The 54919-nt window shown below is 72.4% G+C and carries 50 protein-coding genes, 1 tRNA gene and 1 riboswitch; of the genes, 19 read left to right on the top strand and 32 right to left on the bottom strand.

Annotation, left to right across the window (positions count from 1 at the left end):
* Nucleotides 1–107 precede the first annotated feature (107 nt).
* The 6 genes from ACZ4XX_RS26650 to ACZ4XX_RS26675 all read right to left on the bottom strand — a co-directional run bounded on the left by ACZ4XX_RS26650 (nt 108) and on the right by ACZ4XX_RS26675 (nt 5177).
* Nucleotides 108–1523, bottom strand: a complete 1416-nt coding sequence (locus ACZ4XX_RS26650) for a hypothetical protein (protein ID WP_468510396.1) — start codon at nt 1521–1523, stop codon at nt 108–110.
* A gap of 14 nt (nt 1524–1537) precedes the next feature.
* The gene (locus ACZ4XX_RS26655) at nt 1538–2620 is read right to left on the bottom strand and encodes a hypothetical protein (protein WP_468510397.1); all 1083 of its coding nucleotides are present in this window, start codon (nt 2618–2620) and stop codon (nt 1538–1540) included.
* The gene (locus ACZ4XX_RS26660; RefSeq protein WP_468510398.1) at nt 2617–3492 is read right to left on the bottom strand and encodes a hypothetical protein; all 876 of its coding nucleotides are present in this window, start codon (nt 3490–3492) and stop codon (nt 2617–2619) included. The genes ACZ4XX_RS26655 and ACZ4XX_RS26660 overlap by 4 nt, the downstream gene beginning before the upstream one ends.
* Nucleotides 3492–4196, bottom strand: coding sequence for a peptidase (locus tag ACZ4XX_RS26665; RefSeq protein ID WP_468510399.1), 705 nt, complete (start codon nt 4194–4196; stop codon nt 3492–3494). Before ACZ4XX_RS26665 ends, ACZ4XX_RS26660 begins: the two co-directional genes overlap by 1 nt.
* A gap of 100 nt (nt 4197–4296) precedes the next feature.
* A complete protein-coding gene (locus tag ACZ4XX_RS26670; RefSeq protein WP_468510400.1) occupies nt 4297–4716 on the bottom strand; it encodes an ATP-binding protein in 420 nt (139 codons plus the stop codon).
* Between the two features lie 92 nt (nt 4717–4808).
* Nucleotides 4809–5177 carry an STAS domain-containing protein gene (locus ACZ4XX_RS26675; RefSeq protein ID WP_468510401.1) on the bottom strand — a complete coding sequence of 123 codons (369 nt, stop codon included), beginning with the start codon at nt 5175–5177 and terminating at the stop codon, nt 4809–4811.
* A gap of 221 nt (nt 5178–5398) precedes the next feature.
* On the opposite strand from ACZ4XX_RS26675, the gene ACZ4XX_RS26680 reads away from it, so the two are divergent.
* The 3 genes from ACZ4XX_RS26680 to ACZ4XX_RS26690 all read left to right on the top strand — a co-directional run bounded on the left by ACZ4XX_RS26680 (nt 5399) and on the right by ACZ4XX_RS26690 (nt 10103).
* Entirely contained in the window at nt 5399–6337 is a 939-nt protein-coding gene (locus ACZ4XX_RS26680) for an RNA polymerase sigma factor SigF (RefSeq protein WP_468510402.1), read from the top strand.
* A gap of 236 nt (nt 6338–6573) precedes the next feature.
* Nucleotides 6574–7764 (top strand): DegT/DnrJ/EryC1/StrS family aminotransferase, encoded by a 1191-nt coding sequence (locus ACZ4XX_RS26685; protein ID WP_468510450.1) that lies wholly within the window; start codon nt 6574–6576, stop codon nt 7762–7764.
* Nucleotides 7761–10103 (top strand): lipopolysaccharide biosynthesis protein, encoded by a 2343-nt coding sequence (locus ACZ4XX_RS26690; protein WP_468510403.1) that lies wholly within the window; start codon nt 7761–7763, stop codon nt 10101–10103. Before ACZ4XX_RS26685 ends, ACZ4XX_RS26690 begins: the two co-directional genes overlap by 4 nt.
* Before the next feature lie 13 nt (nt 10104–10116).
* Here the strand turns inward: ACZ4XX_RS26690 and ACZ4XX_RS26695 are convergent, their stop codons facing one another.
* From ACZ4XX_RS26695 to ACZ4XX_RS26720, 6 genes are all read right to left on the bottom strand, one after another.
* A complete protein-coding gene (locus tag ACZ4XX_RS26695; protein WP_468510404.1) occupies nt 10117–11178 on the bottom strand; it encodes a glycosyl hydrolase in 1062 nt (353 codons plus the stop codon).
* Nucleotides 11175–11639 (bottom strand): hypothetical protein, encoded by a 465-nt coding sequence (locus ACZ4XX_RS26700; RefSeq protein WP_468510405.1) that lies wholly within the window; start codon nt 11637–11639, stop codon nt 11175–11177. Before ACZ4XX_RS26700 ends, ACZ4XX_RS26695 begins: the two co-directional genes overlap by 4 nt.
* A gap of 122 nt (nt 11640–11761) precedes the next feature.
* Complete coding sequence (locus ACZ4XX_RS26705) at nt 11762–13819, bottom strand: hypothetical protein (RefSeq protein WP_468510406.1); 2058 nt, start codon at nt 13817–13819, stop codon at nt 11762–11764.
* A 117-nt stretch (nt 13820–13936) separates the two neighbouring features.
* The gene (locus tag ACZ4XX_RS26710; protein WP_468510407.1) at nt 13937–14746 is read right to left on the bottom strand and encodes a polysaccharide deacetylase family protein; all 810 of its coding nucleotides are present in this window, start codon (nt 14744–14746) and stop codon (nt 13937–13939) included.
* Nucleotides 14743–16095, bottom strand: a complete 1353-nt coding sequence (locus ACZ4XX_RS26715) for a glycosyltransferase family 2 protein (RefSeq protein WP_468510408.1) — start codon at nt 16093–16095, stop codon at nt 14743–14745. The genes ACZ4XX_RS26710 and ACZ4XX_RS26715 overlap by 4 nt, the downstream gene beginning before the upstream one ends.
* A 280-nt stretch (nt 16096–16375) precedes the next feature.
* The gene (locus ACZ4XX_RS26720; RefSeq protein ID WP_468510409.1) at nt 16376–17512 is read right to left on the bottom strand and encodes a GNAT family N-acetyltransferase; all 1137 of its coding nucleotides are present in this window, start codon (nt 17510–17512) and stop codon (nt 16376–16378) included.
* A 124-nt stretch (nt 17513–17636) separates the two neighbouring features.
* Between ACZ4XX_RS26720 and ACZ4XX_RS26725 the strand changes: the two genes are divergently transcribed.
* The 3 genes from ACZ4XX_RS26725 to ACZ4XX_RS26735 all read left to right on the top strand — a co-directional run bounded on the left by ACZ4XX_RS26725 (nt 17637) and on the right by ACZ4XX_RS26735 (nt 19312).
* Nucleotides 17637–18332 carry a phosphotransferase gene (locus ACZ4XX_RS26725; protein WP_468510410.1) on the top strand — a complete coding sequence of 232 codons (696 nt, stop codon included), beginning with the start codon at nt 17637–17639 and terminating at the stop codon, nt 18330–18332.
* 127 nt (nt 18333–18459) lie between these two features.
* Nucleotides 18460–18816, top strand: a complete 357-nt coding sequence (locus ACZ4XX_RS26730; RefSeq protein WP_468510411.1) for a hypothetical protein — start codon at nt 18460–18462, stop codon at nt 18814–18816.
* Nucleotides 18817–18895: 79 nt separating this feature from the next.
* On the top strand, nt 18896–19312 hold the full coding sequence (locus ACZ4XX_RS26735; protein ID WP_468510412.1) for a VOC family protein: 417 nt from the start codon (nt 18896–18898) through the stop codon (nt 19310–19312).
* Here ACZ4XX_RS26735 and ACZ4XX_RS26740 read toward each other — a convergent pair.
* The 6 genes from ACZ4XX_RS26740 to hutU form a co-directional block, all read right to left on the bottom strand.
* The gene (locus ACZ4XX_RS26740; RefSeq protein WP_468510413.1) at nt 19272–19910 is read right to left on the bottom strand and encodes a LysE family translocator; all 639 of its coding nucleotides are present in this window, start codon (nt 19908–19910) and stop codon (nt 19272–19274) included. The genes ACZ4XX_RS26735 and ACZ4XX_RS26740 overlap by 41 nt on opposite strands.
* A 35-nt stretch (nt 19911–19945) precedes the next feature.
* Entirely contained in the window at nt 19946–20701 is a 756-nt protein-coding gene (locus tag ACZ4XX_RS26745) for a hypothetical protein (protein WP_468510414.1), read from the bottom strand.
* A 69-nt stretch (nt 20702–20770) separates the two neighbouring features.
* The gene (gene hutI, locus ACZ4XX_RS26750; RefSeq protein ID WP_468510415.1) at nt 20771–22054 is read right to left on the bottom strand and encodes an imidazolonepropionase; all 1284 of its coding nucleotides are present in this window, start codon (nt 22052–22054) and stop codon (nt 20771–20773) included.
* Nucleotides 22055–22080: 26 nt separating this feature from the next.
* Nucleotides 22081–23421: a formimidoylglutamate deiminase gene (locus ACZ4XX_RS26755; RefSeq protein ID WP_468510416.1), complete on the bottom strand. Its 1341-nt coding sequence runs from the start codon at nt 23419–23421 to the stop codon at nt 22081–22083.
* Nucleotides 23412–24629, bottom strand: coding sequence for an allantoate amidohydrolase (locus tag ACZ4XX_RS26760; RefSeq protein WP_468510417.1), 1218 nt, complete (start codon nt 24627–24629; stop codon nt 23412–23414). Before ACZ4XX_RS26760 ends, ACZ4XX_RS26755 begins: the two co-directional genes overlap by 10 nt.
* A complete protein-coding gene (hutU, locus tag ACZ4XX_RS26765; protein WP_468510418.1) occupies nt 24626–26302 on the bottom strand; it encodes a urocanate hydratase in 1677 nt (558 codons plus the stop codon). The genes ACZ4XX_RS26760 and hutU overlap by 4 nt, the downstream gene beginning before the upstream one ends.
* Before the next feature lie 103 nt (nt 26303–26405).
* Here hutU and ACZ4XX_RS26770 point away from each other — a divergent pair, with 103 nt between their 5' ends.
* The 6 genes from ACZ4XX_RS26770 (at nt 26406) to ACZ4XX_RS26795 (ending at nt 30500) form a co-directional block, all read left to right on the top strand.
* The gene (locus ACZ4XX_RS26770) at nt 26406–27740 is read left to right on the top strand and encodes a type III PLP-dependent enzyme domain-containing protein (RefSeq protein ID WP_468510419.1); all 1335 of its coding nucleotides are present in this window, start codon (nt 26406–26408) and stop codon (nt 27738–27740) included.
* 32 nt (nt 27741–27772) lie between these two features.
* Complete coding sequence (locus ACZ4XX_RS26775) at nt 27773–28258, top strand: SRPBCC family protein (RefSeq protein ID WP_468510420.1); 486 nt, start codon at nt 27773–27775, stop codon at nt 28256–28258.
* A gap of 152 nt (nt 28259–28410) precedes the next feature.
* Entirely contained in the window at nt 28411–28803 is a 393-nt protein-coding gene (locus ACZ4XX_RS26780; RefSeq protein ID WP_266966461.1) for a roadblock/LC7 domain-containing protein, read from the top strand.
* Nucleotides 28800–29594, top strand: coding sequence for a transcriptional regulator (locus ACZ4XX_RS26785; protein WP_468510421.1), 795 nt, complete (start codon nt 28800–28802; stop codon nt 29592–29594). Before ACZ4XX_RS26780 ends, ACZ4XX_RS26785 begins: the two co-directional genes overlap by 4 nt.
* A gap of 41 nt (nt 29595–29635) precedes the next feature.
* The gene (locus ACZ4XX_RS26790; protein WP_030315243.1) at nt 29636–30028 is read left to right on the top strand and encodes a roadblock/LC7 domain-containing protein; all 393 of its coding nucleotides are present in this window, start codon (nt 29636–29638) and stop codon (nt 30026–30028) included.
* Nucleotides 30029–30128: 100 nt separating this feature from the next.
* Complete coding sequence (locus ACZ4XX_RS26795) at nt 30129–30500, top strand: hypothetical protein (protein ID WP_361396551.1); 372 nt, start codon at nt 30129–30131, stop codon at nt 30498–30500.
* A gap of 89 nt (nt 30501–30589) precedes the next feature.
* Here the strand turns inward: ACZ4XX_RS26795 and ACZ4XX_RS26800 are convergent, their stop codons facing one another.
* Together ACZ4XX_RS26800 and ACZ4XX_RS26805 are read right to left on the bottom strand one after the other, a co-directional pair.
* Nucleotides 30590–31435: a MurR/RpiR family transcriptional regulator gene (locus tag ACZ4XX_RS26800; RefSeq protein WP_468510422.1), complete on the bottom strand. Its 846-nt coding sequence runs from the start codon at nt 31433–31435 to the stop codon at nt 30590–30592.
* A 467-nt stretch (nt 31436–31902) separates the two neighbouring features.
* Nucleotides 31903–33294: a cystathionine beta-synthase gene (locus ACZ4XX_RS26805; RefSeq protein WP_468510423.1), complete on the bottom strand. Its 1392-nt coding sequence runs from the start codon at nt 33292–33294 to the stop codon at nt 31903–31905.
* A 103-nt stretch (nt 33295–33397) separates the two neighbouring features.
* Here ACZ4XX_RS26805 and ACZ4XX_RS26810 point away from each other — a divergent pair, with 103 nt between their 5' ends.
* The 3 genes from ACZ4XX_RS26810 to ACZ4XX_RS26820 all read left to right on the top strand — a co-directional run bounded on the left by ACZ4XX_RS26810 (nt 33398) and on the right by ACZ4XX_RS26820 (nt 36930).
* The gene (locus tag ACZ4XX_RS26810; protein ID WP_468510424.1) at nt 33398–34423 is read left to right on the top strand and encodes an SGNH/GDSL hydrolase family protein; all 1026 of its coding nucleotides are present in this window, start codon (nt 33398–33400) and stop codon (nt 34421–34423) included.
* 112 nt (nt 34424–34535) lie between these two features.
* On the top strand, nt 34536–35756 hold the full coding sequence (locus tag ACZ4XX_RS26815) for an acetyl-CoA C-acetyltransferase (RefSeq protein ID WP_468510425.1): 1221 nt from the start codon (nt 34536–34538) through the stop codon (nt 35754–35756).
* A gap of 328 nt (nt 35757–36084) precedes the next feature.
* The gene (locus tag ACZ4XX_RS26820; protein ID WP_468510451.1) at nt 36085–36930 is read left to right on the top strand and encodes a hypothetical protein; all 846 of its coding nucleotides are present in this window, start codon (nt 36085–36087) and stop codon (nt 36928–36930) included.
* 93 nt (nt 36931–37023) lie between these two features.
* Here ACZ4XX_RS26820 and ACZ4XX_RS26825 read toward each other — a convergent pair whose 3' ends face one another.
* Complete coding sequence (locus ACZ4XX_RS26825) at nt 37024–37353, bottom strand: hypothetical protein (RefSeq protein ID WP_229313735.1); 330 nt, start codon at nt 37351–37353, stop codon at nt 37024–37026.
* A 118-nt stretch (nt 37354–37471) separates the two neighbouring features.
* Between ACZ4XX_RS26825 and ACZ4XX_RS26830 the strand changes: the two genes are divergently transcribed.
* Nucleotides 37472–37702 (top strand): DUF4287 domain-containing protein, encoded by a 231-nt coding sequence (locus tag ACZ4XX_RS26830; protein ID WP_468510426.1) that lies wholly within the window; start codon nt 37472–37474, stop codon nt 37700–37702.
* A 122-nt stretch (nt 37703–37824) separates the two neighbouring features.
* Here ACZ4XX_RS26830 and ACZ4XX_RS26835 read toward each other — a convergent pair whose 3' ends face one another.
* Together ACZ4XX_RS26835 and ACZ4XX_RS26840 are read right to left on the bottom strand one after the other, a co-directional pair.
* The gene (locus tag ACZ4XX_RS26835) at nt 37825–38727 is read right to left on the bottom strand and encodes a Bax inhibitor-1/YccA family protein (RefSeq protein ID WP_468510427.1); all 903 of its coding nucleotides are present in this window, start codon (nt 38725–38727) and stop codon (nt 37825–37827) included.
* 201 nt (nt 38728–38928) lie between these two features.
* A tRNA-Leu gene (locus ACZ4XX_RS26840) sits at nt 38929–39013 on the bottom strand.
* A 375-nt stretch (nt 39014–39388) separates the two neighbouring features.
* On the opposite strand from ACZ4XX_RS26840, the gene ACZ4XX_RS26845 reads away from it, so the two are divergent.
* Both ACZ4XX_RS26845 and ACZ4XX_RS26850 read left to right on the top strand, forming a co-directional pair.
* Nucleotides 39389–40159, top strand: a complete 771-nt coding sequence (locus ACZ4XX_RS26845) for an ABC transporter ATP-binding protein (RefSeq protein ID WP_398004743.1) — start codon at nt 39389–39391, stop codon at nt 40157–40159.
* A gap of 54 nt (nt 40160–40213) precedes the next feature.
* A complete protein-coding gene (locus ACZ4XX_RS26850; RefSeq protein ID WP_468510428.1) occupies nt 40214–42745 on the top strand; it encodes an ABC transporter permease in 2532 nt (843 codons plus the stop codon).
* A gap of 70 nt (nt 42746–42815) precedes the next feature.
* On the opposite strand, the gene ACZ4XX_RS26855 is transcribed toward ACZ4XX_RS26850, so the two are convergent.
* The 9 genes from ACZ4XX_RS26855 to ACZ4XX_RS26895 form a co-directional block, all read right to left on the bottom strand.
* Nucleotides 42816–44123 carry a class I SAM-dependent methyltransferase gene (locus ACZ4XX_RS26855; protein ID WP_468510429.1) on the bottom strand — a complete coding sequence of 436 codons (1308 nt, stop codon included), beginning with the start codon at nt 44121–44123 and terminating at the stop codon, nt 42816–42818.
* Between the two features lie 235 nt (nt 44124–44358).
* Complete coding sequence (locus ACZ4XX_RS26860; protein ID WP_030315263.1) at nt 44359–45738, bottom strand: NAD(P)/FAD-dependent oxidoreductase; 1380 nt, start codon at nt 45736–45738, stop codon at nt 44359–44361.
* A 369-nt stretch (nt 45739–46107) separates the two neighbouring features.
* Nucleotides 46108–47022 (bottom strand): Ppx/GppA phosphatase family protein, encoded by a 915-nt coding sequence (locus ACZ4XX_RS26865; RefSeq protein ID WP_383867572.1) that lies wholly within the window; start codon nt 47020–47022, stop codon nt 46108–46110.
* Nucleotides 47019–47564: a DUF501 domain-containing protein gene (locus ACZ4XX_RS26870; protein WP_468510430.1), complete on the bottom strand. Its 546-nt coding sequence runs from the start codon at nt 47562–47564 to the stop codon at nt 47019–47021. Before ACZ4XX_RS26870 ends, ACZ4XX_RS26865 begins: the two co-directional genes overlap by 4 nt.
* A gap of 41 nt (nt 47565–47605) precedes the next feature.
* Nucleotides 47606–48076 carry an FtsB family cell division protein gene (locus ACZ4XX_RS26875; RefSeq protein WP_015034100.1) on the bottom strand — a complete coding sequence of 157 codons (471 nt, stop codon included), beginning with the start codon at nt 48074–48076 and terminating at the stop codon, nt 47606–47608.
* Between the two features lie 118 nt (nt 48077–48194).
* Nucleotides 48195–49481 carry a phosphopyruvate hydratase gene (eno, locus tag ACZ4XX_RS26880; protein ID WP_055599385.1) on the bottom strand — a complete coding sequence of 429 codons (1287 nt, stop codon included), beginning with the start codon at nt 49479–49481 and terminating at the stop codon, nt 48195–48197.
* Nucleotides 49482–49848: 367 nt separating this feature from the next.
* Entirely contained in the window at nt 49849–50571 is a 723-nt protein-coding gene (locus tag ACZ4XX_RS26885) for a transglycosylase family protein (RefSeq protein ID WP_468510431.1), read from the bottom strand.
* A 3-nt stretch (nt 50572–50574) separates the two neighbouring features.
* A riboswitch (cyclic di-AMP (ydaO/yuaA leader) is annotated at nt 50575–50748 on the bottom strand.
* Between the two features lie 258 nt (nt 50749–51006).
* The gene (locus tag ACZ4XX_RS26890) at nt 51007–52131 is read right to left on the bottom strand and encodes a transglycosylase family protein (RefSeq protein ID WP_468510432.1); all 1125 of its coding nucleotides are present in this window, start codon (nt 52129–52131) and stop codon (nt 51007–51009) included.
* 149 nt (nt 52132–52280) lie between these two features.
* Entirely contained in the window at nt 52281–53621 is a 1341-nt protein-coding gene (locus ACZ4XX_RS26895) for a cytochrome P450 family protein (RefSeq protein WP_468510433.1), read from the bottom strand.
* 96 nt (nt 53622–53717) lie between these two features.
* On the opposite strand from ACZ4XX_RS26895, the gene ACZ4XX_RS26900 reads away from it, so the two are divergent.
* Nucleotides 53718–54917, top strand: coding sequence for a globin domain-containing protein (locus ACZ4XX_RS26900; RefSeq protein ID WP_468510434.1), 1200 nt, complete (start codon nt 53718–53720; stop codon nt 54915–54917).
* The last annotated feature ends 2 nt before the right edge of the window (nt 54918–54919 follow it).

Consider the following 54919-nt stretch of genomic DNA (forward strand, 5'->3'; position numbering starts at 1 on the left):
TCCCTTCGTCCCTTTCCCCCTCCCCTCCCCCCCCCCCCCCCTCTGGCCCTGCGGGCCCCCCCCCCCCCCCCCCCCCCCCCCCCCCTCCGCCGTTTCCGGCCCCTGGGTCAGCGCCTGAGGCGCGCCCACGGGGTGAAGGTGAACACGGCGCCGCCGAGCAGGATCACCGTGCCGGCCACGAGGGCGAGGGCGCGCAGGGCGCCGTCGTCCTCGGCGCCGGTCTCGGCGAGGTTCCCGCCGTCGGAGCCACCGGAGCCGCTGCCGCTGCCCGAGCCCGAGTCGTCGCCCGAGCCGCCCGAGGCACCGCCCGCCTGCTTGCTCGTGTCCAGTTCGAGGGAGGCCTTGACGGCGCCCTTCACCTGGCACGGGATGTCCATCTTCGAGCTGCCGAGGGTGACCTTGATGGTCAGGGTGCCGGGGCTGAGCGTGGACGTGCCGGTCGCTCCGGGCTTGTACGTGCCCTTCATGTCCGGCAGGTTCACCGGGTCGCCGAGCTTCAGCGCGGTGGGGTTCGGGGGCCCCGAGACGTTCACCGTGCCGCTGTCGGCTCCGCCGATCCTGACCGCCATGGAGCCCTTCAGGGCGCCCGCGGGGAGGGCTGCGGGGCTGTTCATGACGCCCTTGGCCGTTTTGACCGTGAGGTCGTACACACCGCCGTTCTTCTTGGCGTCGATCGTCACCTTGCCGTTGATCGGGTCCGGGCCGGGTGCCGTGCAGCCGAACGTGACGGCGACCTCCTTGCCGGGGAAGGACGTCCCACCGCCGCCCCCGCCGCTCGCGCCGCCGCTGGAGGATCCACCGGAGGCCGAAGCCGAGCCCGAGGTGGAGGAACCGCCGGTGCCGCCGGAAGTGGTCGAGGAGCCGCCGGTGTTCGAGCCGCCGCTCGTGGTCGACCCGCCCGTGGTGCTGCCGCTCGCGTTGCCGCCCGACGTCGTCGTACCGCCGGTGGTCGTCGTGGAACCGCCGTTCGTGCCGCCCGTCGTCGTACCGCCGCCGCCGGCCGTGACCTTGATCGTGGCGGCGACCGGCACGGTCTCCTTCGGGGCGCACTTCGTGTCCGTCGACAGCGGCTTGGACACGTTGATCGTGTACTTGTCGGGGGTGAGGGTGATCTCGCCCGCCTTCGTCAGTTTCAGCTTCCCCTTCATCTCGGGCAGCACCATCGGGCTGTTCTTGGGGATCGGCGGGTTCTTCCGGGGCCCCTCCATCGCGACGGTGCCGGTCCCCGCGCCGCCCACGGTGAGGACACCGGTCGGCTTGACCGTGTCCGCGCCGAGGTCCAGGACGTCGGGGTTCTTCGAAGCGGCCTGGACCGTCTTCCAGACGATCTCGACCTCGTCGCCGACCTTGGCCTCCGCCGGTGCCGTGATCAGCACCTTCGTCGTGCCCTGCACGGGCGGAAGCCCGGAGATGGACGGCGGGATGCACTCCGTCTTGTACGAGACCTCGGCGGCCTGGGCGGGGCCGGCGGAAATCAGGATCCCCGCGCCGCCGAGCATCAGCGCGACTCCGGCCGCGCTCATCCTCCGTTGCGTACTCACGCATGTCCCTTCGTCGTCGGGCTGCTCTCTGGGGCTGACGGTGCGGAGTCAGGACTGAACCACGGCAGGACCGCGGTCGGTTCGTCGTCCCCCGGGCCCCGGAGCGCGGGATCGCGCGCGGGGCCGGGGGCACGTGTACGGAGCCGGGCCAGGAGACCGGTCCGGGCCGGGGGGCGGGTTCGGGACCGGGGCCGGGTCCGGGGCCGGGCGGGGCCCGTCGCCGGGCGGACCCGGTCCACCACGGCCATCCCGATCCGGAACAGCGCCGCCGGGACGACCACGGCGAGCAGCAGCCAGAAGAGCGTCACGCCCCAGGGCCTGCCGACCCCCCACGGCTGCTCGACCAGGACCTTGCCCGCGTACCGCACGGAGACCTGGTAGTCGCCGTGCGCGCCCGCCGTCAGTTCGACGGGGAGCCGGACGAGGGCCTTCTTGCCGGGGGCGATCGTGCCGCGCCACTGCCGTTCCTCGTACTGCGGCGCGAACACGCCGTGGCTGGAGCCGACCTGGAAGACCGGGTCCTTCACGGGGGCGGAGCCGAGGTTGCCGACGGTGAAGACGATCTGGCGGCTCGGCGGCGCTCCGAACCAGGTGAGGAGGCCGCTGGAGCCGTCGAGGCGCACGGCGGCGAGCACGGCGAGCCGGCCGTCGCCGGAGGCCTCGGGGAGCGGCGCGACGGGATGCCCGGCGACGGTGAACTCCCGGTCGACGGCGTCCTGCCGGCCGGTCACCCCGGCGACGTGCACCACACAGGGGCAGGGCTTGGGCGGTTCGGCCACGGGGAGCTTCGCGCTGAAGCCGCCCCGGGCGTCGACGGTGGCGGCCCGGCCCTCGGTGTTGGCGCAGGAGTTGGTGCCGCCGATGACGCCCTTGTCGGGCGTGGCCTGACCGCAGATCAGCAGCATGAGCAGCGCGCCCGGTTTCCAGCCGCTGCCGCTGACGGTGATCTCGCCGCCCTTGCCGCCCTCCGGCTGGGAGAGCTCGACGGCGGGGCCGGGGGCCGCGGCGGCGGGGGCGGCCGGGAGGAGACCGAGGGCGAGCACGGTCACGAGCGCCGCCGCTGTACGTATCCACCTCATGTGTTCGCTCCCGCCGGGGCTCGCTGGGTACGGGACCTGCCGCGCCGCCGCACCGCGTATCCGCCGCCGCCCGCCGCGAGCAGCAGCAGTCCGGCCGCCCCGGCGAGCGCCGGGCCCGAGGCGAAGGCGGCCTCGGCGCGGGCGGTGGCCGGGGTCGCGCCCTCGGCGGTGGCGGTCAGCCGGACGGTGACGGAGTCCAGGGCCGGCGGGTCGGGCCATGCTTCGGTGCGGGTGACCCGCTGACCGGGCTTCAGGGTGAGCGGCAGGGGGCGGTCCGGCCGGTCGAGGACGGTGCCGAGGACGCCTTCGGCGCGCACCGCGAGGTGCGGGGCGAGGACGGTGGTGCCCCGGTTGACCAGGGTGTAGCGGAGGGCGCCGGTCGCGGTGTCGACGTGGACGTCCTCGACGGTGAGCGCGGCGAGGCGCGGGCCGCTGACCCGCAGCCGCAGGTCGACGCGTATCTCGCGGCCGGCCGCCGAGGCCCGTACCTCCCCGCGGTGTTCGCCGGGCGGGGTGTCCGCGGTGACGGTCACGGCGAAGGGCACGTCCGCCCGGGTCCTGGCGGGCACGGTCACCGTCCGGGCGGCGAAGGACACCGGTGCACCCTGCCCGCTGAGCCGTACGGTGAGCGGCCGGGCGCCCGGGTTGGTCAGCGACAGGGTGTCCTGGAGGACGCTGCCCGCGGGGCCCTCCAGATAGGCGTACGGCCGCCCGGCGGCCGGCGCCGCCGTCCAGGAGGCCCGGGCGTCGGTGGAGGCCGCGGCCCGGACGTCGGAGGGGGGCGCGGCCCGGGCGCCCGGAGGCGCCGCCGCGACCGCGCCGACGAGGGCGGTCGCGACGGCCACGAGTCCGGTGCGTGCCGCCGTCCGCATCAGCGAGCCGTGCGCCGCGTGAGCCAGAGGACTCCGGCCGCACCGGTGAGGAGGGCGGTGCCGCCGAGGGTGCCGAGGGCCACGGCGGAGTCGAGCGGGCCGGTCTTGGGCAGTTCGGCGCCCGTGGTCCCGCCCTCGCCGCCCTCGTCGGCGGGCGGCGGGGTGTCGGAGCCGCCGGAGAGCCCCGTCACCTCCAGTTCGAGGGCGGGCGTCGGGTTGTTCTTCGGGGTGCAGACGGCCGCGTCCATACCGAGCGCGTGCACGGTCAGGGTTCCGGCGGTGAAGGTCACCCTGCCGTTCTTCTTCGGGGTGTACGTGCCCGTCAGCGTGCCGATGCTGATCGGGGTGTCGGGCGGGATGGCGGCGGTGTTCGGCGTTCCCTTGACCTTGACGGTGCCGGAGTCGGCGCCGCCGAGGACGAGGTCGGCGCGTGGTGTCATGACGCCCTTGGGCAGTTCGACCGGGCTGTCGGAGACGCCCTTCTCGAACGACATCGTGATCGTGTACGTGCTGCCGTTCCTGACGGCCTTGATGTCGACGGGCGAGACGGCGTTCTTGGGCCCGATCTTCGTCTCGCAGGCGTAGTCGACGTCGACGACGGCCGCCTGGGCGGTCGGCGCCCCGGCGAGCACGGCCGCGCCCGCCACCGCGACCGCCGCCGTGAGCGCGGCGGTCGTTCTCCTCCGGTTCGGCTCCTTGGACACCCCGAGCACCCCTCACCGCAATAAAACTGACGGTCTTTCAGATTGGGCGCCAAGGTACGCCCGGGGCCTTGCGGAGGGAAGAAGAGGGACGGTGAAAGTCCTAGGCGGGTGCGGAGAGTTCGGCCCAGACCGTCTTTCCGGCGGCGCCGGGGGTGCGCTCGATGCCCCAGTCGAGGCAGAGGCGCTGCACGATGAACATGCCGTGGCCGCCCGGCCGCCCCGACCGGTGCGGGGTGCGGGGCGCGGGAGCTCCGGCGCCCCGGTCGGTGACTTCGAGGCGCAGGACCTTGGGCAGGCGCAGGACGCGGAGGCGCTCGGGGCCCTCGGCGTGCAGGCAGGCGTTGGTGACGAGCTCGGAGACGACGAGCAGGACGTCCTCGGCGGCGGCTCTGCGGTCGGCGGTGGCGGCCGGCAGCCAGCCCCACTCGTGGAGTGCGGACCGTGTGAAGTCACGGGCGAGCGGCACGGTGCCGCTCGTCTCGCCGAGGGCGAGCGTACGGACGTCGGAAGCTTGGTCCATCAGCGCTTCACCTCACCGATCGACGGGACAGAGGGCGGGACGTACGGGCGGTGCGGGGCCGGGGCGTGGGGGGGCGGGCCCGGCCGGAGGCCTCAGCCGGGCAGGGCTGTGGCGAGTGTCTCGTGCACGGTGAAGACGGCCTCCGCGCCCGTGATCTGGAACACCCGGGCCACCGCGGGCCGCATCCCCACGAGATGGACGCCACCACCGGCGGCCTCCGCCCTCAGTCGGGCGCCGAGAAGCACGTTGAGTCCGGTCGAGTCGCAGAACTCCAGGCCCGAGCAGTCGACGACGAGCCGCGAACGGCCCTCGTCCAGCGCCAGGTCCAGGGGGGAACGCAGCAGTTCGGCCGTGTAGTGATCGAGCTCACCCACCGGGGCGAGGATTTCGCTCTCGTCCGCGGTCCGGACCTCGACCCGCAACCGCGCGGGCGGTGCGCTGCCGATGTTCTCGCGGTCCATGGCCGTGCCTCTTCTCGCTCTCGCGGATGCCGACTGACGTGCTTCGAACCCTACAAGCGGGGCACCCTCCGATGCACACGAGGTCCACCACATAACGGCACAAAGCGGATTATCGATACTTGCGGCCTTCGATGTCGAGCAGGTAGGGCTAGGAGGGAACACCCGACACGACCGGCCTCGGAGGCGCCGCAAACCGCAGCAGAACCCCACGAAGGAGACCCATGTCACCCCGGCTCGACGCCCCGCGTACCCCCGACGCGCCGTCGGCAGCGTTCCCCCACGACCATGCGCTCGGTCACCCCGCCGAGTCCCCCCACGCGATCTCCCCCGAGCTCCCTCACGACCGGGCGCTCGGACTCCCCCTCGACCGGCCGCTCGACGACATCGGACCGGTCGACGCACGCGCCCTGTCGAAGCAGCTCTTCGCCCGGCTCGCCGAGCTCGAAGAGGGCACCCACGACCACGCGTACGTCCGCAACACCCTCGTCGAACTCAACCTGGCCCTGGTCAGGTTCGCCGCCGCGCGCTTCGGCACCCGCAGCGAGCCGATGGAGGACATCGTCCAGGTCGGCACCATCGGCCTCATCAAGGCGATCGACCGCTTCGAGCTCACCCGCGGCGTGGAGTTCCCCACCTTCGCGATGCCCACGATCATCGGCGAGATCAAGCGCTTCTTCCGCGACACGTCGTGGTCGGTGCACGTGCCCCGCAGGCTCCAGGAGCTGCGGCTCGACCTCGCCAAGGCGGGCGACGCGCTCGCCCAGCGCCTCGACCGCGCCCCGACCGTCGCCGAACTCGCCGAGGAACTCGGCATCGCGCCGGAGGAGGTCGTCGAGGGCATGGCCGCGAGCAACGCGTACACCGCGAGCTCGCTCGACGCGCAGCCCGACGAGGAGGAGGGCCCCGGCGGCGAGGCCACGCTCGCCGACCGGCTGGGCTACGAGGACCACGGCCTCACCGGGATCGAGTACATCGCCTCCCTGAAGCCGATGATCGCCTCGCTGCCCGCCCGCGAGCGTCACATCCTCTCCCTCCGCTTCGTCTCCGGCATGACCCAGTCGGAGATCGGCACGGAGCTCGGCATCTCGCAGATGCACGTGTCCCGGCTGCTCGCCCGCACCCTCGCCAGGCTGCGCCGGGGGCTCACTCTGGAGGAATGACCTCCACCGGCTTCCCCGAGCCGCCAAAATGGCTGCGGAAAGGGCCCGTTCACGGTCTTTCGACCCGTGACGGGCCCTTCCGCGTGCCACGTCCCGGGCCGCGACCGCGGCAGCTCGCACGACCGACCGCACGACCGGAACGCCTTGTTGACGCGGCGTCCGGATTGGGCCACATTGAGCCCGGGGTTTCAGGGGGGAATCACATGTTTTCTGCGTACGCGGAACTGGAAGAACGCATGCGCGGCCGGCTCGGAGGCAGGGAGTGCCTCTACGTGCCGTCGTGCCGCTTCGGGCTCTACCTCGCGCTGCGGCACTGGTGCCGGCCCGGCGGCAAGGTGCTGATGTCGCCGGTCAACGACGACGTCATCTTCTTCGTCGTGCTGGCCGCCGGGCTCCGCCCCGTCCAGGCGCCGCTCGACCCGCGGGACGGCTCGATCGACACGGCCGCCGTGCCCGAGTCCGTCTGGCGGGACCTCTCCGCCGTCCTCACCACCAATCTGTACGGGAACCCGGACCCGGCTCCCGAGCTGCGAGGCCACTGCGACCGGCTCGGCATCCCGCTCATCGAGGACGCGGCCCACGCGATCGGCTCCACCGTCGGCGGGCGCCCGGTCGGCACGTACGGCGAGGCGTCCGTCTTCAGCCTCTCGAAGCACACCGGCGCCAAGACCGGCGGCTTCCTGACCTTGGCCGACCCGGCGCTGCGCGAGGAACTCGCGGCCGCCCGCGAGGCCTTGCTGCACCCGATCCGCCCCACCGCCGAACTCGCCCACCTCGTACGGCCGTACGCCGAGTCCACCCTGCGCGGACTGCGCCTGGCCGGGGCCGCGCGGGCGGCCGTCCGGCGGCTCGGCCTCGAGGAACGGGAGGAGATCCGGATGCCGCTCCGCGCCGAGGAGCTGGCGCGGGCCCTCACGGCGGCGCCCGCGCTCGAACCCTTCCACTCCTGGGTCCGGGTCGACATGCACGACTACCGGCTGCGCCCCGGAGCCGGCCGGCTCCGCCGCACCACCCGCAGGTTCGCCCGGCTCGACGACGTCCTCGACGCCCACCGGGCGGGCACCGCCCGGCTCCTGGCCGGCGAGTACGGCACGGCGGAGGTGTTCCCGGGCGGCGTGCCGGAGGAGTCCCCGGTCGGCCCGCCGCAGCCGCTCTACCGGGTCCCGCTGCTCGTCGACGACCGGGACGCGGCCGTCGCCGCCCTCGCCCGGCGCCGGATCACCACCGGCTACCTCTACGACCCGCCGCTCGACAGCTACGCGGGAGAGGCCTTCACGGACCCCTCCCCCGCGCCGGAACCGGCCGCCTGGTTCGCCCGGCACGCCCTCCCGGTGGACCCGCGCCGCGCGTCCGAGGCCCTCGCGGTACTGCGCGGCGCCGGGATCCGCCCGGCGCGGCCGTCGATGGTCCCCGGCGGGTCACGGTGACGGAGACCATACGGCTGCGGGGGTCCGACCGGGACGACGCGGCCGGTACGACGGGAACAGCAGGTACGGCGGGCATGGCGGGAACAGCGGGTACGGCGGGCATGGCAGGCACGGCGGGTACGGCAGGCACGGCGGGTACGGCAGGCACGGGGGGTGCGGCAGGCACGGGGGGTGCGGCAGGCACCACGCGCCATGAACCGGCGTCGACCGAGGCGAAGAACGGCGAACGGCTCGGCAAGGGCGGCTCCGGCTCGGGTTCGGGCTCCGACTCGGGCTCCGAGTCAAGCTCGGCTTCCGGCTCCGGCTCCGGCTCCACCGACGACTCCATGTTCCGCAACGCCTACGCCCTGATGCTCTCCACCGGTGTCTCCGCGGCCCTCGGGCTCGGCTTCTGGCTGATCGCCGCCCGCTACTACTCGGAGGAGGCCGTCGGCCAGGGCTCCGCCGCCATCGCCGCGCAGCGGATGCTCGCCTCGATCACGGCGACCACCCTGTCCGGCGCGGTCGTCCGGTACGTGCCCCGGGCCGGCCGGGCCACCGGCCCGCTGGTCGTGCGCCTGTACCTGTTCAGCACGGTCGTCGTCGCCGTGGCCTGCGGGATCTTCCTGCTCACCCTCGACCTCTGGGGGCCCTCGTACGCCCCGCTCGGCACCGTCTCCGCCGGGATCTTCTTCACCGCGTCCGCGGTCGGGTGGGCCCTGCTCACCCTCCAGGACGGGGTGCTCACCGGACTGAGACGGGCGATCTGGGTCCCCGTCGGCAACGCCGTCTTCTCGCTCGGCAAGCTCGTCCTGCTCGTCCTGCTCGCGACCGCCGTGCCGATCCTCGGCGTCTTCGTCTCCTGGGCGGCGGCGATCGTGCTCTCCGTACTGCCGCTGGGCTGGCTCGTGTTCCGCCGGCTCATCCCCCAGCAGGCCCGCGCCGACCGGGACCGCGAGCCGCCGGGCATGCGCGAGATCGGCCGGTTCATCGCCGGGGACTCCGTCGGCGCGTTCTTCAGCCTCGTCATGATCAGCCTGCTGCCGGTGATGGTCGCCGTCCGCTTCGACGCCGCCCACAACGCCTTCTTCTACACGGCGTACACCGTCGGCGGCACCATGGAGTTCATGGCCATCAACATGGCCTCCTCTCTCACCGCACACGCCTCGCACAGCCCCGAGTCCCTCGCCGAGGGGGTGCGGGGCGCGCTGCGCCGCATGGTGCTGCTGCTCGTCCCCGTCGTCCTCGTCCTCGTCGTCTTCGCACCGCTGATCCTGGCCCCCTTCGGCCAGGGCTACGCCGACAACGGCTCCACGGTGCTGCGGCTGCTCGCCGCCGGGGCGCTCCCCCGGGTCGCCGTGGAGCTCTACATCGGCGTACTGCGGGTCCAGGGCCGTACCGGCATGCTCGCCGTCCTCCAGGGCGCCATGTGCGTCCTCGTGCTCGGCAGCGCGACCGTGCTGCTCGGCCCGTACGGCATCAGCGGGGCCGGGATCGCCGTCCTCGGCGCGATGACCCTGATGGCGGTGGCCTGCGTGCCCGGCCTGCGGGCCACCCTCAAGGGCCGGACACCGGCCGAGCGCCCCCGGGCGGCGGCCCGGGTGAAGGAGCGCGAGGAGGACGGGTACGGGACCAACTGGGCGCGGGAGAGCGCCTATCTGCGCGGTGCGCACGAGTCGGTGACGCCTGCCTTCGGCATCCCCGTGTACGTACCCCGGCCGCGCGACGACGAGCCCGCGGACCCGCCGGCCCGGCCCCTGCCGTCCTCGGCGTCCCGCCAGGGGACACCGGACACGCCCGACCGGTGGGGGACCTGGCTGTGGCTGTCGCTCGGCCTGGCGGCCGGTCTCTTCTGGTTCCCGCTCGCCCGGTCCGGCGAGCTGGACGTGGCGACGCTGTCCGGCACCGGACTGCTCGCCGCGCTGCCCCCGGTCACCCTCCTCGCCGGGCTCCTCCTGGTCGCCCTCCAGGGCGCCGCCGTCGGACTCCGGTTCTTCCGGCCCACGTTCGCCGCGGCGGTCCTGCTCGCCACGTTCCTGGCCCTGCACACGGCTCCGCCGCTGCTCGGTCTGCCGCCGGCCGACGCCGCGGGTCCGGGGGCCACGCTCCTGGGCGAGGGCGTCGAGCGGGCGGTCGTCCCGATCGCGCTGCAGGCCCTGAGCCTGCTCCTGACGGCCGTGCTGCTGCGGGTGGTCGGGGTGGGCTCGCGGGTCACGGTCGGTGTGGTGTGGGTGCTCGTCTGGGCGGGCTGGGCGGGTCAGCAGGCCTTCGCCACCGCCCCGCTCCCGCTCTTCCTGGGCCTGGCCGGCGGCACGATGGCGGTGTGTGCCTTCCGGGGCCTGACGTCGGGGCGCCGGTGAGCGCCCGCGCCGGTCAGCGGTCCGGCACGTCCTGGCGGAAGTACGGGTCCCGACCGGCGGTCCGGTAACCCTCCAGGCCGGGACCGGAGTCGACGGTCAGATCGCAGCCGGGCCCGGGAACGGCCCGGTTCCAGTGCACGTACGCCCGCGCCTCCGGCAGGGTCGGCGCCACCTTCGGGATCGCGGTGTACCAGTCGCGCTGCCGCTCGGGCCGCTTCGGGTCGGGTGCGGTGGAGAACTCGGAGAGCATGACCGGCTTGTCGTCGGAGATGTTCTTGCGGAGCCAGTCGTAGCCGGGGCGCTGGCTCCTGTCGAAGTCGAGCCAGTCCGGCGACTTGTGACAGAGGTAGTAGTTGTACTGGTCCATACCGATCCAGTCGACGTAGTCGTCGCCCGGGTAGAGCGCCTTCATCTGCTCGGCGTTGCCGGTCCAGCCGGAGACGGTCCACACCCACACCACGTTGGTGACGCCCAGCTTCCGGAAGCGGTCGTGGAGGTGGCGGTAGGCGGCGACGTACTCCTCCGGGGTCCCGGCGCCCTCGGGGATGCGGAAGTCCGCCTCCTGGTCGAAGGAGAAGAAGACCCGCTTGCCGTACTCCTTGATCCGCCGGGCCTGCGGGTCGATGACGGAGGTGTCGTACTTCCCGGAGGCGATGTTCTTCCAGCCGAGCTGTCTCTCGGTCCAGCCGGCGTGGTGCTTCTCCGTCCACACCGTGGACTCCCAGGCCAGCATGAGGAGGCGCTCGCGGCCGAGTTCGCGCTCGTCGGGGGTGAGCAGTTCGCCGTCGGCCTTGCTCCCCGACATGTCGTGGTACGTGTACACGAGGTCGAGCTTGCGGCCGATCTTCTTCTCGAAGGCGTACACGGGCCGGGTGAGCGAGCTGTCCTCGTCGTACGGGATGTACGCGCCCCACCAGGCCCCGCACGGGGCGACGAGGGTGGCGTCGGGGGTGCACCGGTCGTCGCCCTCGGCGAGGGTCGACCAGACGCCTATGCCGGCGGTCAGCGCGCCGACGGCGGCGAGCGCGACCGCGAGCCGGGTCCAGGGGCCGCTCTGGGCGTGCCGCCCGGTCATCCGCCCCCACCGGCCGCTCGTTTGCGGAACTGCGGCGCGCGGAACCGGAGCGTGCGGGTGCCGGAGGGCCGGGCGCCGTCGCGCTCCACGGCCCCGCGCGTGGCGGCGGGCAGCGGAACTCCGGGCAGGGCGGCGACGATGCTCACGAAGAGGGCGAGGACGACGAGGAACACGGTCAGCGAGAAGGCCTTCGCCAGGAACAGGGTGGTCGCGACGAGGGTGGCCACGGACAGGCTGACCGGCGCGGCCAGCGCCAGCGCCTCGAGACGGGCGCCGGGGCGCAGTCCGAGCGGCTGCGGGAGCAGCAGGGCCAGGCCCGGCGCGAGGACCACGAAGGCGAGGACGGGGATCCAGCGCGCCGGGGAGCCGCCGGGGAACGCGGTCGCCGCGAGGGCGACCCATCCGGAGGCCGCGAGCGCGGCTCTGCGCTGGACGCGCGGGGTCAGGCGTGGGTGGGCCATGGCGTACCTGCTCCTCGTACGGGGTGGGCCGACGGGAGTGTCGTCGGCGGGGTGTGCGGCCGGTGGTGGCGGGCGGGTGCGGCCTGTGGTGGGCGTGTCCGGCCGGTGGTGGGCGGGCGTGTTCAGCCGGTGGTGGTGGGCCGGTAGCGCAGGACGAGCCCGTACCGGTTCTCCTCCACGACCGCGAACAGCGGTGATGCCTTGAGCGCCTTGCCGAGGCGGTCGAAGCCGCCCTCCGGGAGGTAGCCCTCGCCGATGACGGCCTCGCCCTGGGTGGGGGTGAGGATCACATAGGCCGGGCGGCCCGCGGGGATGCCGCCGGCGAGATAGCCGGCCGGGTCCTTCAGCATGCGGAGGTTCTCGTCGACCTCCTGCTCGGTGAAGAACCAGCGCTCGTACTGGTCGTAGCGGTAGTACGAGTCGGCGAACGCGCCGGTCGCGGCGAGGATGAGCGCACCCTCGGGCGCCCGGTCGAAGGCGCGGCGGGTGAGCGCGGTCTCGCCGGGCGGTGCGTAGTGCATGCCCTCCTTGCCGTAGTACGAGGGCAGGAAGCCGGCGAGCATGGCGACGAGGGTGAGGGGCAGGGCGACGGTTGCCGTGCGGCGGGCGACGGTGGCGGCGCGGCTCGCGGCCCCGGCGGCGGGGACGAGCGCGGCGGCCGCGAAGAAGGCCGCGCCGGGAAGGCCGAAGAGATAGACCCGGAAGATCATCTCGCCGCCGTAGTCGTTCACGGCGAACATCGGGAGGGGTGCCGCGGCGACGAGCAGCAGCGGCAGGGCGCTGCGGACCAGCCTGCGGCGCAGGAGCACGGCGGCGGCGGCGAGGCCGCCGAGGGCGAGCACCATCAGGATGTTGGCGCTGCCGACGAGTTCGGGGCCCGGTCCGGTGGGGTCGCCCGCGAAGCCGGGGCGCGAGTTGCCGAGCAGGTCGCCGGCCTTCTCGCGCAGGGTGCCGAGCGTTTCGAGGAACAGCTCCCGGCCCATGGTCAGGTTCCAGACCAGCATGATCAGGCCGGAGACGGCGAGCAGCCCCAGGTTGCGGTAGCGCCGGGTGAGGCAGAGTGCGGAGAGGCTCGCGCAGAGCATCACCGGGGTGAGCTGGTGCGAGGCGTTGATGGTGGCGATGACCGGGACGAGGAAGAGGACGGCGACGGCCCGCTGCCGGGTGGTCGTGGGCGGCGGCACGGCCGCGGCGGCCGGGTCGAGCGTGGCGCGGTCGCGGAGCGGTCCCGCCGAGCCGGGCAGGACGAAGTGCCGGACGACGACGGCGAAGACGGTGAGGTAGAGCAGGTACGAGAAGCCCTGCGGGGAGAGGTAGTCCTGACCCACCCAGTTCGCGAGCTGAAAGATCCACACTCCGGTCCACACGAGACGCCAGTCGTCGCTGAACGTGCGGTAGACGAGGATCAGGACGGGAACGGTCAGCAGGCCGAGCGCGACGGGCGCCCAGTTGATGAACGAGGCGGCGGCGTCCACGCCGAAGGCTCGGACGAGGGCGGCGTCCAGCGAGAAGAAGCCGGGCCACTGGTCGTAGGCGGACATGCCGCCGGAGAGCTCGGTCCCGGGGTGGACGGTGCCCTGGTCGAGCAGCCTGCTGATGATCGCGTCGTGCTTGGACGCCCAGGCGTAGCGGACGGTGTCGTACAGGATCGCGGGCGGCGCCTTGAGGGCGACGAGCATCGCCGCGCAGTAGGTGGCCGGCCAGAGGGGAGCGGTGCCGGCGCGGCGCAGGGTGATGACGAAACCGCAGGTGAGGACCACGAGAGCGGCATAGAAGGTGAGCGGGAAGCGGTCGAGGAGACCGAACTCGTCCATGCTCCGGAAGTCGATGCCGGGCAGCGCCCAGAGCCAGAGGGCGCCGGCGACGAGGAGGGGGACGAGGTTGAGGGCGTCGGGGGAACGGAGGGCGGCGGCGAGCCGGTCACGGGGGGCGGTGGCCCGCGCCCCTGCCGCCGGGCCCGTGACCGCCCGCTCTCCTGCTCCTGCGGTCGGCTCCCCCGCCGCCGGGTCCGTGGCCGCCCGAGCCCCTGCCTCCGGGACCGTCGCCTCCCGCTCCCCTGCCGTCGTCGGGTCCGCTGCTGCCCGCTCCCTCGCCTCGCGGTCCTCCGCCTCCCGGTCCGTGGCGGAGGGCCGCGATGGCTCACCGCTCCCGGTCACCGGTGCGGGCCCCTGACGCTGCACGGCCTCTCCCCCCACGAACTGTCCCTTTCGCCGAAGTACAGGAAGGTACTTCGGTTTTGTTCGGGCTTTCAACTGCCGGTCGGATCGCCGGAGTTGTCGATCTTCGGACACCGGGGCTCAGCCGGCGAACCCGGGCCCCTTCACCAGGGCTCGGGCCCTGCGGTACATGCGCCAGCCGACCGTGGGCAGAGAGTCCGGGTACGGCGCCGCCTTCGCGCCGCGCCCCTCCATCCACTGCTCGATGTCGGCGACGGTGTGGCCGCGGCGCAGGATCAGCCGGGCGATGCGGTAGATCTCGTCCGTCCCCGAGCTGAGCGCGTGCCGGACGGCGACGGCCGAGGTGTACCCGGCGGCCGCGGCGGCCCGCCGTACGGCCGGGCTGTTGTAGCCGTGCGGATAGGCGAGATGGCGGACCTCGTGCCCGAGGACGTCCTCCAGCACCGCCTTGGACTCGCGCAGTTCCCGGCGGAGCGCGGCCGGCGCGAGGGTGTCGAGCTGCGGGTGGGTGGCGGTGTGCGCGCCGATCTCCATCCCGTACTGCTCCAGGAGCGGCGCCTGGGCGAGGGTCATCATCGGCGCGGGCGGCAGCAGACAGGGCCGGCCGCGGGTGATGGCCCCGGTGGTGAGGTACGCGGTGGACGGCAGGCCGCGGGCGGCGAGGGCCTCGGCGGTCGGCCCCACCAGATCGGCGAAGCCGTCGTCGAAGGTGAGGACGACGGGCCGGGGCGGCAGCGGGGCACCGGTGGCGAAGTACGCGGCGAGGGTGCCGACGGTGATCGCGGTACGGCCGCTGGCGACGACCGCGTCGAGCTGGGCGGCGAACTGCTGCGGCGAGACGGTGAATTCGGCGATCCAGTCCGGGGGATCCTCCATCACGGCGTGGTAGAGGAGGACGGGTATGCGGGAGCGGGCGGTGGTGCCGGTCATCGGGTCACCGCCGAACCACCGCGCGGCGCCTGCGAGCGGGCCTCGGCGCGGGCCTGCGTACGGGCCCGCGTACGCGCCTTCGCGTATCCGATCGGGCCGTAGAGCATGCCGCGCCGCTCCAGCCGGGACAGCGAGGCGGGCCAGGGGTGGTGCTGGGTGCCGTGCTCGCCGGGAACGCCGCCCTCGGACGTCTCGCCCCGCCGGGCGGTCATGGTCCGGGCGTACGCGAGGCCGCGCGGCAGCCGGGCGAGCAGGGCGGGCAGCAGGCGGGGGCTGCGTATCAGGGTGGCGGTGAGGTACGCGGTGAGCCCGGCACCGTAGCCGTACGCCTGGTTCCGCAGGTCCTGCCAGGTGTCGCGGTGGTGGTGCCAGACGAGGGCCTCGGAGGTGTAGCGGAGGCGGAATCCGGCGGCGAGGACGGCGACGAAGGCGTACAGGTCGTCGCCGCCGCGGGCGGCGGTCCCGGTGCCGGTCGCCGGGTCGAAGCCGCCGGCCCGGCGGAGGGCGTCGGCGCGGAACGCCATGTTGGCGCCGGAGCCGAAGCTCCCGGCGGTGAAGGGGAAGAGCGGCTCGTCGGCGGGCGGGTGCGCCGGGTCGTAGAGCCGGGGTGCGAAGCCCTTGGCGAAGCCGCCGTGGGATTCGAGGAGGATCTGGGCGGGGGTGCCGAGGCGGGCGGGCAGGATCAGACCGGTGACGCAGCCGAGTCCGGGATCGGCGGTGAAGGGCGCGGTGAGGGCGCTCAGCCAGCGCGGGTCGGCGATCACGTCGTCGTCGGTGAAGGCGACCACGGCCCCTTCGGCGGCGGCGAGGCCGGTGTTGTGTGCGGTGGCGAGGCCGGGGGTGTCCTCGCGCACGTACCGGACGCGGTCGGCGTGCTCGGCGTACTTCCGGGTGACGAGCTCGTGGGTGTCGGTGGTGCGGGGCGCGTTGTCGACGACGATCAGCTCGAAGTCCGGGTGGTCCTGGGCGAGCAGCGAGTCGAGGGCGCGGGCGAGGGACTCGGGGCGCTCACGGGTCGCGACGACGACGGAGGCGCGCGGCGGAGCGGGCGGGTCGAGAACGGGCGGCCGGGCGGCGGCGAGCCGTTCGGCGTCGGTCCCGGGCCGCCCCGCCCCGGCGAGCCGCAGCCGGGCTAGGGCGGCGAGCACCTCGGCGGGGTCCTCACCGGTGGGGACGGTCCCGACGACGGTGGCGGCGGGCCGCCCCCGGAGCCGTACGAGCGCGTAGACGTCACCGGGCACGACGGCCGGCGCGCCGGGCGCGGGCCGGAAGCCGAGGACGGGCCCGTCGGGCGCGTCGAGATCGAGCTCGGCGACGGAGAGGGGCCGGGGGGCGGGGGTGCTGCTCATCGGGGGTCTCCCCAGAGACGTACGGAGGCGGGTGCGGCAGGTGGGACGAATGGGGCCTGCTCGGTGAGCGGGACGGGCGGGGCGTGCTCGGTGAGCGGGACGGGCGGGGCGTGCTCGGTGAGCGGGACGGGCGGGGCGTGCTCGGTGAGCGGGACGGGCGGGGCGTGCTCGGTGAGTGGGACGGGCGGGGCTGATGGGGCGCGATCGGCGAGCCGGGTGAGCGGGGTGGGTGCGGCGGGTATGCGCCGGCGCGCCCGCGTGCACGGGCTCGGTCACGGGCTCAGTCACCCGCGCGGGCGCGGTCACCGACGCGGCCGACGGCGGTGCGGTGGGGCCGACGGTGGCCCCTCAGGCGGGCGAGACCGTTGAGGACGGCGCGCCCCCGGGCCGCGACCGCGGGCCGGGTACGGACGAAGCGGTGCACACGCAGCGGGGGCTCCCGGCGCAGCCAGTGGGCCCCGCCCAGCACACCCGGCCGGACGACGGCACCCTCGTGCACCGTCAACTCCCCCGTCTTCAGCGAGTCCTTGTACTCGGCTGCGCCGCGCCCCAGGTCCAGCATCCCGATCCCGGCGGCGGCCGCGGCCTCGGCCATCCGCAGATGGAGGACGAGCCCCGGCGAGTACTTCGCGAACTCCGGGTCGTACGCCGGGAACCAGCAGGACAGCACGGTCCTGGACCGCAGTCCGAAGTGGGCGGCGACCGGGCGCTCCCCCACGTACAGCACGGACAGCACGCCGGAACAGCCGGGCGTACGGAGCGTGTGCAGGCGGCGGACGAGCGCGCTGATCCACTCCCGGGCGAAGCGGTCGCCGCGGCCGGTCCTGCGGTACTGGGCGGACTTCCACGCCATGAGGGTGCGCAGGGCCGCCGGATCGCGCTCGTCGAAGACGAAGCGCACCTCGCCGTCCGCCTGCCGGCCGAGCTTGCGCTCCTTGGCGAGGGTGGTCCTGAGGAACTTGGGCGACTGGACGCGAAGCAGCGCCTCGTAGGCCGCGTACCCCTCGCCGACGTCGATCACCGGCGAGGCGAACGACTCGGTGGCGGCACCCTCGAAGACCGGCTGCCCGTCCTCCAGGTTGTCGAACTCCCAGACGGCGAGACCGCAGGCGCGCAGCAACACCCGTGCGTCCGGCCGCAGTCCGGAACGCAGGACGGCTCCCTGACTGTCGGAGACCCCGAAGCCGATGGCACGGCCCCCGCCGAACAGGCCCTTCTCGTACGGGAAGAAGCCGACCGGTTGCCCGTCCTCCCACCAGACGGCGACCCGCGAGCGCGGGCGGACCTCGGCGACCGCGCGGGTGAACTCCGGCTCCATGAAGGGATTCGCGGGCCCCCCGGCTTTCGCGCGCAGTTCCCGCCAGGACTCGATCTCGCGCTCGCCCAGCTCCCCCGGCCGCACGACGCGCACGCTCACAGCACTCACCTGCCGACCCCCCGGTCTACCCCCTGAGCACTACCAGGACAGGACGGTACCGGTCCGTGGTCACCCGCGGCAGGGATACTGGGGCTTTCCGTGACCAACCCGTGAAGGAGGGGACATGACGGGGATCCGTGATGATCAAGGGGCTCGCGGGGTGGACGGGTTGGAGATCATCGGCTGGGGCAGGACCGCGGACGTGTACGCGCTGCCGGGGGACGACGCGTGGGTGCTGCGGCGCAACCGGGACGGCGGCGACACGGCCCGGGAGGCCGAGGTCATGACGCGGCTGACGCGCCACGGCTACCCGGTCCCGGCGGTGCTGCGCGCGGAGGGGCCCGATCTGGTGATGGAACGCCTCGCGGGGCCGTCGCTCCTGGACGCCCTGCTGGCCGGCACGTACGAACCGGAACCGGCGGGCGCGCTGATCGCGGAGCTCCTGGCGAGGCTGCACGCGCTGCCGGGGTCACCGCCGGCACATCTGGACCTGCACCCCGGGAACGTCCTCCTGACGGCCGACCGGGGACCCGTCGTCATCGACTGGGAGACCGCCGAGGAGGGCCACCCGCCGGGCCTGGACCACGCGATGTCGGCGCTGCTCCTCGCGGAGGTGGCGGTCTCCCCGGCCCCGTACGCCCCGGGCGCCCGGGCGGGCCTGGCCACGCTCCTCTCGGCCGCGACGGCCCCGGTCCTGCCGCACGTCGGCACGGCCCGGGTCCGCCGTGCGGCGGACCCGAACCTGACGGAGGGGGAGAGGGCGACGCTGGGCGCGGCGGCGGACCTGGTGACAGAGCTGGCGGCACCCCGGGCGGCCTGAGCGGGCGGCGCCCCGGGCCGCCTGGGCGACCCGGCGAAACCCGGTGGCCCGGCGCCCGGCCCCGCCGCTACCGTCGGGGGCCCGCAGACCTCGCCCGCGGCTGCCCTGTGTGAGAGAGAGTGAACCCGTGACCGCCGCCCACCGCCCGACGACGACCCTGTGGCGCCCCACCGGCCCGATCGAGCTGGATCTCGTGCGGGAGCTGGAGTGGCGGGCCTGGCCGCCGCGGCTGCCCGAGCAGCCGATCTTCTACCCGGTCCTCAACGAGGAGTACGCGGTGATGATCGCGCGGGACTGGAACGTCAGGCACAGCGGCGTCGGCTTCGTCACCCGCTTCGAGGTCGACACGGAGTTCCTGCGCAGGTACCCGGTCCAGCAGGCGGGCGGCCGGACGATCCTGGAGCTGTGGGTGCCGGCGGAGGAGCTCGACGAGTTCAACGCGCACATCGTGGGCGAGATCGAGCTGGTTCACGAGTTCCGCTGAACGCGGCTCGCTAGGGTGCGGTCATGGGAGCACTGACGACCACCGTCCGCGAGCCGCGCCTGCCGTTCGGGAGCCACCGATGACGATCCGCCGCGCGGTCCCCAACCTCCACACCGCCTCCCTCGAGGAGAACCGTGACTTCTACGGGCTGCTCGGGTTCGAGGCGGTGATGGACCACGGCTGGATCACCACCCTCGCCTCCCCGTCGGCCCCCGCGGCGCAGATCAGCCTGATGACCCACGACCTGACCGCCCCGGTCGCCCCGGACCTGAGCGTGGAGGTCGACGACGTGGACGCGGCGTACGCGGCGGTCCGGGCGTCGGGCGCCGAGATCGTCCACCCCCTGACCGACGAACCCTGGGGCGTGCGCCGCTTCTTCACCCGCGACCCGGACGGCCGCGTGATCAACGTCCTGAGCCACCGGTCCCAGCGGCCCGACGCGGCTGCCGGTGCCGCTAGTTCGAAAGCGCCAGGCGGACGCCGAAGGCCGCGATGACCGTGCCCGTGAGGCGGTCCAGGTAGCGGCGGGCCCTGGGCTTGCGGAGCTGGTCGCGGAGGAGGCGGGCGAAGGCGATCAGGACCGTGGACCAGAGCAGACCGAGGAGGATGTGTTCACCGGTGAGGAGGAGGCCCATGGTGAAGTGGTCGCCGCCCGTCGGCAGGAACTGCGGGAGCACCGCCACATAGAAGGCGCCCACCTTCGGGTTCAGCAGGTTCGTGAGCGTTCCCTGGCGCCAGCCGACGGCCAGGGAGTCCTCGGCCGTCGCGTGCCCCTCGTCCGCCTCGCCCGTCGCCGGGAGGCCGCGGAAGGTGTTGCGGAGCATCTGGAAGCCGATCCACACCAGGTACGCGGCACCCGCCCAGCGCAGGATGTCGTACGCCGTCTGCGAGGCCGTGAGCAGCGCCGTCACGCCCAGCGAGGTGAGCGCGCCCCACAGCAGGGTGCCGGTCTGGATCCCGAGGACGACTCCCCAGGCCCGCGCGCGGTGGCCGAGGGCGGAGGTGCGCAGGATCAGCGCGGTGTCGAGGCCGGGGGTGAGGGTGAGCAGCCCTACGACGAGGGCGAAGGACCAGAGAGCCGTGGTGGGTTCCATGGAGTGTCAGGATATCCCGCACCCCGGGCCGCGCCTCAGCCGCGGCGCTTCACGTCCGTGCAGTACACCGCAGGATGGACGCCGTACGGGTCGAAGGTCGTGCGGGTTCCGTCGTAGGTGCCGTCGATGCACAGCTCGCCGCCTCGGAGGTCGAGGGTGAACTCGACCTTTCCGTCGGCTTCCACGGGGCTGTGGACGCGGTGGGCGAAGCCGTAGCCGATCTCGCCGAGGGCCTTCTCGACATGGGCCGCGGTCGGGTCGCCCGTGCCGTCCAGTGCCTTCGCGATACGGCTGCCGTGGCGAAGGGCGGCGCACTTCTCGGTGTCGCCCAACTCGACCTCCTGACGCACGCGGTCGAAGTTCCAGGCGGTGTCGGCGGGCGCGGGCATGTCGTCGAGGGGAACGGGGACTTCCGAGTCGCCGGGGCGGGGCCCCGGGGCCTGGGGTTCGACCGGCACCGGCGCCGACCGCTGCGGTTCGCGGCTCGGGGGCACGGCGGGGAGGTCCTCGGAGCCCTTCTCGCACGCCGCGGCGACCTCCATCACGAGGCTCATGAGTCCGAGCGCGGCCCTCTGGTCCTCGGCGGTGAGGGCGGGGTCGTCCATGGGGTCGGGTCTCGCCTCCGTGGGCGTGGGCGTGGCGGTCGGCTTCACGGCCATGGCCGCTCCCGCCGTCGCCTCGCCCCTCGCCCCCTCCGTGCCGCAGGCCGTGAGCGCGAGGGCGCACAGCGCCGCCGCGATCACGCCGCCGAGTCGCTTGTTCTTCACGATGGTCGAGCGCTCTGAAGTCATGCCCGCAGTCTGTTCGCGGCGGGCGGGGCCCCACCTGAGTACGACTACTCAACTGCCGCCCCCGCGTGCTCAGACCACCCGCACGCCCGCCCGCCAGACCTCCGTCACCAGCGGAACGCCCGGGCGGTAGGCCAGGTGCACGTGGGACGGGGCGTCGAGGAACGTGAGGTCCGCGCGCGCGCCGGGCGTCAGCCGGCCGACGTCCGTGCGGCGCAGGGCCGCCGCGCCGCCCGCCGTGGCCGACCAGACCGCCTCGTCGGGGGTCATGCCCATGTCCCGTACCGCGAGGGCGATGCAGAAGGGGACGGAGGACGTGAAGGACGAGCCCGGGTTGCAGTCCGTGGACAGGGCGACCGTCACGCCCGCGTCCAGGAGACGGCGGGCGTTCGGCCACTGCGCACGGGTGGAGAACTCCGCGCCCGGGAGGAGGGTCGCGACCGTCGATCCGTTCGCCAGCGCGTCCACGTCGGCGTCCGTCAGGTGGGTGCAGTGGTCCGCGCTCGCCGCGTCCAGCTCCACCGCGAGCTGGACGCCGGGGCCGTACGTGAGCTGGTTCGCGTGCACCCGGGGGTGCAGGCCCTTCGCCATGCCCGCAGTCAGGATCGCGCGCGCCTGGTCGCCGTCGAAGGCGCCCTTCTCGCAGAAGACGTCCACCCAACGGGCGTACGGGGCACACGCGTCCAGCATCTCGCCCGTCACCAGGTCCACATACGCGGCCGGGTCGTCGGCGTAGTCCGGGGAGACGATGTGCGCGCCGAGGTACGTGACCTCGTCGGTGTGCTCGGCCGCGATGCGCAGCGCACGTGCCTCGTCCTCGACGGTCAGGCCGTAGCCCGACTTGGTCTCGAAGGTCGTCGTGCCCTGGCGGAGGGCCTCGCGGAGGTAGCGGGCGACGTTCGCCGAGAGCTCGGCGTCGGTCGCCGCGCGGGTCGCCGCGACCGTGGTGCGGATGCCGCCGGCCTCGTAGGCCTGGCCGGACATGCGGGCGTTGAACTCGGCGGTGCGGTCGCCCGCGAAGACGAGGTGCGAGTGGGAGTCCACGAAGCCGGGGATCACCGCCCGTCCACCGGCGTCGACCCTGTTGTCAGTGGCCGGTGCTTTGCTGGATTCACCGACCCAGACGACGCGGTCGCCGTCGACGACGACGGCCGCGTCCTGGATCAGGCCCAGGGCACTTCCTCCCCCACTCTCGAACTTGCTCGAGCGGGGGGACCCCGATCCGAGGGAGGGATCGTTCGTGACGAGGCTGGCGATGTTGACGATGGCGGTGGCGGCCTTCGCCACGGCGCTGTTCGCGCTCGTGGGGGCGGAGCTCGCCACCGGGTTGTTCGTCGCCGCGGGGCCGGTGTTCATGGTGAGGGGTGTCTCCTTCAGGCGCTTCAGCCGCGCAGTGCGGCGATCGAGTCCGCGAGGGCACGGGGCACGTCCTGCACGGTCTGGTGGACCCCGTCCCGTACGACGTGACGTCCGCCCACGACGGTGTGCCGGACGTCCGCTGCCGACGCTGCGAATACCGCCGTCTCGGCTGCCAGACGCGGTACCGGTCCCGCTGTCCTGACCGAGTCCAGGGCGATCGTCGTGAAGTCGGCCGGGGCGCCGGCCTCCAGGGTGCCCGCGTCCGGCCGGCCGAGGGCCGCGTGGCCGTCCGCCGTGGCCGCGCGGAGGAGCGCGGCCGCCGTCCAGTGGCCCCGGGTGCGGGTGCGGAGGCGTTCGTTCAGTTCCATCGCGCGCGCCTCCTCCAGCAGGTCGATCACCGCGTGGCTGTCGCTGCCCAGGGACAGCGGGGAGCCGGCACGCTGGAGGGCGACGGCCGGGCCGATGCCGTCGGCCAGGTCCCGTTCCGTCGTGGGGCACATGCAGGTGCCGGTGGACGTCGAACCGATCATGGCGATGTCGGCGTCCGTCATATGGGTGTTGTGGACGCCCGTCGTCCGGGCGCCGAGCACTCCGTGGTCGGCCAGGAGCTGGGTGGGCGTGCGGCCGTGGGCCGCCAGGCAGGCGTCGTTCTCGGCCGTCTGCTCCGAGAGGTGGACGTGAAGGGGCGCCTGCCGGTCCTGGGCCCAGCGGGCCACCGTCGACAGCTGGTCCGCCGGGACCGCGCGGACCGAGTGGATCGCCGCCCCGATCCGTACCCCGTCCCGTTCCTTCAGGCCGCTCACCCGCTCGGCCCAGGCCTCGGCCGTGCCGTCGGAGAAGCGGAGCTGGTGCCGGTCGGGGGCGGCCCCGAAGCCGGCGGAGAGGTACGCCGTGTCGAGGAGGGTGATGCGGATGCCGGCCTCGCCTGCGGCGGCGATCAGGGCCTCGCCCATGGCGTTGGGGTCGGCGTACGGGGTGCCGCCGGGCGCGTGGTGGAGGTAGTGGAACTCGCCGACGGCCGTGATACCCGCCAGTGCCATCTCCGCGTACACGGCACGGGCGAGGGCGAAGTAGCTGTCGGGGTCGAGGCGTTGGGCCACGTTGTACATGACCTCGCGCCAGGTCCAGAAGGTGCCGGAGCCGACCTGGACGGTACCGCGCAGGGCGCGGTGGAAGGCGTGCGAGTGGGCGTTGGCGAGGCCGGGGATCGTGAGGCCGCGGAGGGCGACCGCGCCCGGCGGCGGGGCGTCCACCCCGGTGCGGACGGCCGCGATCCGGCCGCCGGGGTCCACGTCCAGGGCCACGCCCGGCTCGACGTTCGTGTCGAGCCAGGCGTGTTCCAGCCAGTACGTCGTCAGCGGCACGCCAGCTCCTCCAGTACGTCGGCGAGTGCGAGGACCCCGGCCGCGCAGTCGTCCTCGGCCGCGAACTCGGCCGGGGAGTGCGAGACGCCGGTGGGGTTCCGTACGAACAGCATGGCGGTCGGAATCGATTCGGAGAGGATTCCCGCGTCGTGTCCGGCACCGGTGCCGAGGACCGGGACCTTGCCGGACTCGCCCAGGATCCGGGACAGCTCGTCGCGCAGGGCGTGCGAGAAGTCCACGATCGGAGTGAAGGACTCCCGGACGACCGTGAGGTCGATGCCGTGGCGCCGGGCGTAGTCGCGGGCCGCCGTCTCGACGCCCGCCACGACCGTGTCGAGCGAGTCCTGGTCGGCGGCGCGGGCGTCGAGCCAGCCGCGGACCAGGGACGGGATGGCGTTGACGCCGTTGGGCTCGACCGCGATCTTGCCGAAGGTGGCGACGGCGCCCGCGAGCTCCGCCTCGCGGCGGGCGGCGAGGACCGTCTCCGCGTAGGTGAGCATCGGGTCGCGGCGGTCGACCAGGCGGGTGGTGCCCGCGTGGTTGGCCTCGCCCGCGAAGTCGTACCGCCAGCGGCCGTGCGGCCAGATGGAGGAGGCGATGCCGACGGCGTCCCCGGAGAGGTCGAGGGCGCGGCCCTGCTCGACGTGGAGTTCGACGAACGCGCCGATGCGGGCGAGCCGCTCGGGGTCGGGACCGATCGTCGAGGGGTCGTACCCGGCGGCCTCCATGGCCTGCGGGAGGCTGGTGCCGGCGCCGTCGCGGAGCTCGTACGCCTGCTCCTTCGTCAGCCGGCCGGCGGTGAGGCGGGAGCCGACGCAGGCGAGGCCGAAGCGGGCGCCCTCCTCGTCGCCGAAGTTGGTGATGGCGAGGGGGCGCTTGAACGAGACGCCGCGCGAGCGGAGTTCGTCGAGGGCGGCGAAGGCGGAGACGACGCCGAGGGGGCCGTCGAAGGCGCCGCCGTCCGGGACGGAGTCCAGGTGGGAGCCGGTGACGACGGCGTCCCCCGCCGTGGGGTCGCCGAGCCAGGCCCACTGGTTGCCGTTGCGGTCGGTCTCGACGTCCATGCGGCGGGCCTCGGCCTGCATGCGGAACCAGAGGCGGCAGTCGGCGTCGGCCTCGGTCCAGGCGTAACGCCGGTAGCCACCGGAGGCGGCGCTGCGGCCGATGGGCCGCAGCGACCGCCACATGGCGTGGAAGGTGGCGCTCACGCCGAGGCCTCGTCGTCGGAGCCCTCGCGCATCGGGACGCGGACGCCCTTCTCGTCGGCGACCCGCTCCGCGATGTCGTAGCCCGCGTCGACGTGCCGGATGACGCCCATGCCGGGGTCGTTCGTCAGGACGCGGCGGATCTTCTCGCCCGCGAGCTTGGTGCCGTCGGCCACCGAGACCTGGCCGGCGTGGATGGACCGGCCCATGCCGACGCCGCCGCCGTGGTGGATGGAGACCCAGGACGCGCCGGAGGCGACGTTCACCATGGCGTTGAGGAGCGGCCAGTCGGCGATGGCGTCGGAGCCGTCGAGCATGGCCTCGGTCTCGCGGTACGGGGAGGCCACCGAGCCGCAGTCGAGGTGGTCGCGGCCGATCGCGAGGGGCGCGGCGAGGGTGCCGTTGCCGACCATGTCGTTGAACATGTCGCCGGCCTTGTCGCGCTCGCCCTGGCCGAGCCAGCAGATGCGGGCGGGCAGGCCCTGGAAGTGGACGCGCTCGCCGGCCATCTTGATCCAGCGGTGCAGGGACTCGTTCTCCGGGAAGAGGTCGAGGATCGCCTTGTCCGTCTTGTGGATGTCCGAGGCCTCGCCGGACAGGGCCGCCCAGCGGAACGGGCCCTTGCCCTCGCAGAACAGCGGTCGGATGTACGCCGGCACGAAGCCGGGGAAGGCGAACGCGCGGTCGTAGCCGGCCAGCTGGGCCTCGCCGCGGATCGAGTTGCCGTAGTCGAAGACCTCGGCGCCCGCGTCCATGAAGCCGACCATGGCCTCGACGTGCCTGGCCATCGACTCGCGGGCCCGCACGGTGAAGCCGGCCGGGTCCTTGGCGGCCGCGTCGGCCATGTCGTCGAAGGCCACGCCGACCGGCAGGTAGGCCAGCGGGTCGTGGGCGGAGGTCTGGTCCGTCACGATGTCGATCGGGGCGCCCTCGGCGAGCATCTGCGGGAGCAGCTCGGCGGCGTTGCCGAGGAGGCCGACGGAGAGCGGACGGCGGGCGTCGCGGGCCTCCGTGGCCAGCTGGAGCGCGTGGGCGAGGTTGTCCGCCTTCACGTCCAGGTAGCGGTGCTCGATGCGGCGCTCGATGGCGCGCGGGTCGACGTCGATGCAGATGGCGACGCCGTCGTTCATGGTCACGGCGAGCGGCTGGGCGCCGCCCATGCCGCCGAGGCCGGCGGTGAGGGTGATCGTGCCGGCCAGGGTGCCGCCGAACTTCTTCGCGGCGACGGCGGCGAAGGTCTCGTACGTGCCCTGGAGGATGCCCTGGGTGCCGATGTAGATCCAGGACCCGGCGGTCATCTGGCCGTACATGGTGAGGCCGAGCTGCTCCAGGCGGCGGAACTCCTCCCAGTTGGCCCAGTCGCCGACCAGGTTGGAGTTGGCGAGGAGGACGCGCGGGGCCCACTCGTGGGTCTGCATGACGCCGACGGGCCGGCCGGACTGGACGAGCATCGTCTCGTCCTGCTTCAGCGTCCGGAGCGTGCGGACCATGGCGTCGAAGGAGCGCCAGTCGCGGGCGGCCTTGCCGGTGCCGCCGTAGACGACGAGCTTGTCGGGGTGCTCGGCGACCTCGGGGTCGAGGTTGTTCTGGAGCATCCGGAGGGCGGCTTCCTGCTGCCATCCCAGGGCGCTCAGTTCCGTACCGCGAGCCGCTCGTACGGGGCGGGGTCCTGACATGGGGGTGCCTCCTCGGATGTCGTTCAGATATTCACATCCTCGCGCTATGAATAGTTGTAGTCAACAGCTGCGGGGCCGCACGTCCCGGTGATGGGATGGATCCATGGCCTCCTCCCGCCGCGATCTCGCCGTCCGAGCCTCCGTCGACCAAGGACTCCTCTCCCCCGCCGAACCGGTCGTCGCCCTCCTCGACACCGCCGGCATCCGGGCCTCCGCAGCCTCCCTGACCAGCGCGTTCGCCGCCGTCACCGACGCGCCCGTGCTGCACGCCTTCGCCGTCAAGGCCGCCCCGCTCGTCCCCGTGCTCCGCCTCCTGCACGAGGCCGGACTCGGCGTCGAGGTCGCGAGCCCCGGCGAGCTGGCCCTCGCGCGCGCCGCCGGAGTCCCGCCCGCCGACACCGTGCTCGACTCCCCCGCCAAGACCCCCGCCGAGCTGCGCCAGGCCCTCGCGCTCGGCATCGCCGTCAACGCCGACAACCTCCAGGAACTGGCCAGGCTCGACGCGCTCATCGCCTCCGCGCCCACCGCCTCACCCCTCGGGATCCGGGTGAACCCGCAGGTCGGAGCCGGTTCCATCGGCGCCCTCTCGACCGCGACCGCCACCTCCAAGTTCGGCGTGGCACTCCGCGACGAGGGCGCCCGCAAGGCCGTCGTCCAGGCCTACGCGGAGCGGCCCTGGCTGACCCGGCTGCACACCCACACCGGCTCCCAGGGCGTCCCGCTCGCCCTGATGGCCGAAGGCGTCGGAGAGGCGTACGCGCTCGCCGAGGAGATCAACCGCACGGTCGGCCGACAGCAGATCGACACCCTCGACATCGGCGGCGGCCTGCCGGTCAACTTCCACTCCGACGAGGAGACGCCGACGTACGCGGAGTACGCCCGGCTGCTCGCCGACACCGTCCCCGGACTCTTCGACGGCCGCTACGGCCTGGTGACCGAGTTCGGCCGCTCCCTGCTGGCCAAGCACGGCACGATCCTCGCCCGGGTGGAGTACACCAAGACCTCCGGGGGCCGCCCCATCGCCGTCACCCACGCGGGCGTACAGGTGGCCACCCGGACGGTCTACGCACCCGAGGCCTGGCCGCTGCGCGTGCTCGCCTACGACTCCGAGGGCCGCCCCCGCACCGGGGAGGTCACCGTCCAGGACGTGGCGGGCCCCGCCTGCTTCGCCGGGGACCTGCTCGCCGCCGGCCGGGCGCTGCCGCTGCTGCACCAGGGCGACGTGGTGGCCGTCCCGGACACGGGCGCGTACTGCTTCGCCCACCACTACGCGTACAACAGCCTGCCCCGGCCGGGCATCCACGGCTTCACGGTGACGGAGGGCGGGGACGGTGGCGGCGACGGGGTGGTCGCCTTCGCGACCGTACGGAAGCCCCAGACGCTCGCGGAGATCGTCGCCGAGTCGGGCGGGGCGCACGCGGACGCCCTCGTCGGGTAGCGCGGGCCGTGCGTCGCGGTTTCGATGAAGCCATGACTGGAACGGGAACCGGCTCGAACACCACGACCGTCGTCGTCGAGCGGCGGGTCGACGCCTCCCCCGGGCGGGTCTGGGAGTCGATCACCGACCTGCCGGACATGCCCCGCGTCCTCTCGGGCGTCGAGCGGGTCGAGGTGCTCACCGAGGGCGGCTTCGCCGTGGGCACCCGCTGGCGCGAGACCCGGCGGATGCTGGGCAAGGAGGCCACCGAGGAGATGCTGGTGACGGAGTGCGAGCCGCCCGACCGGTACGTGACGGTCGCCGACTCGCACGGTATGCACTACGTCTCCGAGATCACCCTCGTCCCCGACGGAACGGGGGCGACCACCCTGCGGATGACGTTCTCCGCCCGGCCCTCCCGCGGTCGCAGGCAGGGATTCCTGGGACGGCTGATGGCCCGCTTCGGCGCGAAGGCGGTCGCCAAGGCGCTCGCGAAGGACCTGTCCGAGATCGCGAACGCGGTGGAATCGAAGATCTGACGGTCGACCTGACACACAATCCTGACCCGATTACCGCCAGGTGCTGGCATGTTCCGATGGAAAATGCCAGAACACCCCCCGGAGGCCGCTGCGTTCAGTAACGTCACCGTCACTGCCGCACGTTCGCACGCCGCATCGGGAGGGGAATCCGCGTGCCCGGAATCGACGAGTGCCTTCTGGAGGCCATGGCCCTGCCGGGCGCTCGCGGAGCCTCCCTGGTCGACTGGACCAGCGGGCTCGCCCTCGGGACGGCGGGCGACTCACCGGTCGGCGACCATGAGACGACCGCCGCCGAGACCGCCGAACTCGCCCGAGCCGCCGCCGAGTTCGACTCGTTCGCCGCCGCGGGAGAGGACCCCGGCGACGAACCGCCCGTCGAGGACCTGATCGTCACCACCCGCGCCGGCTACCACGTCCTGCGCTTCGTCGAGACGTCCTTCGACAGCAGCGTCTTCCTCCACCTCTGGCTCGACCGCGACACCGGCAACCTCGCCCTCGCCCGAATACGCCTCCGCGACCTCGCCGAACGGCTGGTCCTGGGATGAGCGGGCTCGGAGCGACCGCGGTCGCCACTCCCGTCTCCCCCATGCTGGTACGGCTCGCCGCGGAGAAGGCCACCGGCGCCCTGCTCCGCGACCACGGCACCCTCTACCTCGTCGACGGCCGTGTCGTACACGCCGAGAGCCCGGCCGCCCCCGGCGTCGACGTCCTCCTCACCACCGGCGGACGGCTGCCCCGCGAGGGCTGGGACGAGGCCGTCGACCGGGCGGGCGCCCATCGCGCCGTCGGCCGCTTCCTCGTCGACAGCGGCCGGCTCCACGACGGCGAGCTGGAGATCTGCCACCTCGGCGCCGTCTTCGACGCGGCCTTCTTCGCCCTCTCCCCCACCAGCGGACCGACCCGCTTCCGGTACGGGGTCGGGCACTGGTTCGGGACGGTGCGGCCGGTGTCGGCCGAGGCCGTGGAGCGCGAGACGATACGCCGCCGCGAACTCCTCGACGCCGTCTGGCCGTACGCCTCCGTGGACACCTCCCCCGTCGTGCCGCGCCGCGCCGCCCCCGGCCAGACCGTGGGGGCGCGCCAGCGGGCCCTGCTCGCCGCCGCGGACGGGCACCGGACCCCGGCCGAACTGGCCCTGGCACTGGGCCGACCCGCCTTCCACACCCTCCTCGACGTCCGGCGGCTCGCGGCCGCCGGGCTCGTCGAGACGCCGCTCGACCCCGCCCCCCTACCGATGCCGCCCCCCTTGCCTGCCCTGTTACCGGCCCTGCCGGTGGCCGATCCCGACATCGCCCTGCTGCGCCGGCTCCGTGACGCCCTGGAGGCACACCTGTGATGAGGCGTGCCCTGCGCCTGCGCGCCGAAAGGAAACAGCTCATGACGGCAGAAGCCGAGGTCCTCGGCGAGCTCAGACGGCTGCGGGCCCGGCTGCCCCAGCTGACCGGGGCGCTCGCGGCCAGTGCCGACGGGCTCGTCCTCGCCCACGACACCGTGGACGGCGAGGCGGAGAGCGTGGCCGCGCTGACCGCGGCGGCGCTCGGCGTCGGCCAGCGGCTGACCGACAGCACCGGCCAGGGCCGGTTCCGGGAGCTGCTGGTACGCGGCGAGAACGGCTACGTGGCGACGTACGCGGCAGGCGGCTCGGCCGTCCTGACGCTGCTCGCCGAACCCCGGATCAACGTCGGGCGGCTCCATCTGGAGGCCCGCAGATCCAGTGTCCGGATAGGCGAACTCGTCGACGGCGCACTGGAGCGCAGAGACCTGAACTGACGCACCGCACCACGCACAACGAGCACAACGAGCACCACGCACAACGAGCACCACGTGCACCACGTAGAAGACACGTACACGAGAAGGAAGTGCGACACCCATGGCGAACACCGAGACCTCCCTCAAGGAAGCGGCCTCCATCGAAGGTGCCATCGGCGCGGCCCTCGTCGACTACACGAGCGGCATGGCACTCGGCACGATCGGCGGCGGCAAGGAGCTCGACCTCAACATGGCCGCGGCCGGCAACACCGACGTCGTCCGGGCCAAGGTCCGGACGATGGAGATGCTCGGCCTCGGCGAGGAGATCGAGGACATCCTGATCACCCTCGGCCGGCAGTACCACATGATCCGGCTGCTCAAGGGGCAGGGCAAGAGCGGCCTGTTCCTGTACCTCGCGCTGGACAAGGACCGGGCGAACCTGGCGATGGCCCGCCACCAGCTGAAGAAGATCGAGGCCGAACTGGACGTCTGACCCGGCCTTCTTCGCGGGCGCGGGGCGCAGGTCCTGTCGTCGCCTTCCCGCCTGCCCTTCGGGCGACGGCGGGAAGGCGACGACAGGACCTACTCGACGAACAGGCCCCGCGCCGCCGCCTTCGCGTCGAACTCCTCCAGGCGCGCCTGCGCGTCCGGGAGTTCGTCGGCCATGGCCTCCAGGAGGACCCGGCCGAGCATCATCGGCGCACAGGCGGTGTCGAAGGCGAGCCCGGTGCCGACGGCGGCCGGGATGAGCAGGTCACTGTGGGCGGCGACCGGCGCGAACGCCGACTCGGCGACGGTCACGACCGTGAGCCCGGCGGCACGCGCGTACTCCAGGGCCTCGACGACCTCCCGCGGGTGCCGGGGCAGCGCGAAGCACAGCAGGGCCGTGGCCCCGGCGCGTACGGCGGCGTCGACGCGGTCCGTGAGCATGGAGCCGGCCTCGTCGAGGAGCCGGACGTCCGGGTGCACCTTGGCGGCGAAGTAGGCGAAGCCGCGTGCCTGCGAGGAGGCGGCCCGCAGACCGAGGACCGGCAGCGGGCGGGAGCGGGCCAGGAGCCGGCCGGCCCGTTCGACGGGCGCCGGGTCGGCGAGGAGTCCGGCGAGGTGCCTGAGGTTCTCGATCTCGGCGAGGACGGCCTGCTGGTACTCGTTCGGCGTCTCGTCCTCCCCCTCGGCCGCACCGGACTCGGGGGGCGCGACCTCGCGCAGATGACGGCGGAGCGCCGGGTAGCCGTCGAAGCCGAGGGCGACGGCGAAGCGGGTGACGGAGGGCTGGCTGACTCCGGCGAGCTCGGCCAGCTCGACGCTGGACAGGAAGGGCACGTCACCGGCGCGCCGCACCATGCAGTGCGCGATCCGCCGCTGTGTCGGCGTCAGCCGGTGCCCCTCGAAGAGCGCCTGCAGCCGACCGGCCGGGCTGTCGCTCATACCGCCGCCCCCTCTCTCTCACGCCTATTCACCCACGAAGGGCTCTGCATAAGGATATGCAGGGGGTGCTCCGGAGAGAAGCGCGAGCGGGAAGCCCGAGAGGAAAGACCGGCGGGAGCCCGGCTGCCACACCCGCGAGGAACGCCCGCGGGGCCCGGCAAGGGCTGGAACGCCCCGCGAGGAACGCCCACGGGGCCCGGCAAGGGTGGAAGAAGTCGGCGCGGGGACCGCCGCACCCCCGGAACGGGGGGCGGGACGACGGCGGTCCCCGCGAGGACACGGGCCCGGGTCAGGGCCGGTCTCCGCGTCCGCGGCGTCGTCAGGAGTCCGGGAGCCGCTCCGGAAGTCCGTGACGCCGACAACCACCACTGTGCCGGACGCGTGTTAAGCGGGTGCTGCGCCGACGTGTCGCGCTCGTACCGATTGCGCGAACACGCCCGCAGCACCCACCGCACCGGCCCCGGGACCTACTTCGCGCCGCCGTTGGCCAGGAAGGCCAGCAGGTCCTGGCGGCTGACGACGCCGGTCGGCTTGCCCTCGACCAGCACGATCGCCGCGTCGGCGGCCTCGCCGAGGACGGACATCAGGTCGGCCACCGGCTCGCCGGAGCCGACCTGCGGCAGCGGCGCGCTCATGTGGCGCTCCAGCGGGTCCTCCAGGGAGGCGCGCTGGGTGAAGAGGGCGTCGAGCAGCTCCTTCTCGACGACCGAGCCGACGACCTCGGCGGCCATCACGTCGGGGTGACCGGCGCCGGGCTTCACGATGGGCATCTGGGAGACGCCGTACTCGCGGAGCACCTCGATGGCCTGGCCGACGGTCTCGTCCGGGTGCATGTGGACGAGGGAGGGCATGGTGCCGCCCTCCTTGTGGCGCAGGACGTCGGCGACGGTGGCCGTGGAGGTGTCCTCCAGGAAGCCGTAGTCGGCCATCCACTCGTCGCTGAAGATCTTCGACATGTAACCGCGGCCGGAGTCCGGCAGCAGGACGACGACGACGTCGTCCGGGCCGAGCTCCCTGGCGACCTCGAGCGCGGCCACGACGGCCATGCCACAGGAACCGCCGACGAGGAGGCCCTCCTCCTTGGCGAGGCGGCGGGTCATCTGGAACGAGTCCTTGTCGGACACGGCGACGATCCGGTCCGTGACGTTCCGGTCGTACGCGGTCGGCCAGAAGTCCTCGCCGACGCCCTCGACGAGGTACGGGCGACCGGAGCCGCCCGAGTAGACCGAACCCTCCGGGTCGGCGCCGACGACCTGCACGGAGCCGCCGCTGGCCTCCTTGAGGTAGTTGCCGGTGCCGGAGATGGTGCCGCCCGTGCCGACGCCCGCGACGAAGTGGGTGATCTTCCCCTCCGTCTGCTCCCAGAGCTCGGGACCGGTGGTCTCGTAGTGGGAGCGCGGGTTGTTCGGGTTGGAGTACTGGTCGGGCTTCCAGGCACCGGGCGTCTCACGGACGAGGCGGTCCGAGACGTTGTAGTACGAGTCCGGGTGCTCCGGGTCGACCGCGGTGGGGCAGACGACGACCTCGGCGCCGTACGCCCGCAGTACGTTGATCTTGTCGAGGGACACCTTGTCGGGGCAGACGAAGATGCACTTGTAGCCCTTCGTCTGCGCCACGATCGCCAGGCCGACGCCGGTGTTGCCGGACGTGGGCTCGACGATGGTTCCGCCGGGCTTGAGCTCACCGCTCTGCTCGGCCGCCTCGATCATCCGCAGGGCGATCCGGTCCTTGACCGAGCCTCCGGGGTTGAAGTACTCGACCTTGGCCAGAACGGTCGCCTGAATACCCGCTGTGACGCTGTTGAGCTTCACCAGCGGGGTGTTGCCGACGAGGCTGATCATCGAGTCGTGGAATTGCACCGTAATCTCCGGGGTCTCCGTAATGGTGTGGCCAGCGTATGCGTAGTCGGAGCGGGTTACGGGGCAGTTAGACCCTGAACGGCTTGAAGGAGGTGACGGCCCCATGTCGAGGGCGAGGGTGGCGCGGCGGATCGCGGCGGGTGCGGCGTACGGCGGCGGCAGCATCGGGCTGCTGGGTGTGGCGGCGGTGGGCGTCCTGCTGGCCGAGATGCAGATCGCGAAGCGGACGGTGGGCGGCGGCGCGGCCCCTCTGCCACCGGGAGCGGACGGCCTCTACGGCCGTGCGTTCGGCTCGGACGACCCGCTGCGGCTGGCCCTTCTGGGTGATTCCACGGCGGCGGGTCAGGGGGTGCGCCGCGCGGGCCAGACGCCGGGCGCGCTGCTCGCCTCGGGGCTCGCGGCGGTGGCGGAGCGGCCGGTGGTGCTGCGGAACGTGGCGCTCTCCGGCGCCCGCTCCGACGACCTGGAGCGCCAGGTGTCGCTGCTGCTGGCCCAGCCCCTCGGGCCGCCGGACGTCTGCGTGATCATGATCGGCGCGAACGACGTGACGCACCGGATGCCGCCGACGGAGTCGGTACGGCTCCTGGCGGCGGCGGTCCGGCGACTGCGGACGGCCGGCGCGGAGGTGGTGGTGGGGACCTGCCCTGACCTCGGGACGATCGAGCCGGTCTACCAGCCGCTGCGCTGGCTGGCCCGGCGGGCCTCCCGGCAGCTGGCGGCGGCGCAGACCATCGTGGTGATCGAGCAGGGCGGGCGGACGGTGTCGCTGGGCGACCTGCTCGGGCCCGAGTTCGCGGCGAACCCGCGCGAGATGTTCGGGGTGGACAACTTCCACCCGTCGGCGGAGGGCTACGCGACGGCGGCGATGGCCGTGCTGCCGACGATGTGCGCGGTGCTGGGCGTGTGGCCCGAGACGGACCGCCTGGAGCCGGCACGGCGGGAGAACATGCTGCCGGTCGCGAAGGCGGCGGCGGAGGCGGCGAAGGAGGCGGGCACGGAGGTCACGGGCGCCCGCGCCCCCTGGGCCCTCCTGAAGCACCGCCGCAGGCGGCGTCTGCCGGTCGCGACGGACGCGTCGCCTGAGGCCCAGGGAGAGGGGGCCGCGGAGACGGCCGCCCCCACCAACTGAGCGCTCGCTTAGAAAAGAGGTCCGCATCACATGCCCAGGCCGATGACCCCATGCGGTACGTACGGGTAACTTCCCTTTCAGTCCGCTCACTCCGCACCCTCATGGAGCCGTGATGCCCGAAGCCGTGATCGTCTCGACCGCCCGCTCGCCCATCGGCCGGGCCTTCAAGGGCTCCCTCAAGGACCTGCGGGCGGACGACCTCACCGCGACCATCGTGCAGGCCGCCCTGGCGAAGGTGCCGGAGCTGGACCCGCGCGACATCGACGACCTGATGCTGGGCTGCGGTCTGCCCGGCGGCGAGCAGGGCAACAACCTGGGCCGCATCGTGTCCGTGCGGATGGGCATGGACCACCTGCCGGGCTGCACGGTCACCCGCTACTGCTCCTCCTCGCTGCAGACCTCCCGCATGGCGCTGCACGCGATCAAGGCGGGCGAGGGCGACGTCTTCATCTCGGCCGGTGTCGAGATGGTGTCCAGCTTCGTCCGGGGCAACTCGGACTCGCTGCCCGACACCCACAACCCGTTCTTCGCCGAGGCCGAGGCCCGCACCGCCGAGGTCGCCGCCTCCGAGGGCTCCACCTGGCACGACCCGCGCGAGGACGGCATCGTCCCGGACGCGTACATCGCGATGGGCCAGACCGCCGAGAACCTGGCCCGCCTCAAGGGCATCAGCCGCCAGGAGATGGACGAGTTCGGCGTCCGCTCGCAGAACCTCGCCGAGCAGGCCATCAAGAACGGCTTCTGGGAGCGCGAGATCACCCCGGTGACGCTCCCGGACGGCACCGTCGTCTCCTCGGACGACGGCCCGCGCGCCGGCGTCACCCTGGAGGGCGTGCAGGGCCTCAAGCCGGTCTTCCGCCCCGACGGCCTGGTCACCGCCGCCAACTGCTGCCCGCTGAACGACGGCGCCGCCGCGCTCGTCATCATGTCGGACACGAAGGCCCGCGAGCTCGGCCTGACCCCGCTCGCCCGGATCGTCTCCACCGGCGTCTCCGGCCTCTCCCCCGAGATCATGGGCCTCGGCCCGGTCGAGGCGTCGAAGCAGGCCCTCAAGCGGGCCGGCCTGACCATCGGCGACATCGACCTGGCGGAGCTCAACGAGGCCTTCGCCGCCCAGGTCATCCCGTCCTACCAGGACCTGGGCCTGGACCTGGACAAGGTGAACGTCAACGGTGGCGCCATCGCCGTCGGCCACCCCTTCGGCATGACCGGCGCCCGGATCACCGGCACGCTGATCAACGGCCTCCAGTTCCACGACAAGCAGTTCGGCCTGGAGACCATGTGCGTCGGCGGCGGCCAGGGCATGGCCATGGTGATCGAGCGGCTGAGCTGAGCCGCTGAGCCGGGCGGCTGAGCTGACGCCTGTCCTGACACCCGCACCGGCGCCTCTCCCGGGCGCCGGGGTACGCCGGGGCGCGTCTCCTCGTACCGAGGGCTCCAACCGCACCGCGTCCGAGCCGTGACCGAATCTCCCCCAGGATGTGACCTACGTCCCGGGGGAGTTCGTTTTCCCAGGTCAGAGCGGTTCTGGGACTAAACGCCTGGTAGAAATACCTGTCCAATTCGTGACGTAATGCACTGACAGCGAGCCCCACCCCAGGACAAGCTGATGTAGGAAGTCGGGGGATCGACTCGGAATCGGGAGTACGTCAGTGAGCGCCATGCCTCTTGCCCTGCTGCTGACCACGGCCGCTGCCACGGCCGTGGGCGCCGCCGCCCTGCACGCAGTCCACGGTCTCCGCAAGCAGGTCACCGCCCTGCGGAGCGAGCTGGCGGCCGGCCACGGCGTCACGGTCCCCGCGGCCCGCACGGCCACGCCCGCCGCCGAGATACGGGCCGCGGTCGCGGAGGCGCTGGCCGAGGAGCGCGAGCGTGAGCTCGCCGAGGCGCGGGCCTTCTGGGCCGCACAGGAGGCCAGGGACGCGGCCGACGCCCCGTCCCTGCTGGGCGGTCTCGGCGGCCCGGTCGACGACGGCACCTTCTTCGTCCCGCGCCAGGCCGACTTCGTGGGCCTGGAGGCGATGGCCCTGGAGGCCATGGAGGCGGAGGCCGCCGCGCTCGACGGCCCCGACGCGCTGGACCCGCTCGACTCGATCGACGCCCTCGAGGAGTACCCGGAGGACTCGGCCGAGCTGGCCGCGGCCCGCCGTCGGCACCCCTCGCACCCGGACTTCGTGCCGGTGCAGACCCCCGTCGTCACCGACCACGAGCGGACGGTGGCCCGTCTCGAGGAGCTGGCCGACACCGCCACCGCGCTGACCGACGTGCGTCCGGGTCCGCTCGGCACGCTCGACGTGTACGTCTTCGCGGACGGCACGACGCTCTGTATGACGCCGGGGCACCGCGAGACCGCGGAGCGCCTCGCGGAGGCCCTGCGCGCCGGCCGTACGCCGGTGCTGCTCGGCGGCTCGGGCGTCTCGGGCGCTTTCGCCCTCACCTTCTCGTACGGCGAGGCGGACGACGAGAACGTCTACATCCTGGCGGACCGCGTCATCGCGTCCCTCTAGCCCTCCTGGGCCTCTCCCGGCCCTCCAGAACCTCTCCACGCCCCGCGGGGACCGCTACGGGCCCTTTCCCGGAGGCCCGCCGATCCGCGGGCCCTACAGCCCCGAGCGCTCCGCCGCCTCACGGACCAGACCCACGGCCTCCGCCAGTTCCCCCTCGCGGGAGTCGGCCGGGGCCGTTCGCAGGATTTCGGCCAGATCGTTCCCGGCGACGACCAGCTGGTCGGCCACGGTGAAGACCCCCGCGTCCGGCATCGTCCTCGGCTCGCGCTCCGGGTCCTCGGCGCGCTGGGCGCGCACCGCGAGCTCGCGGGCGAGGGCAAGTCCCTCCGCCGCCGCACCGCGCTGGAGGCGGCTCTGCGGGGCGGCCCGCAGCCGGTCGGCGAAGCGTTCGACGGCGGCGGTCAGTTCACTCGTATCGCGCACTCCGCGACCCTACGCGCCGTCCCGGGCCTCTTGCCAACGGGCGAACACTTCGGCACGGTGACGTGAAGAAGTGCCAGGAGTACGAGGAGCACACGGTACGACGCGTCCGGAGGCGCCGATGTCCCATACATTCTCCGAAGAGACCCACCGCAACATGCTGGCCCGCATTCCGGGCCGCACCGGTCGTGAGATCGCCGACTGGATGCGCACCGTCGAGGAGGGTCCCTCCCTCCTCCGTTTCGAGGAGCGGGTGAGCTGGCTCCGCGGGGCCCACGAGCTCACGCACGGTCACGCGAAGGCGATCCTGCACGAGTACGACCTGCGGCGGGCGGCCCGGAGACTGCTCTGAGGTCCGGGAACCACCCTCGTCCGACAGGGGGAGGTCCCGCACCGCCCCCGTCCCGACCGGGAACGCGGAAGGGCCCGCCCGGCACGAAGCCGGACGGGCCCTTCCCCCCGAGTCGGGACGCGTCAGTCGTCGCCCTGCAGGATCGACAGCAGACGCAGCATCTCCAGGTAGATCCACACCAGGGTCATGGTGAGACCGAAGGCGGCCAGCCAGGCCTCCTCGCGCGGCGCGCCGTAGGTCACGCCGTCCTCGACCTGCTTGAAGTCGAGGGCGAGGAAGCAGGCACCGAGGATGATGCCGATGACACCGAAGAGGATGCCGAGGCCACCGCTGCGGAATCCGAGGCCGTCACCGCCGGCGAAGACGGCGAACAGCAGGTTGGTCACCATGAGGAGCATGAAGCCCATCGCGGCGGCCATCACGAAGCCGTAGAAGCGCCGGTTGACCCGGATCCAGCCCATCTTGTAGGCGATCAGCACGCCGGCGAAGACCGCCATCGTGCCGAGGACCGCCTGGATGACCACGCCGTCGGCGATGTACGTCGAGACGGCGGCCGAGATCACTCCGAGGAAGACGCCCTCGAAGGCCGCGTAGCTCAGGATGAGCGCCGGCGACGGCTTGCGCTTGAAGGACTGCACGAGCGACAGCACCAGGGCGACCAGGGCGGCGCCGATGGCGATGCCGTAGGACTTGCCCAGGTTGGCGGGGTCGACCGGCAGCAGCAGCCAGGACAGGACGGCGGTGAGCACGACCGTGCCGAGCGTCATGGCCGTACGGCTCACGACGTCGTCGATCGTCATCACATTGCCGCGGGCCTGCTGCGGGGCGCCGAGCTGCGTGTCCTGCGGGGCGTACGGGTTGGTGGCGTACGGGTTCGTCGCGCCGTCGGCGTACGGGGTGCCGGTGGCGTACGGGTTGGTCCCGACGGCGGGGCCCCCGGCCTGCGGCTGCTGGCCGTTGAAGCCCGCGGTGCCGTTGTCGCGGCTGAACCCCCGTCGCGAGAAGACCGGGTTGCTGCTCCTCATCTCACTCCTCCATGGCGTGCCGCATGCGCGCGGCCTCGCGTCAAGAGTAATGCGTAGGCAAAAGAAACTCTCTAGTGCTCGGGGAGGATCTTTTCCCGAACGTTTTCGATCTTCGCGCAGCTCCGTCGCGGTGGGTCGCGAGGGCTCGCACGGTGAGTGAGGCGCTTCGCCGGGCCACAGGTGTGACACCTGGGGCCCGGGTGGTGCCCGGAACCGGACTCGAACCGGTACGGCCCGAAGGCCAGCGAGGTTTAAGCTCGCCGTGTCTGCATTCCACCATCCGGGCGTCGCGAAGCTCCGCGTTGGCACATGAGCCTATCCGGGGCGCTTCCCTCGTTCAGCGGAACATCGCCCCGATGTTGTCTTATTTTATTGACGCCTGAGGGTGCGTCAGTGCAGGTGAGGGCCGTTTCGCCGAACTGTGACAGGGGTCGCAGGCGCAAAGCCGCACCCCCCGGAATGACGAAAAGTCGTCGCACGTGTGTCACGTCGGCGTGAAGCCGTCTCTCAGGGACGCCGTCATACCTCAGGAGGAGGATCGGGGCCCCCGGTCCGACTCGAGACTGCCCCGGGAACGGGCATGTGGGCGGACGATCCGAGCGCGAACGCTCGACACGATGGAGGGGTTCCCGCAGAAGCCCCGCAGTGACAGGAGTCCCTCGTGACCACCACCCCCACCGTGTCCCGCGCCACCGCGGTGGCCGCCCGCGCCACGGATCTCTCGAAGGTCTACGGACACGGCGAGACCCAGGTGGTCGCGCTCGATCACGTCACCGTGGACTTCCGCCAGGGCGAGTTCACCGCGATCATGGGCCCCTCCGGCTCCGGCAAGTCGACGCTCATGCACTGCGTCGCCGGCCTCGACTCCTTCTCCTCCGGCTCGGTCCGGATCGGCGAGACGGAGCTCTCCACCCTGAAGGACAAGCAGCTCACCCAGCTGCGCCGGGACAAGATCGGCTTCATCTTCCAGGCCTTCAACCTGCTGCCCACGCTGACGGCCCTGGAGAACATCACGCTCCCGATGGACATCGCCGGCCGCAAGCCCGACAAGCAGTGGGTCCAGCAGGTCATCGACATGCTCGGGATCTCCGCCCGGCTCAGCCACCGCCCCACCGAGCTCTCCGGCGGCCAGCAGCAGCGCGTGGCCGTGGCCCGCGCCCTCGCCTCCCGCCCCGAGATCATCTTCGGTGACGAGCCCACCGGAAACCTGGACTCCCGCTCGGGCGCCGAGGTCCTCGGCTTCCTCCGCAACTCGGTCCGCGAGCTCGGCCAGACCGTCGTCATGGTCACCCACGACGCGATGGCCGCCTCCTACGCGGACCGCGTGATCTTCCTCGCCGACGGCCGGATCGTCGACGAGATGCTGCACCCGACGGCGGACGGCGTGCTCGACCGCATGAAGGCCTTCGACGCCAAGGGCCGTACGAGCTGACGCCGTAGCGCAGCCCCGCCCCACCCGCCGTCCCTCTCCCTCCAGGACACACCCATGTTCCGTACCGCCCTGCGCAACGTCCTCGCGCACAAGGCGAGACTGCTGATGACCGTCCTCGCCGTGATGCTCGGCGTGGCCTTCGTCTCCGGCACCCTCGTCTTCACCGACACCCTCGGCCAGGCCTTCCGCAACCAGTCGGCCAAGAGCTACGACGACGTCGCCGTCGCCGTCGAGATGTACCCGAACCCCGAGGAGGCCCGGAAGACCCCCGGCCTCTCCCAGCAGGACGTCGACAAGGTCGCGAAGCTCGACGGGGTCGCCTCCGTCACCCCCCGCGTCGACGGCTTCGCCGGTGTGCCCGACAGGAACGGCAAGCTGATCGGCGCCGGCTGGTCCAACAAGGGCACCAACTTCGCCCCCGGCAAGGACGGCAAGGACCGCGCGTACGCCTTCACCTCCGGGAACGGCCCGGCCTCCGCCGGCCAGGTCGCGCTCGACAAGGACACCGCGGACGAGGGCGGCTACAAGGTCGGCGACACCGTCCGCGTCGCGACCACCGGCCCGGTGAAGGAGTACGAGCTCTCCGGCGTCTTCACCACCGAGGACGGCGCGGTCAGCGCCGGCGGCAGCCTCGTCGTCTTCGACACCGCCGTCGCGCAGAAGCTCTACCTCAAGCCCGGCTACTTCCAGGACCTGGCCGTGAGCGCCACGCCCGGCACGGACGACGAGAAGCTCCTCACCGAGGTCCTGAAGGTCGTCCCGAAGGCCGCCACCGCGCAGACCGGCGAAGCGCTCGCCGAACAGCAGGCCAAGGACATCGAGGCCGGTCTCGGCGCGCTCAACCAGGTGCTCCTCGGCTTCGCCGGCATCGCGCTCTTCGTCGGGATCTTCCTGATCTCCAACACCTTCACCATGCTGGTCGCGCAGCGCACCAAGGAACTCGCCCTGATGCGCGCCGTCGGCGCCTCGCGCAAGCAGATCACCCGCTCCGTCCTCGCCGAGGCCGGTCTGGTCGGCCTGCTCGCCTCCGCCGTCGGCTACGTGCTCGGCATCGGCCTGGCCGTCTCGCTCCGCTCGGCCATGAGCGCCTTCGAGATGAAGGTCCCCGGCGGCGGCCTGGTCCTCACCGCCACCCCGGCCGTCAGCGCCTTCGCCGTCGGCGTCCTGATCACGATGCTCGCCGCCTGGCTGCCCGGCCGCCGCGCCGCGAAGATCCCGCCGGTCGCCGCCATGAGCAGCGTCCACGCCGCCGCGAGCACCAAGTCGCTCGTCGTGCGGAACTCCATCGGTGCGGCGTTCAGCGCCCTCGGTGCCGTGCTCATCGTGCTCGGCGCCGGCCAGGGCGGCGACGAGGGCCGCATGCTCATCGCGGGCGGCGCGTTCCTCGCCCTCATCGGGGTGATCGTGCTGATCCCGTTCCTGTCCCGGCCCGTGATCGCCGTGATCCGCCCCGTCTTCGTGAACCTCTTCGGGGTCTCCGGCAAGCTCGCCGGCCTCAACGCGGTCCGCAACCCGCGCCGCACCGGCGCCACCGCCTCCGCGCTCGCCATCGGCCTGACCCTCGTCACCGGTCTCTCGGTGCTCGGCGCCACGGTCGGCACGGCCCTCGACAAGGCCACGACGGACCAGATCAAGGCCGACTACATGGTCTCCATGGCCAGCGGCAACAGCCTGAGCCCGGAGGCGCTGACCGCCCTGGAGAAGGCGCCGGGCGTCACCGCGATCTCCCCGCAGCAGGCGGGCGCCCTGGAGATCAAGGGCTCGTACGTCTCGGCCTCCGGCGTCACCCCCGGCGACATCGGCAAGGTCCTCAACCTCACCGTCGTGAAGGGCTCGCTGTCCTCCCTCGACAAGGGCGCGATCGCCGTCGACGAGAAGACCGCCGCGAAGCGCGGCCTGAAGGTCGGCGACACCGTCCCGGTCGAGTACCTCGACAAGCGGAAGGCCGAGCTGACGGTCGGGGCGGTCTTCGAGCCCAGCGAGTTCGTCTCGCCCGTCCTGATCGACCACAAGCTGGTCACCGCGCACGAGGAGCGGCCGGAGATCCGTCAGATCTTCGTCTCGACCGAGGGCGGCGCGAGCGCGGCCAACGAGCGGGCCCTGGCGAAGGCCATGGGCGACAACCCCGACATCACGGTGATGGACCACAAGGGCATCCGTGACTCCTTCGGCGGCCCGATCAACCTGATGCTCAACATCATGTACGGCCTGCTCGGCATGGCCCTGATCATCGCGGTCCTCGGCGTCGTCAACACCCTCGCGATGTCCGTCTTCGAGCGCCAGCAGGAGATCGGCATGCTGCGGGCGATCGGCCTCGACCGGCGCCGGGTGAAGCGGATGGTCCGTCTGGAGGCCGTGGTCATCTCGGTGTTCGGCGCGGTCGTCGGCATCGGCCTCGGCTCGTTCCTCGGCTGGGCGATCGGCGAGACCATCAGGGAGCAGATCCCGGGCTACGCCCTGGTCCTTCCCTGGGACCGGATCGGGATCTTCCTGATCCTGGCCGCCCTGGTCGGCGTCCTCGCCTCCCTGTGGCCGGCCCGGAGCGCGGCGAAGCTGAACATGCTCTCCGCGATCAAGGCCGAGTAGCAGCCGGAGAAGCACGGCGAAGGGCCGGTCTCCCCACCCGGGAAGGCCGGCCCTTCGCCGTGCGTACGGGTCAGACCTTCTCGTTCCAGACGCGCGGCCGCAGCGCCGTCCCGCTCCTCCCCGACAACGGCGTCTTCACGGCGAGGAACTGGTTCACCCCGATCCGGTTGCGCTCGAAGGAGACGGCCGAGGCCGCCATGTAGAGCCGCCAGATCCTCGCCCGGCCCGGTGAGGTCAGCCGGACCGCCCGGCCCCAGCCCCGCTCCAGGTTGGCCACCCAGCGGCGCAGCGTGAGGGCGTAGTGCTCGCGGATCGCCTCCACGTCCCTGACCTCGAAGCCGGCGTCCTCCAGGGTGCTCAGCGTGCGGCCCATGGGGGCGAGTTCGCCGTCGGGGAAGACGTACGCGTCGATGAAGACGTCGACCTCGTACGCCTCCTCGTCGGGCTCGGGGCGCCGCGAGATCTGGTGGTTGAGGAGCCGCCCGCCGGGCTTGAGGAGCGCGTACAGGATGTCGGCGTACTCCCGGTACCGGACGGCGCCGACGTGCTCGGCCATGCCGATCGAGGAGATCGCGTCGTACGGGCCGTCCGGGACGTCCCGGTAGTCCTGGACGCGGATCTCGATCAGGTCGGCCAGGCCCTCGTCGGCGATCCGCTTGCGGGCGTACGCGGCCTGCTCGCGGGAGAGGGTGATGCCGACGACCCTGGCCCCGTACTCCCGGGCGGCGTGGAGGGCCATGGAGCCCCAGCCGCAGCCCACGTCGAGGAGCCGGTCGCCCTCCTTCAGGTTCAGCTTGCGGGCGATCAGGTCCAGCTTGTCGCGCTGGGCGTCCTCCAGGGTCGCGTCGGGTCCTTCGGAGTCCCAGTACGCGCACGAGTAGACCATCGACGGGCCGAGGACCAGCTCGTAGAAGTCGTTGCCCACGTCGTAGTGGTGGCTGATCGCCCGCTTGTCCCGGCGCCGGGTGTGCCGGCCGCCGCTGCGGCCGCGCATCTCCTCGGCCGGCGGCTGCGGCGGCAGCGGCGAGCCGGCCAGTTTCAGGAGGGCGGCGGCGGCGGCGCGCAGCCGCGGGTCGCGCGCGGACGCGAGCAGTCCCCTGGTGTCCTCGTGACGCTCCCAGAGCAGGCCCGACAGCCCGTCCAGAAGCTCGTACAGGTCTCCCTCGACGTCCAGCTCCCCGGCCACCCAGGCGCGGGCCAGGCCCAGTTCGCCGGGCTTCCAGATCATCCTCCGCAGGGCGCGGCGGTCGCGGACGATCAGGACGGGGCCGCCCACTGGTCCGGCTTCACTGCCGTCCCAGGCTCGTAGTCGGACGGGGAGCGGTCCGCCCAGCAGCTCCTCGGCGAGAGTCGTCAGCCGCGACGCGGCGTCGGCCATGGTGCACACCTCCGTGATCTCGTGCCCCAGAAATGCTCGTCACCAAGGGAACACCGTCCGTAGGCGTTTGCAGTCCCGGCGCAGCGCAATCAGTCGGCAAAACACGCGAAGGGCCGTCCGCACCACGGATGGCGGACGGCCCTTTTACGGCCTTGCGTGTACTGCTGGTACTGCTGGTACTGCTGGTCCTGCGTGTGCTGCTGCGGGTCCTGCTCTGTGCTGCGGTACTGCCTGCTCAGGAGGCCTTGGCCTTCTCCTGCGCCGGGGCGGCCGGGGCGGGGGCGGGCTTGGCGGCCTCGTAGAACTCCTCGCGCGGCGTCTCCATGGCACCCAGGGAGACGACCTCACGCTTGAGGAACATCGCGAGGGTCCAGTCGGCGAAGACGCGGATCTTGCGGTTCCAGGTCGGCATCGCCATGCCGTGGTAGCCACGGTGCATGTACCAGGCGAGACGGCCCTTGAGCTTGATCTTCACCTTGCCCATGACGATCATCGCGACGCCCTTGTGCAGACCGAGGCCGGCCACGGCGCCCTTGTTGGCGTGGCTGTACTCCTTCTGCGGGAAGCCGCGCATGCCGGCCACCACGTTGTCGCCGAGGACCTTGGCCTGGCGCAGGGCGTGCTGGGCGTTCGGCGGGCACCAGGCGTTCGGGTTGCCCGCCTTGCGGCCGACCATGTCCGGGACCTGGGCGTTGTCGCCCGCGGCCCACGCGTAGTCGAGGCCGTTGATCTGGAGCTTCTCGTTGCAGTCCACGTGGCCGCGGGGGCCGAGCGGCAGACCGAAGCGGGAGAGCGCCGGGTTCGGCTTCACGCCGGCGGTCCACACGATCGTGTTGGAGTCGACCTCGAGGCCGTTCTTCAGCACGACGTGGCCGTCGACGCAGGAGTCCATGGAGGTCTCGAGGTAGATCTCGATCCCGCGGCTCTCCAGGTGCTCCTTGCCGTACTGGCCGAGCTTGGGGCCCACCTCGGGAAGGATCTTGTCGGCCGCGTCGACCAGGACGAAGCGCATGTCCTCGCGCGACACGTTCTGGTAGTACTTCGCGGCGTCACGGGCCAGGTCCTCGACCTCGCCGATGGTCTCCGCGCCGGCGAAGCCGCCGCCCACGAAGACGAAGGTCAGCGCCTTGCGGCGGACCTCCTCGTCGGTGGTCGAGTCGGCCTTGTCGAGCTGCTCGAGGACGTGGTTGCGCAGGCCGATGGCCTCCTCGATGCCCTTCATGCCGATGCCCTGCTCGGCGAGGCCGGGGATCGGGAAGGTACGGGAGACGGCGCCCATCGCGATGACCAGGTAGTCGAAAGGCAGCTCGTACGCCTCGCCGACGAGCGGCGCGATCGTGGCGACCTTGCGGTCCTGGTCGATGGTGGTGACCCGGCCGGTGAGCACCTCGGCTCCGCGCACGACGCGTCGCAGCGGGACGACGACGTGGCGCGGCGAGATGCTGCCGGCGGCGGCTTCGGGGAGGAAGGGCTGGTAGGTCATGTACGACCGCGGGTCGACGACCGTGACGGTCGCCTCCGCGTAGCGCATCTTCTTGAGGATGCGCCGAGCTGCGTACAGGCCTACGTACCCGCCGCCTACTACGAGGATCCTGGGACGCTCCGTGGTGCTCATGAGATCGAGTATCCACCCCTCCTGAGGGGGGTGCTCGTGCGCCCCTTCACAAGGTCTTCGGACACCTCTGCTACACTCCGCCGCCCACGTGATCCATGTCATGGTGCTGCAAAGGAACCGGGGTGCACGGGCGAACGTTGTTCACCCCTTGTGAACTGGCCTGGAGAGCCTCCGTTAACGCTGAACCAAGGCACCCGTTCACGCGATGGAAACATCGAGCGAATCTGCCCCCGCGCCTGCGAAAGGGCCCTGAGGCACCCCCCGAAGGGCCCAAAGACCCCCCTCGGACGCCGCCAGGGCCCTTTTCCTTGTGAAGAACTTCACGAACTTTCCCGACGGCACGTCGTCAGGAGGCTCGATAGGTGCCCACTATGCGACGGATAGGGCGATCCCATCGAGGATGTCGTGCTCGCTGACGACGACCTCGTGCGCTCCGACCCGCTCGACGATCTCCCTCAGGACGATCGCGCCGGCGATGATCACGTCGACCCGGCCGGGGTGGATGACGGGGATCGCGGCCCGCTCGGCGTGGGTGGAGGCGAGCAGCCGGTCGGTGACCTCGGCGACCTGGGCGGCGGAGATCCGGGCGTGGTGGATCTTCTCGGAGTCGTACTCCGGGAGCCCGAGGGCGATGGCGGCGACCGTGGTGACCGAACCGGCGAGCCCGACGAGGGTCTCGGCGGTGTCGATCGGGACGGTCTCGGCGGCCAGGTCGAGCGCGGCCCGGACGTCGGCGCGGATCGCGTCGGCCTCCTCGGCGGTCGGCGGGTCGTGCCGGACGTGCCGCTCGGTGAGCCGGACGCAGCCGATGTCGACGGAGCGGGCCGCCTCGACGTGCCGGTTGCCGACGACGAACTCGGTCGAGCCGCCGCCGATGTCCACGACCAGCCGGCGGTCGTCGCCGTGCAGCTCGCCGGTGGCCCCGGTGAAGGAGAACGCGGCCTCCTGGTCGCCGGTGATCACCTCGGGTTCGACGCCGAGGATCTCCACGACCCCGTTCACGAAGTCCGCGCGGTTCTCGGCGTCGCGGGAGGCGGAGGTGGCGACGAAGCGGAGCTTCTCGGCACCCAGCTCCTCGATGACCTCGGCGTACGCGCGGCAGGCCGCGAAGGTCCGCTCCAGGGCCTCGGGCGCGAGGCGCCCCGTCTTGTCGACGCCCTGGCCGAGCCGGACGATCGTCATCCGCCGGTCCAGCTCGATCAGGTCGCCCGTCTCGGGGTGGACGTCGGCGACGAGGAGGCGGATGGAGTTCGTACCGCAGTCGATTCCGGCGACCCGGGTCATTCCGCGGACTCCTTCTCTTCCTTGTCCGCGCACGGCGTGACACAGGCGCCCTTCGCCCACCACTCCGGCAGCATCGCGAGCGCCTCGTCGCCGAACGGGTTCACCCCGGGTCCGGCGGCCAGCGAGTGGCCGACGAGGACGTGCAGGCACTTCACGCGGTCCGGCATGCCGCCGGCGCTCGGGAAGCCCTCCAGGACCTCGATGGCGTCACGGCGTGCGATGTAGTCCTCGTGCGCGGCCCGGTAGGCGGCGGCGAGCTCCGGGTCGGTGGCGAGCCGGGCCTGCATCTCCTTCATGACCCCGTTGGCCTCCAGGGTCCCGATGGCCGAGGCCGCCCGGGGGCAGGTCAGGTAGTACGTGGTCGGGAACGGCGTGCCGTCGGGGAGCCGGGGCGCGGTCTCGACGACGTCCGGGTTGCCGCACGGGCAGCGGTGCGCGATGGCGCGCAGGCCGCGGGGCGGCCGGCCGAGCTGGAGCTCGAAGGCGGCGATGTCCCGCTCGGTGGGCTCGGTGCGTTCGGTCTGCGGAGGGGGCGTTTCCATGTTTGTCTCGGTTGCCTTGCTCGTCTGGTGCGGAGGAGGGGTCAGGGGCGGTCGGCGTGGTCGACGCCGTCCCAGAGGTTGTCGTACCAGGGGCGGTCCGCCGCGCCCTGGTCGCCGCGGGGCCGTTGCTCCGCGTCGGGGTCGTTCACGGTGAAGCCGGTCTCGCCGGGCAGCACGTAGTGGAGGTGCTCGCGGGCGAGGCGGCGGACGTAGGCCGGGTCCTGGAGGCGGGCCTTCTCGTCCCTGAGCTCCTCGACCCGGCGGGCGGCCTCGGCGGCCCTGCGCTCCTGCTCGGCGATCTCGCCCTGCTGGGAGACGTAGCTCCGCATCGGGTAGGCGAGCGCCACGACGAGGGAGCAGACGACCAGGGCGAGGAAGGCCGCGCGGCCGGTGAGCCGGGAACGGCGGGCCTGGCGGCGGGTCTGGGAACGGTAGACACGGGCGGCGGTCTGCTCGCCGAGCAGTCTGATCCGGGTCGCGGTGGAGAACCGGTCCCGGTCCTTCGCGGCCATGTCGTGTCGCCTCCCCTGTTCACGCGGACGTCCCCGCACACGGTACGGGACCGAGTACGGGGACGTACGGAAGCCGCCCTGCGGAGGGGCTCAGCCGTCGATCAGCCTTGCGGGGTGATCAGCCCTTGAAGCGCGGGAAGGCGCTGCGGCCGGCGTAGACCGCGGCGTCGTCGAGGATCTCCTCGATGCGCAGCAGCTGGTTGTACTTGGCGACACGGTCCGAGCGGGCCGGGGCGCCGGTCTTGATCTGGCCGCAGTTCACGGCGACCGCGAGGTCGGCGATGGTGACGTCCTCGGTCTCGCCGGAGCGGTGGGACATCATGCACTTGAAGCCGTTGCGCTGGGCGAGCTCGACGGCGTCGAGGGTCTCGGTCAGCGAGCCGATCTGGTTGACCTTGACCAGGAGGGCGTTCGCGGTGCCCTCCTCGATGCCACGGGCCAGGCGCTCCGGGTTGGTGACGAAGAGGTCGTCGCCGACGATCTGGACCTTGGAGCCCAGCTTGTCGGTGAGGACCTTCCAGCCGGCCCAGTCGTCCTCGTACAGCGGGTCCTCGATGGAGACCATCGGGTACGCGGAGACGAGCTCCTCGTAGTACTCGGTCATCTCGGCGGCCGAGCGGGACTTGCCCTCGAACTCGTACTTGCCGTCCTTGTAGAACTCGGACGCGGCCACGTCGAGCGCGAGCGCGACGTCGGAGCCCGGGGTGTAGCCGGCCTCCTTGATGGCCTCGACGATGAGGTCGAGGGCGGCGCGGTTCGACTCGAGGTTCGGCGCGAAGCCGCCCTCGTCGCCGAGGCCGGTGGAGAGGCCCTTGCGCTTCAGCACGGCCTTGAGGGTGTGGTAGATCTCGGCGCCCCAGCGGAGGGCCTCGGAGAAGGACTCCGCGCCGATCGGGGCGATCATGAACTCCTGGATGTCCACGTTGGAGTCGGCGTGCGACCCACCGTTGAGGATGTTCATCATCGGAACGGGCAGCAGGTGCGCGTTCGGGCCGCCGAGGTAGCGGAAGAGCGGGAGGTCCGAGGCCTCGGACGCGGCGTGCGCGACGGCGAGGGAGACGCCGAGGATGGCGTTGGCGCCGAGGGAGCCCTTGTTCTCGGTGGCGTCCAGGTCGAACATGGCCTGGTCGATCAGGCGCTGCTCGGTGGCGTCGTAGCCGACGAGCTCCGGGCCGATCTGCTCGATGACGGCGAGGACGGCCTTCTCGACACCCTTGCCCAGGTAGCGGTTCGGGTCACCGTCGCGAAGCTCGATGGCCTCGAACGCACCGGTGGAGGCGCCGGACGGAACAGCAGCACGGCCGGTGCTGCCGTCGTCGAGGCCGACCTCGACCTCGACCGTGGGGTTGCCTCGGGAGTCCAGGATTTCCCGGGCTACGACGACGTCGATGGACGGCACGAGCATCTCCTTTTTGGGATGTGACGCTGGATGTGACGCAAGGTCGGTGCAGGGTCGCTTGGCCTTGCGACATGAGCCTAACCGGCTCGGGGGCTCCGGCCAGCCGGGCGCCCGCCCCCTGGGACGAAAAAGGACCCAAGGGCATGCATCTCGGGACGAAGGGCCTCAGATCTACCGGTCGGTAACCGTGCCGATCGCGCGGTCCGCCCCGCGGGCCCTCCCCCGAGTACCGTGCCGATCCCTCCGTACGCCCGCCGGAAACGGGGAACCCCGGCCCGACGCGCACGGGGGATGGGCACGTCGGGCCGGGGTGGTCACCGCGGGAGGGTCGGAGGGGCCGCGTGAGCCGCCGGACTCACGCGGACCGCCGGGCTCACTTCAGGTGAAGCTGCTGGCCCGGGTAGATGAGGTCGGCGTTCTCGACGACGCCCTTGTTCAGCTCGAAGAGCTCGGCCCAGCCACCCTTGACGCCCTGCGCCTGGGCGATCTTGCTGAGGGTGTCGCCGGCCACGACCTTGTACTCGCCGTCGCCCTTCTTGACCTTCTTGCCGGTCGGGGTGGTGACGGTCTTCTTCGCGGCGGCCTGCGGAGCGGCCTGCTGCGCGGTCTTCTTCGGGGCCTGACGCTGCTCGCTGCGGGTGGTCGGCTGCTCGGCCTTCCGCTCCTGCTGCGGCTGGTGGGTGCTCTGCTGCGGCGCGCTCTCGGCGGCACCGGTGTTCGGCGAGGCGCCGGAGAGGCCCACGCCGCAGGACGGCCAGGCGCCCTTGCCCTGGCCCGCGAGGACCTTCTCGGCGATGGCGATCTGCTGGGACTTCGACGCCTGGTTGGCGGTCGCGGCGTAGGCGGTGCCGCCGTACGCGGCCCAGGTGGAGGCCGAGAACTGCAGGCCGCCGTAGTAGCCGTTGCCCGTGTTGATGGACCAGTTGCCGCCGGACTCGCACGCGGCGACGGTGTCCCACTCGGAGACCGTGGCGGCCGAGGCGGTGCCCGCGGTCATCAGCGGGGCGGCGACGGCGACACCGGTGACGCCGACGAGCGTGACGACCTGGGTGGCCTTGGAGGGACGGCGGTGTTTGCCCTTACCGGAAAACAGCATGGAGATTCTCCTCACCGACGCCTGTGAGGTGAGCTGTCGGGTTCGGGCCGGAAAGTTGCCCGGCCGCGCGTCCTAGCGCGCGGCTTCACCCCAAGCCGTTCGCCGGCCGTCTGTCTCAACGGCCGGGACCGGCACTTACCTTGGGTCCCCCACTCCTGCCTTCGGCGCTTGCGCGACGACTGTTCCCATCGGCCGACGGCAGGATTCGGCGTTTCGGTCGACGGGGCCCGCGGTGGCGAGCGGTGACGACCGTAGACACAGACCCACCGGAAGTTCAAAGAGGCGTATTACGGAAATAACGCCCCTACTTGCCTTCCGGCGGGGGGTGTTTGTGCAGGTGAGAGGTAACGGCAGCAAAGTTTGCGGACGGGACACGCCAGTTGGGGCGAAGAGACCCATGTCTCACTTGCCCAGAACCGGACATTAGCGCCCGAATCACTCCGCCGACGCGGTCGAACCGTTCGTCAGATCGAGGGCCTGACCAGGGAGGATGAGGTCCGGATCCACGCCCACGGTCTGCCGGTTGGCGTCGTAGAGGGCGGTCCAGCCTCCGGGGAGTTCGTTCTCCTCCGCAATGGCGGACAGGTTGTCGCCCGGCTGTACGAGGTAGGCGCCCGACTTGCCCTGACTGTCCGTTGCGTCCGATTCCTTCGAAGCGTCAGCCGGGGAGTCCTTCACGGGCTTTTCGGTGAGCTTGCCATCCGACGAAGCATGTCTACCGGATTCGGTAGAACTGTCCGGCTTGCCGGTTTCCTCCGGGGCGGCGTCGCCCCGATGCTTCCCGGTTCCGGGCGTGGCCGACGACACGTCATCCGTCGGCCCACCGGGCGTGGTGGCCCCCGGCGCGCTCGGCGTTCCGGGCGTAACGGGCGTACCCGGCGTAACGGACCCATCGGGCGCACCCGGAGTGGCGGGCACGGTCGGGTGGCCCGGGTCGGTCGACACGGACGGGCTCGTCGGAGTGGTCGGTGTGACGGGAGCGGTCGGCGAGACGGGTGTGGCAGCCGTGGTGGGCGAAGTCGTCTCCGTGGCCTTCTTCGCGGCCTGGGACTTCTCCGGCTTCTTCGCCTCGTCCGAGGACTCCCCTGAGGTGCCGGGAAGGCCGGTGGTCCAGTTCGACTCGGGAACCGGGCCCGTGGGAGCCTTGGGGACGCTCGCGGGGCCCGGGTCCACGCCGGGCGACGTGCCGTCGTTCGTCAGGCCGGCGATCGGCGCGCAGGTGGCCCACTCGTTGGAGCCCTTGGCAAGGGCCTTCTCGGCCACCGCGATCTGCTGGGCCCTGCTGGCCAGGTCGGGGCTGGGCGCGTACGTCAGACCGCCGTTGCGCTCCCAGCTGTCCTGGGTGAACTGGAGCCCGCCGTACATGCCGTTGCCGAAGTTGGCGCTCCACTGGCCGCCGGACTCGCACTCGGCGACCCGGTCCCAGGTGGCGGCGTCTGCGGCGGAGGCGGACCCGGTGGCGAGCAGCGGCAGCGCCATGGCGGAGCCGGTCACGCCCGCGGCGACGACGATTGCGGGGGCCTGACGGGGGCGACGGTGACGTCCGTTCCCGGAACGCATAGGAGCGCCTTTCGCGTGACGACTGTGTGGACGACCCGAGTTGCCGACGTGGCCGAATTACTCAACCACGTTGACGAACCGAGCTGACGGGGAACGTAGCCCTATTCGAACGCTCATCACAAGTCGATGCACCCGCGATCACGCGAAGATCACAGTTCTGACGGATCGTCATTTCGTGGAGGTCGTGCGGAAGGGGAGAACTCCACCGGAAGCGTGCGCAATCCGCGCATGATGAGCCCGCCGCGCCACCTCAGTTCCTCCGGATCGGCGGCAAGTCGCAGGTCCGGAAGCCGAGTCAGCAGAGTGGCGAGCGCGGTCTGCCCTTCGAGCCGCGCGAGCGGCGCGCCCAGGCAGTAGTGGATGCCGTGCCCGTACCCGAGGTGCTGGTTGTCGCGCCGGGTCAGGTCCAGGGTGTCCGGCCCGTCGAAGCGCTCCGGGTCCCGGTCCGCGGCGGCGAGCACCACGAGGACGGGGTCGCCCGCAGGGATGTCCTGCCCGCCGAGGGTCAGGGGCTCGGTCGCGTACCGCCAGGTGGCCATCTCCACCGGCCCGTCGTACCGCAGCAGCTCCTCGATCCCGGTCTCCAGGAGTCCGGTCTCCCCGGCCGCGACCGACGCCTGGAGCAGCTCGCGCTGCCCGGGGTGACGCAGGAGCTGGTACATGCCGTTGCCGATGAGGTTGACGGTCGTCTCGAAGCCGGCGAAGAGAAGGATGAAGGCCATCGCGGCGGCCTCGTTCTCGGTGAGGTGCTCGCCGTGGTCGGAGGCCTTGATGAGCCCCGAGATGAGGTCCTCCCCGGGCTCCTCCCGCTTGCGGTGGATCAGCTCGGCGAGATAGCCGCGCATCTTCTTGACCGAGCGCGCGACCCCGCCGCGCGGGCCGCCTCCGTGCCGGATCATCATCCCGGCCCAGTCGCGGAAGTCGTCCTGGTCCTCCTCGGGCACGCCGAGCAGGTCGCAGATCGCGTAGATGGGGAGCGGGAAGGCGAACTCGTGGATGAGGTCCGCGCTCCCCTTCTCCGCGAAGGAGTCGATGAGCCGGTCGGTCAACTCCTGTACGCGCGGGGTGAACTCGGCGACCCGGCGCGGGGTGAAGGCCTTCGAGACGAGCCGCCGCAGCCGGGTGTGGTCCGGCGGGTCGATGTTGAGCAGATGCGTCATCAGCTCGGCCTTGCGCTCGCCCGGGATGCCCGTCTTGCCCTTGGCGTGCGGGGACTCGTCGTGGTGCGCGGGGTTCTTGGAGAGCCGCTGGTCGGCGAGGGCCTGCCGGGCGTCCCCGTACCGCGTCACCAGCCAGGCCTCGACCCCGCTGGGCAGCGTCGTCCGGTGCACGGGCGCGTGCTCACGGAGCCAGGCGTACGCGGGATACGGATCACTCGCGAACTCCCAGGTGAAGAGCTCGGGCGCGGGGGGCGCGGACGCGCGGGCCGGGCCGGGGACGGGGCAGGAGGCGGGCTCGGGGACGGGGCCGGTGCCGGGGGTGGTGCTCACTCCCCGACCGTACAGGGCGGTCCGGAAGGTGAGGTCTGTCGGATCCTGTGATCAAGAAGGGGGTGGTGCCCTAGATTCTTTTCAGTGGATCCTCAGATGCTCAGAAGCACGTTCGCTGTCGTCGAGAGACGGGCCGAACACGCCGTCACCTTCTTCTACTCGCATCTTTTCTGGAACAACCCCGCCATGCGCGAGCTGTTCCCCGAGGACATGCAGCCCCAGCGGGACCGGCTCTTCGCCGCGCTCACCCATGTGGTGACCCATCTGGAGTCCCCGGGGCTCGCCGCGTACCTGGGGCAGCTGGGCCGCGACCACCGCAAGTTCCTCGCCTCCCCCGCGCTCTACGCCGCCGTCGGTTCGAGCCTGCTCGCCGCCTTCGCGCACGCCGCGGGGGCCGCCTGGAGCCTGGAGGCCGAGAAGGCCTGGACCGAGGCGTACGGGCACGTCGCCGATCTGATGCTGGCGGGCGCCGAGGAGGCGGCCGGGGCCGGCGAGCCGGCCTGGTGGGACGCGGACGTCGTCCGGCACGAGCGGTACGGCGAGGACCTGGCCGTCCTCACCCTGCGGCCCCGGCGGCCCTACCCCTTCCTCCCCGGGCAGTACGTCAGCGTCGCTTCGCCGCGCGTTCCGCGCGTCTGGCGCACCTACTCCCTCGCGGACGCGCCCCGCCCCGACGGCACCGTCGAACTCCATGTGAGCCGGATACCGGGCGGCGCGATGAGCACGGCCCTCGTCGACGGGACGGGTCCGGGCGAGACGCTGCGGCTGAGCGCGCCGGGCGGCGGCCTCACCGCGTGCACGGAGCCGGGCGGACTCCGTACCTATATATGCGCGGGTACGGGCTGGGCGCCGGTGAAGGCGCTCCTCTCCGAGGCGGCGGAGGCCGATCCGGATCTGAAGGGCCGGCTGTTCGTGGTGGCGCGCGCGAAGGAGTACCTGTACGGCCGGCAGGACGCGGAGCGACTGAGGAGACGTCTCGGCGGACTCAGCGTCACCTACATCACCTCGGCCCCCGGCCACCGCAAGGACCAGGCGACCGAACGTCTCCTCCAGGCACTGCGGGCCTGCGTCCACTGGCCCTCGCACGACGTCTACCTCGCCGGCCCGCCAGGCTTCCTGACGGAGGTCGCGGAGGTGCTGGTGGAGCTGGGCACCGACCCGTACCGGATCCACCACGACACCCTGCAGCCCGTGGGCCGCTTCACCGCCCGCCCGAACACCGCGGCGGAACGCCTCCTGGGCCCCCCGGCCCCGCTCTGGCACAACCCGGGCGCCCGCGCACCGCGCGAGTACTGAAC

This window comes from Streptomyces sp. NPDC029956 (assembly GCF_055574655.1).

What these genes read in the sequence shown, in the direction of transcription:
- ACZ4XX_RS26650 (WP_468510396.1), bottom strand. Translation starts at nt 1,523, where the DNA reads ATGAGCGCGGCCGGAGTCGCGCTGATGCTCGGCGGCGCGGGGATCCTG.
- ACZ4XX_RS26655 (WP_468510397.1), bottom strand. Translation starts at nt 2,620, where the DNA reads ATGAGGTGGATACGTACAGCGGCGGCGCTCGTGACCGTGCTCGCCCTC.
- ACZ4XX_RS26660 (WP_468510398.1), bottom strand. Translation starts at nt 3,492, where the DNA reads ATGCGGACGGCGGCACGCACCGGACTCGTGGCCGTCGCGACCGCCCTC.
- ACZ4XX_RS26670 (WP_468510400.1), bottom strand. Translation starts at nt 4,716, where the DNA reads ATGGACCAAGCTTCCGACGTCCGTACGCTCGCCCTCGGCGAGACGAGC.
- ACZ4XX_RS26675 (WP_468510401.1), bottom strand. Translation starts at nt 5,177, where the DNA reads ATGGACCGCGAGAACATCGGCAGCGCACCGCCCGCGCGGTTGCGGGTC.
- ACZ4XX_RS26680 (WP_468510402.1), top strand. Translation starts at nt 5,399, where the DNA reads ATGTCACCCCGGCTCGACGCCCCGCGTACCCCCGACGCGCCGTCGGCA.
- ACZ4XX_RS26685 (WP_468510450.1), top strand. Translation starts at nt 6,574, where the DNA reads ATGCGCGGCCGGCTCGGAGGCAGGGAGTGCCTCTACGTGCCGTCGTGC.
- ACZ4XX_RS26695 (WP_468510404.1), bottom strand. Translation starts at nt 11,178, where the DNA reads ATGACCGGGCGGCACGCCCAGAGCGGCCCCTGGACCCGGCTCGCGGTC.
- ACZ4XX_RS26700 (WP_468510405.1), bottom strand. Translation starts at nt 11,639, where the DNA reads ATGGCCCACCCACGCCTGACCCCGCGCGTCCAGCGCAGAGCCGCGCTC.
- ACZ4XX_RS26710 (WP_468510407.1), bottom strand. Translation starts at nt 14,746, where the DNA reads ATGACCGGCACCACCGCCCGCTCCCGCATACCCGTCCTCCTCTACCAC.
- ACZ4XX_RS26715 (WP_468510408.1), bottom strand. Translation starts at nt 16,095, where the DNA reads ATGAGCAGCACCCCCGCCCCCCGGCCCCTCTCCGTCGCCGAGCTCGAT.
- ACZ4XX_RS26725 (WP_468510410.1), top strand. Translation starts at nt 17,637, where the DNA reads ATGACGGGGATCCGTGATGATCAAGGGGCTCGCGGGGTGGACGGGTTG.
- ACZ4XX_RS26735 (WP_468510412.1), top strand. Translation starts at nt 18,896, where the DNA reads ATGACGATCCGCCGCGCGGTCCCCAACCTCCACACCGCCTCCCTCGAG.
- ACZ4XX_RS26740 (WP_468510413.1), bottom strand. Translation starts at nt 19,910, where the DNA reads ATGGAACCCACCACGGCTCTCTGGTCCTTCGCCCTCGTCGTAGGGCTG.
- ACZ4XX_RS26745 (WP_468510414.1), bottom strand. Translation starts at nt 20,701, where the DNA reads ATGACTTCAGAGCGCTCGACCATCGTGAAGAACAAGCGACTCGGCGGC.
- hutI (WP_468510415.1), bottom strand. Translation starts at nt 22,054, where the DNA reads ATGAACACCGGCCCCGCGGCGACGAACAACCCGGTGGCGAGCTCCGCC.
- hutU (WP_468510418.1), bottom strand. Translation starts at nt 26,302, where the DNA reads ATGTCAGGACCCCGCCCCGTACGAGCGGCTCGCGGTACGGAACTGAGC.
- ACZ4XX_RS26770 (WP_468510419.1), top strand. Translation starts at nt 26,406, where the DNA reads ATGGCCTCCTCCCGCCGCGATCTCGCCGTCCGAGCCTCCGTCGACCAA.
- ACZ4XX_RS26775 (WP_468510420.1), top strand. Translation starts at nt 27,773, where the DNA reads ATGACTGGAACGGGAACCGGCTCGAACACCACGACCGTCGTCGTCGAG.
- ACZ4XX_RS26785 (WP_468510421.1), top strand. Translation starts at nt 28,800, where the DNA reads ATGAGCGGGCTCGGAGCGACCGCGGTCGCCACTCCCGTCTCCCCCATG.
- ACZ4XX_RS26790 (WP_030315243.1), top strand. Translation starts at nt 29,636, where the DNA reads ATGACGGCAGAAGCCGAGGTCCTCGGCGAGCTCAGACGGCTGCGGGCC.
- ACZ4XX_RS26795 (WP_361396551.1), top strand. Translation starts at nt 30,129, where the DNA reads ATGGCGAACACCGAGACCTCCCTCAAGGAAGCGGCCTCCATCGAAGGT.
- ACZ4XX_RS26800 (WP_468510422.1), bottom strand. Translation starts at nt 31,435, where the DNA reads ATGAGCGACAGCCCGGCCGGTCGGCTGCAGGCGCTCTTCGAGGGGCAC.
- ACZ4XX_RS26810 (WP_468510424.1), top strand. Translation starts at nt 33,398, where the DNA reads ATGTCGAGGGCGAGGGTGGCGCGGCGGATCGCGGCGGGTGCGGCGTAC.
- ACZ4XX_RS26815 (WP_468510425.1), top strand. Translation starts at nt 34,536, where the DNA reads ATGCCCGAAGCCGTGATCGTCTCGACCGCCCGCTCGCCCATCGGCCGG.
- ACZ4XX_RS26820 (WP_468510451.1), top strand. Translation starts at nt 36,085, where the DNA reads ATGCCTCTTGCCCTGCTGCTGACCACGGCCGCTGCCACGGCCGTGGGC.
- ACZ4XX_RS26830 (WP_468510426.1), top strand. Translation starts at nt 37,472, where the DNA reads ATGTCCCATACATTCTCCGAAGAGACCCACCGCAACATGCTGGCCCGC.
- ACZ4XX_RS26835 (WP_468510427.1), bottom strand. Translation starts at nt 38,727, where the DNA reads ATGAGGAGCAGCAACCCGGTCTTCTCGCGACGGGGGTTCAGCCGCGAC.
- ACZ4XX_RS26850 (WP_468510428.1), top strand. Translation starts at nt 40,214, where the DNA reads ATGTTCCGTACCGCCCTGCGCAACGTCCTCGCGCACAAGGCGAGACTG.
- ACZ4XX_RS26855 (WP_468510429.1), bottom strand. Translation starts at nt 44,123, where the DNA reads ATGGCCGACGCCGCGTCGCGGCTGACGACTCTCGCCGAGGAGCTGCTG.
- ACZ4XX_RS26860 (WP_030315263.1), bottom strand. Translation starts at nt 45,738, where the DNA reads ATGAGCACCACGGAGCGTCCCAGGATCCTCGTAGTAGGCGGCGGGTAC.
- ACZ4XX_RS26865 (WP_383867572.1), bottom strand. Translation starts at nt 47,022, where the DNA reads ATGACCCGGGTCGCCGGAATCGACTGCGGTACGAACTCCATCCGCCTC.
- ACZ4XX_RS26870 (WP_468510430.1), bottom strand. Translation starts at nt 47,564, where the DNA reads ATGGAAACGCCCCCTCCGCAGACCGAACGCACCGAGCCCACCGAGCGG.
- ACZ4XX_RS26875 (WP_015034100.1), bottom strand. Translation starts at nt 48,076, where the DNA reads ATGGCCGCGAAGGACCGGGACCGGTTCTCCACCGCGACCCGGATCAGA.
- eno (WP_055599385.1), bottom strand. Translation starts at nt 49,481, where the DNA reads ATGCTCGTGCCGTCCATCGACGTCGTCGTAGCCCGGGAAATCCTGGAC.
- ACZ4XX_RS26885 (WP_468510431.1), bottom strand. Translation starts at nt 50,571, where the DNA reads ATGCTGTTTTCCGGTAAGGGCAAACACCGCCGTCCCTCCAAGGCCACC.
- ACZ4XX_RS26890 (WP_468510432.1), bottom strand. Translation starts at nt 52,131, where the DNA reads ATGCGTTCCGGGAACGGACGTCACCGTCGCCCCCGTCAGGCCCCCGCA.
- ACZ4XX_RS26900 (WP_468510434.1), top strand. Translation starts at nt 53,718, where the DNA reads ATGCTCAGAAGCACGTTCGCTGTCGTCGAGAGACGGGCCGAACACGCC.